General features: G+C 65.5%; 42 protein-coding genes and 4 pseudogenes (1 of these 46 cut by a window edge). 10 read left to right on the forward strand and 36 right to left on the reverse strand.

The features are described from left to right. The 3 genes from ACFQXB_RS14695 to ACFQXB_RS14705 all read right to left on the reverse strand — a co-directional run. On the reverse strand, positions 1–983 hold the 5' portion of the coding sequence (locus ACFQXB_RS14695; RefSeq protein ID WP_377405370.1) for an ABC transporter permease. It extends 25 nt beyond the left edge of the window; only the first 983 of its 1,008 coding nucleotides appear in the window; its start codon is at positions 981–983; its stop codon lies off the left edge, out of view. Positions 984–1,005: 22 nt separating this feature from the next. Then, complete coding sequence (locus ACFQXB_RS14700) at positions 1,006–2,544, reverse strand: ABC transporter substrate-binding protein (protein ID WP_377405372.1); 1,539 nt, start codon at positions 2,542–2,544, stop codon at positions 1,006–1,008. 169 nt (positions 2,545–2,713) lie between these two features. Then, positions 2,714–4,015 (reverse strand): RNA polymerase factor sigma-54, encoded by a 1,302-nt coding sequence (locus ACFQXB_RS14705; protein WP_377405374.1) that lies wholly within the window; start codon positions 4,013–4,015, stop codon positions 2,714–2,716. 427 nt (positions 4,016–4,442) lie between these two features. Between ACFQXB_RS14705 and ACFQXB_RS14710 the strand changes: the two genes are divergently transcribed. Further along, a complete protein-coding gene (locus ACFQXB_RS14710) occupies positions 4,443–6,533 on the forward strand; it encodes an acetate--CoA ligase family protein (RefSeq protein WP_377405376.1) in 2,091 nt (696 codons plus the stop codon). 309 nt (positions 6,534–6,842) lie between these two features. Here the strand turns inward: ACFQXB_RS14710 and ACFQXB_RS14715 are convergent, their stop codons facing one another. The 4 genes from ACFQXB_RS14715 to ACFQXB_RS14730 form a co-directional block, all read right to left on the reverse strand. Continuing rightward, positions 6,843–7,652 carry an enoyl-CoA hydratase/isomerase family protein gene (locus tag ACFQXB_RS14715; protein ID WP_377405378.1) on the reverse strand — a complete coding sequence of 270 codons (810 nt, stop codon included), beginning with the start codon at positions 7,650–7,652 and terminating at the stop codon, positions 6,843–6,845. A 27-nt stretch (positions 7,653–7,679) separates the two neighbouring features. Next, entirely contained in the window at positions 7,680–9,044 is a 1,365-nt protein-coding gene (locus ACFQXB_RS14720; RefSeq protein WP_377405379.1) for an MmgE/PrpD family protein, read from the reverse strand. Between the two features lie 98 nt (positions 9,045–9,142). Continuing rightward, positions 9,143–9,949: an SDR family NAD(P)-dependent oxidoreductase gene (locus ACFQXB_RS14725; protein WP_377405381.1), complete on the reverse strand. Its 807-nt coding sequence runs from the start codon at positions 9,947–9,949 to the stop codon at positions 9,143–9,145. Between the two features lie 88 nt (positions 9,950–10,037). Next, entirely contained in the window at positions 10,038–10,967 is a 930-nt protein-coding gene (locus tag ACFQXB_RS14730) for a LysR substrate-binding domain-containing protein (RefSeq protein WP_377405383.1), read from the reverse strand. Positions 10,968–11,095: 128 nt separating this feature from the next. Here ACFQXB_RS14730 and ACFQXB_RS14735 point away from each other — a divergent pair, with 128 nt between their 5' ends. Genes ACFQXB_RS14735 through ACFQXB_RS14750 form a run of 4 tightly spaced genes read left to right on the forward strand, consistent with a single transcriptional unit; the run spans position 11,096 to position 14,535 of the window. Next, positions 11,096–11,896 (forward strand): SDR family NAD(P)-dependent oxidoreductase, encoded by an 801-nt coding sequence (locus ACFQXB_RS14735; protein WP_377405385.1) that lies wholly within the window; start codon positions 11,096–11,098, stop codon positions 11,894–11,896. 4 nt (positions 11,897–11,900) lie between these two features. Continuing rightward, complete coding sequence (locus tag ACFQXB_RS14740) at positions 11,901–12,980, forward strand: AbrB family transcriptional regulator (protein ID WP_377405387.1); 1,080 nt, start codon at positions 11,901–11,903, stop codon at positions 12,978–12,980. Further along, positions 12,977–13,972 (forward strand): D-2-hydroxyacid dehydrogenase family protein, encoded by a 996-nt coding sequence (locus ACFQXB_RS14745; RefSeq protein WP_377405389.1) that lies wholly within the window; start codon positions 12,977–12,979, stop codon positions 13,970–13,972. Before ACFQXB_RS14740 ends, ACFQXB_RS14745 begins: the two co-directional genes overlap by 4 nt. 11 nt (positions 13,973–13,983) lie before the next feature. Beyond that, on the forward strand, positions 13,984–14,535 hold the full coding sequence (locus ACFQXB_RS14750) for a carboxymuconolactone decarboxylase family protein (RefSeq protein WP_377405390.1): 552 nt from the start codon (positions 13,984–13,986) through the stop codon (positions 14,533–14,535). 380 nt (positions 14,536–14,915) lie between these two features. Here ACFQXB_RS14750 and ACFQXB_RS14755 read toward each other — a convergent pair whose 3' ends face one another. From ACFQXB_RS14755 to ACFQXB_RS14765, 3 genes are all read right to left on the reverse strand, one after another. Beyond that, positions 14,916–15,869 (reverse strand): Bug family tripartite tricarboxylate transporter substrate binding protein, encoded by a 954-nt coding sequence (locus tag ACFQXB_RS14755; protein WP_377405392.1) that lies wholly within the window; start codon positions 15,867–15,869, stop codon positions 14,916–14,918. Between the two features lie 92 nt (positions 15,870–15,961). Beyond that, positions 15,962–17,482: a tripartite tricarboxylate transporter permease gene (locus ACFQXB_RS14760; RefSeq protein WP_377405394.1), complete on the reverse strand. Its 1,521-nt coding sequence runs from the start codon at positions 17,480–17,482 to the stop codon at positions 15,962–15,964. Next, entirely contained in the window at positions 17,482–17,931 is a 450-nt protein-coding gene (locus ACFQXB_RS14765) for a tripartite tricarboxylate transporter TctB family protein (RefSeq protein WP_377405396.1), read from the reverse strand. The genes ACFQXB_RS14760 and ACFQXB_RS14765 overlap by 1 nt, the downstream gene beginning before the upstream one ends. 178 nt (positions 17,932–18,109) lie before the next feature. Between ACFQXB_RS14765 and ACFQXB_RS14770 the strand changes: the two genes are divergently transcribed. Then, positions 18,110–18,565, forward strand: coding sequence for a PaaI family thioesterase (locus ACFQXB_RS14770; protein ID WP_377405398.1), 456 nt, complete (start codon positions 18,110–18,112; stop codon positions 18,563–18,565). Between the two features lie 295 nt (positions 18,566–18,860). On the opposite strand, the gene ACFQXB_RS14775 is transcribed toward ACFQXB_RS14770, so the two are convergent. The 11 genes and pseudogenes from ACFQXB_RS14775 to ACFQXB_RS14825 all read right to left on the reverse strand — a co-directional run. Beyond that, positions 18,861–19,184 (reverse strand): hypothetical protein, encoded by a 324-nt coding sequence (locus tag ACFQXB_RS14775; protein WP_377405400.1) that lies wholly within the window; start codon positions 19,182–19,184, stop codon positions 18,861–18,863. Continuing rightward, the gene (locus tag ACFQXB_RS14780) at positions 19,181–19,891 is read right to left on the reverse strand and encodes an orotate phosphoribosyltransferase (protein WP_377405402.1); all 711 of its coding nucleotides are present in this window, start codon (positions 19,889–19,891) and stop codon (positions 19,181–19,183) included. The genes ACFQXB_RS14775 and ACFQXB_RS14780 overlap by 4 nt, the downstream gene beginning before the upstream one ends. Continuing rightward, the gene (locus ACFQXB_RS14785) at positions 19,888–21,150 is read right to left on the reverse strand and encodes a Zn-dependent hydrolase (RefSeq protein ID WP_377405404.1); all 1,263 of its coding nucleotides are present in this window, start codon (positions 21,148–21,150) and stop codon (positions 19,888–19,890) included. The genes ACFQXB_RS14780 and ACFQXB_RS14785 overlap by 4 nt, the downstream gene beginning before the upstream one ends. Next, on the reverse strand, positions 21,147–22,097 hold the full coding sequence (locus ACFQXB_RS14790) for a dihydroorotate dehydrogenase (protein ID WP_377405406.1): 951 nt from the start codon (positions 22,095–22,097) through the stop codon (positions 21,147–21,149). The genes ACFQXB_RS14785 and ACFQXB_RS14790 overlap by 4 nt, the downstream gene beginning before the upstream one ends. Then, the gene (locus tag ACFQXB_RS14795; RefSeq protein WP_377405408.1) at positions 22,094–22,924 is read right to left on the reverse strand and encodes a dihydroorotate dehydrogenase electron transfer subunit; all 831 of its coding nucleotides are present in this window, start codon (positions 22,922–22,924) and stop codon (positions 22,094–22,096) included. Before ACFQXB_RS14795 ends, ACFQXB_RS14790 begins: the two co-directional genes overlap by 4 nt. A 9-nt stretch (positions 22,925–22,933) precedes the next feature. Continuing rightward, positions 22,934–24,217 carry a TRAP transporter large permease gene (locus tag ACFQXB_RS14800; RefSeq protein ID WP_377405410.1) on the reverse strand — a complete coding sequence of 428 codons (1,284 nt, stop codon included), beginning with the start codon at positions 24,215–24,217 and terminating at the stop codon, positions 22,934–22,936. Then, on the reverse strand, positions 24,214–24,711 hold the full coding sequence (locus ACFQXB_RS14805) for a TRAP transporter small permease (RefSeq protein WP_377405412.1): 498 nt from the start codon (positions 24,709–24,711) through the stop codon (positions 24,214–24,216). The genes ACFQXB_RS14800 and ACFQXB_RS14805 overlap by 4 nt, the downstream gene beginning before the upstream one ends. 63 nt (positions 24,712–24,774) lie before the next feature. After that, positions 24,775–25,779, reverse strand: a complete 1,005-nt coding sequence (locus tag ACFQXB_RS14810) for a TRAP transporter substrate-binding protein (protein ID WP_377405414.1) — start codon at positions 25,777–25,779, stop codon at positions 24,775–24,777. Between the two features lie 120 nt (positions 25,780–25,899). Next, complete coding sequence (locus tag ACFQXB_RS14815; RefSeq protein WP_377405416.1) at positions 25,900–26,793, reverse strand: helix-turn-helix domain-containing protein; 894 nt, start codon at positions 26,791–26,793, stop codon at positions 25,900–25,902. Between the two features lie 450 nt (positions 26,794–27,243). Then, positions 27,244–27,861, reverse strand: a complete 618-nt coding sequence (locus ACFQXB_RS14820) for a DNA alkylation repair protein (RefSeq protein ID WP_377405418.1) — start codon at positions 27,859–27,861, stop codon at positions 27,244–27,246. Positions 27,862–28,056: 195 nt separating this feature from the next. Further along, positions 28,057–28,200 (reverse strand): annotated as a pseudogene (locus tag ACFQXB_RS14825) (IS3 family transposase); the annotation flags it as partial. Between ACFQXB_RS14825 and ACFQXB_RS14830 the strand changes: the two are divergent. After that, positions 28,194–28,891, forward strand: a pseudogene (locus tag ACFQXB_RS14830) (transposase); the annotation flags it as partial. The pseudogenes ACFQXB_RS14825 and ACFQXB_RS14830 sit on opposite strands and share 7 nt — an antisense overlap. A gap of 328 nt (positions 28,892–29,219) precedes the next feature. Here the strand turns inward: ACFQXB_RS14830 and ACFQXB_RS14835 are convergent. From ACFQXB_RS14835 to ACFQXB_RS14855, 5 genes are all read right to left on the reverse strand, one after another. Beyond that, positions 29,220–29,633 (reverse strand): Rieske (2Fe-2S) protein, encoded by a 414-nt coding sequence (locus ACFQXB_RS14835; protein ID WP_377405421.1) that lies wholly within the window; start codon positions 29,631–29,633, stop codon positions 29,220–29,222. Between the two features lie 17 nt (positions 29,634–29,650). Further along, positions 29,651–30,754 (reverse strand): amidohydrolase family protein, encoded by a 1,104-nt coding sequence (locus ACFQXB_RS14840; protein ID WP_377405423.1) that lies wholly within the window; start codon positions 30,752–30,754, stop codon positions 29,651–29,653. Next, positions 30,747–31,826 (reverse strand): amidohydrolase family protein, encoded by a 1,080-nt coding sequence (locus ACFQXB_RS14845; protein ID WP_377405425.1) that lies wholly within the window; start codon positions 31,824–31,826, stop codon positions 30,747–30,749. Before ACFQXB_RS14845 ends, ACFQXB_RS14840 begins: the two co-directional genes overlap by 8 nt. A gap of 23 nt (positions 31,827–31,849) precedes the next feature. Then, positions 31,850–33,805: a tripartite tricarboxylate transporter permease gene (locus tag ACFQXB_RS14850; RefSeq protein WP_377405427.1), complete on the reverse strand. Its 1,956-nt coding sequence runs from the start codon at positions 33,803–33,805 to the stop codon at positions 31,850–31,852. Positions 33,806–33,875: 70 nt separating this feature from the next. After that, complete coding sequence (locus ACFQXB_RS14855) at positions 33,876–34,964, reverse strand: hypothetical protein (protein WP_377405429.1); 1,089 nt, start codon at positions 34,962–34,964, stop codon at positions 33,876–33,878. Between the two features lie 186 nt (positions 34,965–35,150). Between ACFQXB_RS14855 and ACFQXB_RS14860 the strand changes: the two genes are divergently transcribed. Next, positions 35,151–35,696: a GFA family protein gene (locus tag ACFQXB_RS14860; RefSeq protein ID WP_377405431.1), complete on the forward strand. Its 546-nt coding sequence runs from the start codon at positions 35,151–35,153 to the stop codon at positions 35,694–35,696. A gap of 298 nt (positions 35,697–35,994) precedes the next feature. Continuing rightward, positions 35,995–36,203 (forward strand): annotated as a pseudogene (locus ACFQXB_RS14865) (IS5/IS1182 family transposase); the annotation flags it as partial. A 156-nt stretch (positions 36,204–36,359) separates the two neighbouring features. Here ACFQXB_RS14865 and ACFQXB_RS14870 read toward each other — a convergent pair. The 10 genes and pseudogenes from ACFQXB_RS14870 to ACFQXB_RS14915 all read right to left on the reverse strand — a co-directional run bounded on the left by ACFQXB_RS14870 (position 36,360) and on the right by ACFQXB_RS14915 (position 45,178). Then, positions 36,360–37,691: a type II toxin-antitoxin system HipA family toxin gene (locus ACFQXB_RS14870; RefSeq protein WP_377405433.1), complete on the reverse strand. Its 1,332-nt coding sequence runs from the start codon at positions 37,689–37,691 to the stop codon at positions 36,360–36,362. Then, on the reverse strand, positions 37,691–37,948 hold the full coding sequence (locus ACFQXB_RS14875; RefSeq protein ID WP_377405435.1) for a helix-turn-helix domain-containing protein: 258 nt from the start codon (positions 37,946–37,948) through the stop codon (positions 37,691–37,693). Before ACFQXB_RS14875 ends, ACFQXB_RS14870 begins: the two co-directional genes overlap by 1 nt. A gap of 94 nt (positions 37,949–38,042) precedes the next feature. Beyond that, complete coding sequence (locus ACFQXB_RS14880; protein WP_377405437.1) at positions 38,043–38,375, reverse strand: hypothetical protein; 333 nt, start codon at positions 38,373–38,375, stop codon at positions 38,043–38,045. Positions 38,376–38,381: 6 nt separating this feature from the next. Next, entirely contained in the window at positions 38,382–39,473 is a 1,092-nt protein-coding gene (locus ACFQXB_RS14885) for a glycoside hydrolase family 88/105 protein (RefSeq protein ID WP_377405439.1), read from the reverse strand. Beyond that, positions 39,467–40,936 carry a polygalacturonase PglA gene (pglA, locus tag ACFQXB_RS14890; protein ID WP_377405441.1) on the reverse strand — a complete coding sequence of 490 codons (1,470 nt, stop codon included), beginning with the start codon at positions 40,934–40,936 and terminating at the stop codon, positions 39,467–39,469. The genes ACFQXB_RS14885 and pglA overlap by 7 nt, the downstream gene beginning before the upstream one ends. Positions 40,937–41,024: 88 nt before the next feature. Further along, complete coding sequence (locus ACFQXB_RS14895) at positions 41,025–42,263, reverse strand: ABC transporter substrate-binding protein (RefSeq protein WP_377405443.1); 1,239 nt, start codon at positions 42,261–42,263, stop codon at positions 41,025–41,027. A gap of 21 nt (positions 42,264–42,284) precedes the next feature. Then, positions 42,285–42,869: an ABC transporter ATP-binding protein gene (locus tag ACFQXB_RS14900; RefSeq protein WP_377405700.1), complete on the reverse strand. Its 585-nt coding sequence runs from the start codon at positions 42,867–42,869 to the stop codon at positions 42,285–42,287. Positions 42,870–42,959: 90 nt separating this feature from the next. After that, positions 42,960–43,396, reverse strand: a pseudogene (locus tag ACFQXB_RS14905) (ABC transporter ATP-binding protein); the annotation flags it as partial. 3 nt (positions 43,397–43,399) lie between these two features. Continuing rightward, on the reverse strand, positions 43,400–44,299 hold the full coding sequence (locus ACFQXB_RS14910; protein ID WP_449301249.1) for a carbohydrate ABC transporter permease: 900 nt from the start codon (positions 44,297–44,299) through the stop codon (positions 43,400–43,402). A 3-nt stretch (positions 44,300–44,302) separates the two neighbouring features. Then, positions 44,303–45,178: a carbohydrate ABC transporter permease gene (locus ACFQXB_RS14915; RefSeq protein WP_377405445.1), complete on the reverse strand. Its 876-nt coding sequence runs from the start codon at positions 45,176–45,178 to the stop codon at positions 44,303–44,305. A 152-nt stretch (positions 45,179–45,330) separates the two neighbouring features. Between ACFQXB_RS14915 and ACFQXB_RS14920 the strand changes: the two genes are divergently transcribed. Beyond that, entirely contained in the window at positions 45,331–46,302 is a 972-nt protein-coding gene (locus tag ACFQXB_RS14920) for a helix-turn-helix transcriptional regulator (protein ID WP_377405447.1), read from the forward strand. The last annotated feature ends 112 nt before the right edge of the window (positions 46,303–46,414 follow it).

Raw genomic sequence — 46,414 nt, forward strand, 5'->3', positions numbered from 1 at the left:
AGCGTGTAAAGGATATCGGCCAGGAAGTTCAGCAGCACATAGGTTACCGCGTAAAGCAGCACCGCCGCCTGGACGAGCGGGTAGTTCCGCAGGAAGATGCTTTCCACGACCAGACGGCCCAGCCCAGGCCATCCGAACACGGTCTCGACGATCATGTTGCCGCCCAGAAGGCTGCCGGTTTCGATCGCCGCAACAGAAACCGTGGGGATCAGCGCGTTCTTCAGCGCGTGCCGATAAAGCACAAGCCGGCGTGGCAATCCCTTGGCCTCGGCGAAGGTGATGTAGTCCTGGCGCATGACCTCAAGCATCGAGGTGCGGGTCACCCGCATCAGGATCGCGGTCATCGGCAGGCCCAGCGTGATCGCCGGTAGCAGCAGATAGCGCAGCGCCTCGCCGAAGGCCGAGACATTGCCCGCCACCAGCGTGTCGATCAGCAGAAAGCCGGTGACCGTGGGCACCTCGCTGGAATAGCCGATCCGACCCGAGACAGGCAGGATCTGGAGATGGACCGCGAACAGCATGATCAGCAGGATACCGAACCAGAATCCGGGCAGCGACACCCCCAAGAGCGAACCGATCGTCGCCAGCCGGTCAAAGACCGAGTTCTTGCGGATGGCGGCCAGAACCCCAAGGGGGATGGCCGTCACCAGCGCCACGATCAGCGCAACAAGGCTCAGCTCGATCGTTGCAGGCAGCCGTTCGGCGATCACATCGGCAACCGGCCGTCCGTGATAGTAGCTTTGCCCGAAGTCGAACCGCACCGCATCAGCGACAAAGCGCAGGAACCGTTCCGCAAGGGGCCGGTCCAGCCCCAGTTCGCGGCGCAGTTCAGCCTCTTGCTCGGGGGTGATCGACTGTTCGCCTACCATGATCTGAACCGGATCGCCGGGGGTCAGGGCCAGCATCACGAAGACGATCAGACTGACCCCAAGCAACACGGGGATGAGCTGGATGATGCGCTCCAGCAGCTTTCCGAGGCTCATCCCCGTTCCTCCCGATCCAGGATCAATTCAGGCAGGCGTCATGCAGGTTGATGCGGCTGTCAGCACTGGGCTGCCAACCCGACACGCGCTTCGAGACACCATAGATGTCCTTGGGCACCCAGAGATAGACATAGGGTTGGTCGGCGTTGATCATCAGCTCGGCCTCGTGGTACATGGCCGCGCGTTTTTCGCTATCCAGCTCGATCGCGGCGGCATCCAGCAATGCGTCCAGCTCCGGATTGGAATAGCCGGCCGAATTGCCGCGGTCGTTGGTTCTGTGGGTCGGCGTGAAGATATCGAACGGATCAAGCGAGCCGTTGCCCCAGCTGGTAAAGTACATGTCGCCGCTTTTGGCACCGCCCTTGGTGCGCCACTTGTCGGTCAGCTGCGCGCCCTCGCCCACAGCCACGGTCGTGCGGATGCCAGCCTTGCTGAGCATCGAGGCAATGGCCTCGGCCGTGTCCTTGAAGGGGCCTTCGGTATCCAGGGTGATGTCGATCCCGTTCGGAAAACCCGCCTCGGCCAGAAGGGCCTTGGCCCGTTCGGGATCGTAGCCCAGGCTGGGCAGGCTGCTGGCGCCGAAAGCATCGGGCGACAGGATGCCATCGATCGGGGCGGCCGTGCCGCCAAGGATGCGATCGATGATCAGATCCTTGTCGATCGCCATTGCCGCAGCCTGGCGCACCCTCAGATCATCGAAATGCTCACCCTCCATGTTCATTGCGATGAAGAAGCTGCGGGTGCCGTTCACCGTCATCACCTCGGTGCCGTCATTCGCCTCGACCTGCGCCATGGAGAAGACCGGAAGTTCGTTGATGATATGCACCTCGCCCGCCAGCAGGGCGGCAACGCGGCTGGCGCTTTCGGGGATGATCTTGAAGATCACGCGATCCACACAGGCCTTGCCTACCGGGGCAATGTCGGCCGCGCCGCCATAGTAGTCGTCGAACCGCTCCATGATGACCGCGTCGCCCTTGCGCCATTCGACCAGCCGGAAGGGGCCGGTTCCGTTGACGGCGGTCGCAAGGCCTTCGTTGCCTTGCGCTTCCACGAATGCGCGCGAAACGATCTGCTGGTTCGGCAACATCGCCGGCAGGATCGGCCAGGGCTCGGACAGCACGATGCGCACCGTGTCAGGTGCCGTCACCTCGACCGAGGCTACGGGCCCGATCAGGGACTGGCGCGGACTGGTCTGGCCGCCCATCGCGCCCTCAAGCGCAATCCGGTCAAGCGTGAACTTCACATCCTCGGCGGTCATCTCGCTTCCGTCATGGAACTTGATGCCCGACCGTATCTTGAATTCGTATTCGGTGGCCGAGATCTGAGTCATCGACTCCGCAATTTCGGGCACGACCAGCATGTTTGCGTCGCGGGTCAGCAACCCGTCATGAAGGTTGCGAATTATGGTCTCGGTTTCCCGGTTGCGGTGGTTCGCAGGATCCAGCGTATCGGCGTCCCGGGTGAAACCGACGATCAGATCTGCGGCGCTGACGGTCGTGGGCATCAGGGCCGGAGAGAAGGCCAAGGCCGTGGCCATCAGAAGGCGCGGAAGGGTCTTCATTGATAATCTCCCTTGTGAAAGTGCCCCATGTTCGGGTGCCGTGGTCCTTGTTGAGCCGGACATACAGCAATGATGCACAAGACGTGCCAGTGATTTGCCTTGGCCCGCTGCGGCAGGGGCCGGGCCCTGTGCCGCGAAAGCGTGATCTTCACGCAGAAGGGTTTGCAGATCACGCCGGGCGGCGGCGCGCGGCCCGCGGCGGGATATGTGCCAGACCACGATATTTGGCCACCGTCCGACGGGCCAGTGCCGCTCCGTCTGGCAGAAGAAGGCTCGCGATCTCGGCATCGGTCAGCGGGCGGCTCGGGTTTTCTCCGGCCACAAGCGTGCGCATCCGTTCCAGCACCGCCTGCACCGAAAGCGGGTCTTCCTGGCGCCGGGCCGCAGGGGCCGGGGCACACGTCAGGTCCCGCAGACGCAGCGTGCACCCGGGCGTTTTCAGATGCAGCGCGGCGGTCACACGGCTGACGGTGCTGCGATGCAATCCTGTGGCTCGCGCGATGTCATTGATCGTCAATGCCGCCAACGGGCCGAAGCCTCGCAGATGCCCGTCCTGCCGCGCGACGATTTCCGAGGCGATCGACAACACCGTTTCATGGCGCCTTTCCAGCGCATGAACGAGGGCGCGCGCCTCGCGCAGGGCATCGGGCGTTCCGCTACCGGTGCGCAGCGTCAGCACGGGGGTTGTCCGCGCGTTCAGTTCCACCAGCCAGCCTTCTCCATTCCGGCGCAAGACAAGATCTGGCGGCCGCGCCTCCTCGGGCGCGCGCGAAAAATCCGCACCGGGTTTCGGATCAAGCCGGCGCAAGGCGCGCGCCATCGACAGAACCTGATCCACGGTACATTCACAAACTGCGGCCAACGTTTCGGTGTCGCCCGCGGCAAGCAGCGGGAGGTTCGACAGAAGTGCCTCGAAAGCCGGCGTCAGAAGCCCGAGATCCCCGGCCTGAAGCCGCAGACATTCCGACAGCGAGCGAGCAAAAAGCCCGCTTGGCTCGGCGCCCTGCAACTGGCGAAGAACCTTGGCCGCGCGTGCAGGGGCCACCCCCGCCTCGGCGGCGATCTCGTCCAGATCCGTGCCCAGCCAGCCCGAAGGCTCCAGCGCCTCGAGAAAGGCGAACGCAAGCGGCCTGTCCGCCGGATCGCGTACCAGCAGCGGCAGTTGCGCGGTCAGATGAGCAATCAGACCCGGATCGCCAGCAGCGATTCTGTCGGTATCCTGACCGCCTGCGCCGGCGGCAGCCTCCGGCCGCACCCGCGCCCGGGCGGGTGACGGCGGCGTCACCTCGCGCATGAGCCGCAGCCAGGTCTCGGGTTCGGTGGCCGAGGCGAGGCGCAGCAAAGGATTTCCGGCCTGCAGATCGGCAAGCCGGGCCGAAAGGGCGGCATTGGGCATGGCGAGAAAGGCGATTGCCTGCCTCAGCATCGGCGTCATCGCCAGGACACCACGCTGCCCAATGCCCAGATTCATCTCCGCTATGCTGCTCTCTCCATTTGGCGGGCCGGCACTGGCTCCAGTATATCCATGATCGAGAGTTTGTCGGTCCAGGTCCAGCCCCTTGCCGGAAGGTAGTGCCAGAGCGGCCGCGCAGGTTCCATCCGCCGAGGTGCATGCCTGGGCGTGACCACAAAAAGGAGCGCGAGCACCAGACCGCACGCTGCCGCACCCGCTTTGCGGGGCATTTGAGCGGCCGCAACGACGGGAAACGGATCACCGGTGTCGCCGCGGGATTTTGCCGGTGGTGATGCCACGCATGCGTCCGGCGCCCAGTGTTTCCCAAACTGCTGGTCGGGCTCCGGCTTTTAAAAAGTCAGTGTTCTTGACCCGGGGGATCTGCATTGTTCCTGCGACGAAATGATCAAGGACGGCGGCGCGCTCCCGCGGCCCAGGAGGAAACATGACGGATCACGCCAGTATCACGGCCAAGGCGGCACTTGATGCCATGTTCCGGCCGCGCCGCGTTGCCATTGTCGGCGCCTCGGCCGATGCCACCAAGACAGGCGGTCGGCCGGTGAACTACCTGCGCGAACACGGGTTTACCGGCGACATCTATCCGATCAATCCCAAGGTCAGCGACATCGGGGGGCTTGCGTGCTACCCTTCGGTGGCGGCCCTTCCAGAAACGCCAGATGCGGCGATCGTCCTGCTGGGGGCCGAACGGGCGCATCTTGCCGTGCGCGACCTGGCCGAGCGCGGCACGAAGCTGGCCATCGTCCTTGCCAGCGGCTTTGGCGAAGCCGGCCCCGCAGGCCAGGTCCTGCAGGATCAGTTGCGCGCGGCGGCCGGCAACATGCGGCTTCTGGGGCCGAACACGATCGGCGCCATGGATCTGCACCGACGCATCGTCCTGTCAGCCAGTGGCGCACTTGAGGGCAAGGACCTGCCGCAAGGCGGGATATCGCTTGCCTCGCAAAGCGGCGGCATCCTTGGCGCCTTGCTGTCGCGGGCCACGGCACGCGGCATCGGTTTTGCCAAGCTCGCCTCCACCGGGAACGAGATCGACCTCGATCTGGCGGATCTGGTGGATTACTATGCAGATGACGAAGGCACGCGCGTGATCGCCGTCTATGCCGAGGGCATTCGCTCGGTCGAGCGGTTCCGCGCGGCAACCGAACGTGCGCGCGAGGCCGGCAAGCCGGTGGTCGTGTTCAAGGTGGGCCGTTCGGAGTTCGGCGCGCGTGCGGCCGTGTCGCATACCGGCGCGATGGCGGGCGAGGATCGCGTCTATGATGCGCTGTTCCGACAATGCGGCGTGATCCGCGCCGAAAGCTTCAGCGATCTGCTCGACATCCCTGCCATGCTTGCTGCAGCCCGTCCGATGCGGGGCCGGCGCGTGGCGGTCCTTACCTCGACCGGGGGCGCTGGCAGTCTTGTCGCGGATGCCTGCGGGATGGCGGGACTTGATGTGCCCCTGCTTGATGAACCGACCGCCGCGACCCTTGCCGGGATCCTGAAGACCGACGCGCCGATGACCGCAAATCCCGTCGATGTTACCCTCGCCGGCGTCAAGCCCGAGGTGATGACCGCCGCGACCCGGGCGCTTCTCGCCTCGGACAGCGTGGACGGGCTGGTGGTGATCGTGGGCTCTTCGGCACTTGCCCAGCCCGAGGTCGCCGTGGGTGCGCTGACACAGGGTGCCGCCAGCAGCCAGAAGCCGCTGATCGCCTATGTCAGCCCGGATGCGCCGCATATCCTGCGCCATCTGAATCAGCAGGGCATCCCCGCCTTCACCGCGCCCGAGGCCTGTGCCGTAGCGCTGGAGGCGTCCCGGCCGCTGGCCTCTGTCTCCGCCGCCGCTGCCGCCGCGCCGCCGGCCCCCCCGACCGATCTGCGCAGCGGCACGCTGAACGAGGCAGAGGCACGCGCCCTGTTCGCCCGTTATGGGCTGCAGGGTGCCGAACAGCGCATCGTCCGGACGCCCGAAGAAGCCGTCGCCGCCGCGCAGGAGATCGGAGGCCCGGTGGTGCTGAAGGTGCTGTCGCAGGCCATTGCCCACAAATCGGATATCGGCGGCGTGAAGGTCGGCCTTGACGCCAAAACCATCGGCCCCGCACTGACCGACATGGCCGCCCACCTTGCGGCACAGGATGCGCCGGGGATCGAGGGCTATCTGGTTCAGCAGATGCTGTCGGGCGGGGTCGAGTTCATTCTGGGCCTGCGCCACGATCCGCAACTTGGGCCGCTGGTCCTTCTTGGTGCCGGCGGCGTGATGGCCGAGATCATGGACGACGTTGCGATCCGGCTGCTGCCGATCTCGAAGGCCGATGCAGAGGCGATGGTGGACGAACTGCGCCTGTCACGGCTGCTTGAGGGCTATCGTGGAAGCCCCGCCCTTGATCGTGCGGCGCTGGTCACGGCGATCACAGATTTTGCCCGCATGGGTGAAAGCCTTGGGCGCCGTCTTGCCGAGGCTGAGATCAACCCGCTGTTTGTCCTGCCGGCGGGGAACGGTGTGGCTGCCGCCGATGGGCTCGCGGTGATCAACTGAGGCAATCCCGGGCGCAATACTCATTGCGCCCGCGACCCCGGCACCGAAACACCCGGTGCCACACCACCGGCGCAGCCGCACCGATGTCGAAACCGCGGCGCGCCGACCAGAGGGTCAGCGCGCCCTTGGTTTCACAGCCTGCGAAGAGTGTGAATGGGCGGATCTGTCGCCGGGGATCATTCCTCACTCGACATACGGGTTTCACGCGCGAAAAAAGCTTGAAGAGGCAGCCGCTATCGCTGCTTGGACAGCACCCTGTTCGGACCCTGTCGTCGGGCCGGAATTACGCCGGCCCGACCGTCAAATCCGTCAGCCGCCGCTCTTGTTCAGGAACGCTTCGACCGAGGCGCGGTGCTCGCCCGTGGTATAACAGATTGCCTGTGCCTCGCGGCCAAGGGCGAAGATTTCATCGGCGCTGCGCTCGAATGTCTGGTCGATGATGGCTTTGGTCAGCGCCACCGCCGCGGGCGAGCCCTGGCTGAGTTCTGCCGCCCAGGCGCGGGCCTCGGCCAGCAGATCGCCGCTGCCGATCCGGTCGATCATGCCGATGGCCAGCGCCTCTTCCGACTCGATCACCCGCCCGCTCAGGATCAGTTCCTTTGCACGCACCAGCCCGACACGGCGCGGCAGGAAGTACATCCCGCCGCCGTCCGAAACGAGCCCGCGTTTCACGAAACTCATCGACATCTTGGCACCGGGAACGGCGATGATGAAATCGCAGCACAGCGCCATGTCCAGCCCCAGCCCGAAGGCCGCGCCATTGACCGCGGCAATCACCGGCTTGGTCATGGTGTGTATCGCGCTGATGCCGCGATGGGTCTGTTTCTGCCGCTTCCAGCCGTTGAAGGCCACATCGCCCGGCGCGGCCTCAAGCCGGCTGCGCATCCCGCTGACATCGCCGCCGGAACAGAAGCCCTTGCCGGCCCCGGTCAGCACCACGGCGCGCACGTCGCGCGCGGCATCCGCCCAGTCGAAGGCTGCGATCAGTTCGGCGCGCATCGCATCATTGATGGCGTTACGCACATCCGGCCGGTTCAGCGTGATCGTCGCAATGCCCGCGGCCACCTCGACCACGACATAGGTCATCGCCTGGGGCATCCCGTTCGAGACTTGGTTCATGAAGTTGTTATCCTTGTATCCAGTAGGTCAGTTCCGGCCCGCAAGGGCCAGCGGACGGGCCAGCGCCCCCAGGCAATCCCCCGCCACGAGGATCTGTTCCCGCAGGGGCGCAACGGTCGCCGGGTCAAGCACCGCACCGGCAAGTTCGTCGAACTTCGCCGCCAGCTCGGCATCGCTCAGCGGGTCATCCGGATCGCCCTTGCGGGTTTGCTGAAACCGCTCCAGCACCCGTCCATCAGTCAGTTCCACCCGAACACGCGCCATCCGGCGGCGCGGATAGGCAGCGGCAATCCCGGCATCGACGGCAACGGTAACCCGCGGCATCACCGCCCGGATCTCGGGCAGTGCCAGCGCTTCCGGGGTGAAGGCCGCCATCCGCACCCGGCCCAGAACCAGCAACGCGCCGATGCAATACTGCAGGCTGAACCGCGCATCGCGCGGGCTGTTCACCTGCATCCGGTCGCAGATCGACTGCGTTGCGGCATAGCCCTGCACCTCGATCCGCTTCACATCACCGGCGGCAAAGGGCATCTCGGCGCGCAAAACGTTCAGCGCGTCAAGCGTGGCAAAGATATGGCCGCAGCAGCCGTGGTTCTTGTAGGTCATGCGGGAAATCGGCGTCCAGTCGCCGAGGCCCTCGAGCGCCGCCTGCCAGTTGCCGGTATCCTCGCCGGTCGCCGCGGCATAGCCGTGGGGCGCGTGCAGGCTGTCGGGCGACCCGGTCAGCCCCGCCGCAGCGGCAAGCCCGGCCAGAACGCCCGCATCGGCGGCGTGTCCCGAATGAAGCGGCTTTGTCTGACCCTCGCCCTGCAGGTTTTCCTGATGCCCGCCGGCAAAGCTGGTGGCGATGGCGATGGCATGGGCGATGGTCGCGGCGTCGCCGCCCTTCAGCATCGCGGTCGAGACCGCAGCGCCGATTGTGCCGACGGTGCCCGTGATGTGCCAGTTGCGGTAATGGCTTGGCTGCAGCGCCATGGCGACCCGGCATCCCACCTCATAACCGCCGATGACCGCGCGCAGGAAGGCATCTTCGTCCGCGCCCTCGTCCTGCGCCACCGCAAGTGCCGCGGAAATCGTCGGGCTTCCGGGATGATAGCCGCCGTCGCGGAAGATGTCGTCAAACTCGGCGGTATGGCTAGCGACGCCGTTCAGCAGCGCGGCATGACGCGGCGCCCCCAGGTTGCCATCCGCATAGGCAATCGCGCGCCCTTCGCCCCGGGCGCTGGCCATCGCGCGCGCCATCGCCACGGCCGGCCCCTCGACCGCGCCGGGCAGAAGCGACGCGAACCAGTCGAGAACGGCACGCCGCGCATCATGCGCCACCTCGGCCGGAACCTCGCGCCCCGACCATTCTGCGGCGGCATCGGCCAGTTTCAGCAAGGGGTTCTGCATCCTGTTCCTCTTCCTTCCGTGCGGGCCCAGTATGCACCGGAACGGTCGGGCGCTTCCCCTGACGAAATGTTGGCGATGGCATAGCCATCGATCAGCCTTCAGCCGCGTTTCAGCAACAGTCCGCCATCCACCGGCAGCAGCACCCCGGTCACATACCGCGCCTCGTCCGAGGCGAGATAGACGGCTGCATGTGCCACATCCCAGGCCGAACCCATGAAGCCCGCAGGCACAAGCGCGTCGCGCTCGGCGCGGATCTCGTCATGGCTGCGCCCGGTTTCGCGCACCCGCCGCTCGATCGCCATGGGTGTGTCGATCAACCCCGGAACGATGACATTGGCCCGCACCCCATGCGCCGCATTCTCGGCCGCGATGTGCTGCGTCATCGTGTTGATCGCGCCTTTCGACGTCTTGTAGGCCAGCGTCGGGCGCTTCGACAGCGACGAGGTCGATGAGACGTTGATGATCGCGCCCGCCCGCTGTTCGCGCATCACCGGCAGGCAGTGCTTGCACATCATGAACATGCTCTTGAGGTTAAGCGTCATGATCCGGTCCCAATCCGCGACCGGAAGATCCGACGTGGGACGGTCGCCGGTCGAGGTGCCGATATTGTTGTGCAGGATGTCGATCCGGCCAAAACGCCGCACCGCCTCGGCCACCACGCCGGCACAGGCAGTCTCGTCGGTCACGTCGGCAGCGTGCACCCCGGCACCGCGGTCGCCGCCCGGCTGTGCGGCCATCAGGGCAAGCGTTTCGGCGGCCCAGTCGCCATTGCGGTCCACCAGCAGGCATCGCGCGCCCTCTTGCGCAAAGCGCAGCGCAACGGCGCGGCCGTTTCCGATACTGGCACCCGGTTGCTGCCCCGCTCCGATGATGACCGCGATCTTTCCTTCAAGCCGCCCTGACATGGCATCCCCCTTCACCAAGCTCTGCGGAGGCTACCAGCGCGGGCCGGAGCGGGAAGCTGACCATAAGTCTGCCACACGCGATGGCCGCTTATGCCCGCACCGGGTCCGAGGATTTGAAGAATTCCGGTGCCTCGCCCACCTGTTCCAGAAGCCAGTCGATGAATCGTCGGGTCTTGGTGTTCACCGATGTCGCGGTCGGCCAGACCACATGGAAGGCAGAGCCGGTTCGAATCGGCTTGTCGAAGGGCCGCACGAGCCGCCCGGCAGTGATGCTGCCCTCGAGCAACCCCAGTTGCGCGATGGCCATGCCGAACCCCTGTTCGGCCGCCGAGAAGGTCAGAAGGGACGTGTCGAACTCCATCGCGCGGTGCCGGCTGATATCGGCACCGACTGCCTCGGCCCAGAATTCCCAGGCGCGCCGCCGGTAACGGGCGTGCAGCAGGTCATAATCCGGCATCCTTGCAAGCTCGGGCGGGCTGTCCAGGCGATCCAGGTAGCTTTGCGAACAGACCACGTCGATCTCTTCGTCGAACAGCCGGCGGCACCGGGCATCACGCCAGGTGCCGGTGCCAAGCTGGACCGCCACATCCAGATGCGTGCCGCGAAAGTCCAGCGGCTCGACCCGCGTGTCAAAGCGGATCCGGATATCGGGATACCGCGCGTTGAAATCGGCCAGCCGCGGCATCAGCCAGTGATGGGCGAAGGTGGGATAGACACGCAGGCTGACCGTGCTCTGGGTTTCCTGGTTGATGATGCGCTGGGTGGCATTCTCGATCTCGTCGAAGAGGCCGGAAATCTCGAGCCCGAAGGCGCGGCCCACGTCGGTCAGCTTGGCCGAACGGATGCCACGCTCGAAAAGGCTCACGTTCAGGTAATTTTCCAGGATCGAGATCTGTCTGCTGATCGCCACCTGGCTCACCCCCAGTTCGCGGGCAGCGGCCGTGAATGTCTTGTGACGCGATGCGATGGCAAAGGCCCGCAGCGGGTTGAGTGGCAGGTTCAGCCGACGCTGTTGCATGATTTTTCGTTTCCCTTGGGCAACCAAATGCCAGTCAAACTTGCAAAAGGTTAGGATAACATCCCGGCGAAGCCAAGGGGCAGGCGCACATTCGGTCAGTGCGGTTGCGGGCGATCGGGGGGAAATGCATGGCGGGTCGTCTGTCTGGCAAGGTTGCCATAATCACCGGTGCGGGCTGCATCGGGCCCGGATGGGGCAACGGGCGCGCCGCGGCATTGCTGTTTGCGCGCGAAGGCGCGACGATCGTCGCCACCGACATCCGCCCCGAAGCGTTCGAGGAAACCGAGGCGCTTCTGCGCGAGGCGGGCGCGGACTACTGGTTTGCGCCCTGCGACGTGACCGACAGCGCCTCGGTCGCCACGCTCGTCAGGACTGCCACTGATCGCTATGGCCGCATCGACGTTCTGGTCAACAATGTCGGCGGCTCGGCCCGCGGCGGCGCCGTCGAGATGAGCGAGGAGATCTGGCTCAAGCAGCTGAACTACAACCTGACCAGCGTTTTCCTGACCTGCAAACATGTCCTGCCGGTGATGAAGGCCGCAGGCGGCGGCGCGATCATCAACACGGCCTCGACCTCGGGCACCCGCTGGACCGGGGCGGCGCAGGTGGCCTATGCCGCGTCCAAGGCGGGGGTAATCCAGTTTTCCCGCGTCACGGCGGTGGAATACGCCCCCTGGAGCATCCGTGTGAACACAGTGGTCCCGGGCCAGATGCACACACCGATGGTAGAGGCGCGGCTGGCTGGCCAGCGTGAAGGCGGCGATGTCGCGGCGCTTCTGGCCAAGCGGCAGTCGCGCATCCCGCTGCCCTTCATGGGCGACGGGCGCGACACCGCCCATGCCGCATTGTTCCTCGCTTCGGACGAGGCGCGCTTCATTACCGGAACCGAGATCGTCGTGGACGGGGGGATGTCGGTTCGCTGTGACTGAGCGCGTGCCATCTCTGCGCGGTCCTGCGCGCCTTGCGCTGTTCATGCTGCTGGCCTGCGGCGGCGGCTGGCTGTTCCAGCATATCGGCTCGCCCCTGCCGTGGATGATCGGACCGCTGGTGGTAACGGCGGCGTTGTGCATTTCCGGCCTGCTGCCGGTACAGGTGCCGAACCGTATCCGCCCCTTCGGGCAAGTCATCGTGGCAAGCCAGATCGGGCTCAGCTTCACGCCCGCCACGATGGAAAAGCTTTTGTGGCTGGCGCCGGTGATGCTGATTACCGCGGCAATGACGCTGGCCTGCATCATCTTGATTGCCCTTGCCTTCTCCCGTTGGTCGGGCATGTCGGTCGCGCAGGGATTTCTGGCTGCGGTTCCCACCAGCCCGGTCGAGGCAGCGGCCATGGCCATCGACCACCGGATCGATCCGACGCCGGTGATCGTGTCGCAGACGCTGCGTCTGGCCGGGGTCGTGCTGATCCTGCCGGTGGGCATGTTCGCGCTGGAGGGCTGGCCCGCCACGCGCGAACTGCCCTATTCCGAGGTGCCGTTCGACCCGCTGAACATCCTGATCCTGGCGCTGTGCGGCTTTGGCGCGATGTTCGTGTTCCGGCGCCTGCGCATCCCGAACCCGAACTTTCTGGGCCCCCTTACCGTCATGGCGGCGATGGCGGCCTCGGGCTATGGGCCGGGGCCCTATCCCGGCCTTGTGCTGGCGGCGGCGCAGGTGGTGCTGGGCGCCTGGCTCGGCTCGACCTTCCGGCGCGAGATCCTGACCCGTGCCGGCCGGCTGGTGATGACTTCGGTTGTGTCATCCGTCACGCTTCTGGTGCTTTGCTCGTCGATTGCCGCGGCCATTGCCTGGGTTTCCGGCCTGAACTGGCAGCTGGTGGTGCTGGGCGCCGCACCGGGCGGGGTGACGGAAATGGCACTGACCGCCAAGTTCCTGCAACAGGACGCAACGATCGTCACCGCCTTTCACCTCACGCGGATCTTCATCTTCATGCCGAACATCCCGTGGATCGTCGCGCTGATTGCCCGCTTCGAGACGCGCGCCCACCCCGCAGAAAGAGACGACACCCCATGACCGATTTCCGCCCCCTGCCGACCGGCCGCCGCCCGCGAATTGCTGTGCTTGACGATTACATGGGTGTCGCCCATCGGCTTGCCGACTGGGAGCGCCTTGCAGACCGGGCCGACGTGACCTTCCTCACCGATCCGCTGCCCGAGGGCGAGGCCGCCGTGACCACGCTGCGCCCCTTCGATGCGCTTTGCCTCATGCGTGAACGCACAGCCATGCCGGGGGATCTTCTGCGGCAACTGCCCGAACTACGGGCGATCGCGGCCACGGGGCGGCGCAACCGCACCCTGGATCACGATACTGCCCGCGCGCTTGGGATTGCCGTCATGGCGACCTCGGGCAGCGGCAACGGTGTCTATGCGACGGTGGAACTGGCATGGGGCCTCATCATCGGGCTGATGCGCCACATCCCCGAGGAATCTGCGGCCATGCGTGAGGGCGCCTGGCAGACGCGCCTCGGCAACGCGCTTTACGGCCGCACGCTGGGCCTTGTCGGGCTGGGCAAGCTGGGCGCGCGCATGGTGCCGATCGCCCGCGCCTTCGGCATGGATGTGATCGCCTGGAGCCCGAACCTGACGCCCGAACGTGCCGCGGAAGCCGGCGCAACCTTCGCCCCCAAGGATGAACTTCTGCGCCGGGCCGACATCGTGTCGCTGCATCTTGTGCTGGCGCCCACAACGCGCGGGATCATCGGCCAGGAGGATCTGGCCCTGATGCGCAACGACGCGATCCTGATAAACACTGCCCGGGGGCCGCTGGTCGATCAGGCGGCGCTGATCGAGGCGCTGCAGGGGGGCCGGCTGCGGGCCGCAGGCATCGATGTCTATGACCATGAACCCCTTCCGCCGGGGGCGCCGCTGCGCCAGCTTCCAAACACGCTTCTCACGCCGCATCTGGGCTATTCGGTCGAGGAAACCTTCACTGCCTTCTACCGCGAAACGGTAGAGAATCTGGAATCATGGCTCGACGGCGCACCACGCCGCCTCGCCCAGGTATGAAAGGGACACCGATGCGCCTTGCCCCGCCCGATCCCGACACACTGACACCCGACCAGCGCCGGGTGCATGACCTGATCGCCAGCGGTCCGCGCGGCCAGGTGCGCGGGCCGCTGGCCATCTGGCTGCACCGGCCCAGGCTTGCCGAAACCGCGCAGGCCCTGGGGGCCTATTGCCGTTATGGCACGACCCTTGATCCGCGCCTGTCGGAACTCGCCATTCTCTGCATGGCGGTGGTATGGCGGTCCGAGTTCGAATGGTGGGCCCACAAGCCCATCGCACTTAAGGCAGGTCTTGCGCCTGACACGGTCGAGGCCCTGCGCCGCGGCGAAACGCCGGCATTCAGCAGCGACGAGGAAGAGGTGGTGCATGCCGTCGTTACCACGCTCGCCGCTGAACGGCGCTTGCCCGATGCGCTCTATTCCCGGGCCGAGGCAGTTCTGGGCACCGATCGACTGGTCGATCTGGTGGGGCTGTGCGGCTATTACACCCTGATCTCCATGACGCTGAACGTGTTCGAGGTGCCGCTTCCCGAGGGTGCCAGCCCGGAACTGCCGCCCCGTTGAACCGGCCTTCCCGGCGCATGCGCCTCGGGGGGGTATGCGGCTCTCTGCGCGCCGGTAAATGCCGGCGTGGAGAGGACGCGCCAACGGGGGTTCATTCTTTCATAATCCGCCCGGACTCACGCCCGCGGGCCACCGCTTCGACGTCCATCCGGCGATCGGCATCAGCACCCCGCGCAAAGCCGTTGCTCCGCGCGATAGCTTGGGTGGGTGACGGTGGCACAGGCTGATCCATCGGGACACTGACGGTGCTCGAGGCATTGGAACCCGCGGCCGCGATCCGGAACGCATCCACGGCACATCCCGACCGCCCTGTCAGGCGCGCTGCAGAAGCACATGAAAAAGCCCGGCCTTGCCGGGCTTCTCCGTTTCTGCCGCAAGGATCAGTCGGCGACGATGCCACGCTCTTCGGCAAGCGCCTTCCACAGGTCCATCTCGTCATAGACCTGGGCGCGGAATTCCTCGGCGGTGTCATTGCCGGCCCTCACGAAATTGTCCGACAGGACCTTCTGGAACGACTCGGATTCCAGCGCGGTGCGCAGGTCGGCGTTGATCTTGTCCACCAGCGCCGAGTCCATGCCGCCGGGGCCGAACAGCCCGACCCAGCTGTTCACGTCGATACCTGCAACGCCGGCTTCGGCGCTTGCCTCGACATCGGGCAGCAGGTCATAACGTTCGGAACCAAGGATCACCAGCGCCTTGACCTGGCCATTGTTCACATAGGGCATCACCGACGCGGTGTTGCTGATATAGACATCCGCATGGCCGCCCATCAGGTTCACCTGCGCATCACCGCCACTGGAAAAGTGGACGATATCGGCATCAATTCCAGCCTGCTGGATCAGCAGTTCCTCGGTAAAATGGCTGGAGGTGCCGACGCCGGCAGTCGCGAAGAACATCGGACGCTCCTGCGCCTCGGAGATGAATTCGGCAAAGCTGTTGGCCTGAACGGCGGCGCCCGCCACGGCCATGTAGGGGCTGGTTGCGACCATGCCGATCGGGGTGATATCTTCGCGCGCGTCGAAGGGCAGGTTGTCCTGCACGGCCGGGGCGGTGGCCACGGCAGGCGTGTTGACCATCAGCGTGTAGCCGTCGGGCGCCGATTGTGCCAGATGCGCGGTGCCGATCATCGACCCGGCGCCCGCGCGGTTTTCCGCAACAACGGGCTGGCCCCAGATCTGCGACAGTTCATGCGCCAGTTGCCGGCCGATCAGGTCGGTCGAGCCACCGCCGCTGTAGGGCACGATGATGGTGACGGGTTTCGTCGGGAATTCCTGCGCCAGGGCGGCGCCGCTTGTGGCCCCCAGTGCGATCATGGCAAGTGTAAGCAGTCTCATGTTAAACTCCTCCCAAGAGTTGATGAAAATTGTTCTGCGCCGCAGCATGGGCGGCGGGGCGCGGGCCGGCCGAAGGCCCGGCCTGCGAAGGCTCAGTCCTCCTGCTCGGTCACGCGGCGGCGCATGCGCAGCGCAGCCTTGCGGCCCGACCAGATGCTCCAGAGCAGGACGAACGCAGTGATGACCAGAACCGTCCCCGCGATGGGCCGTTCGATTACCGCGGTGAAATCGCCCCGCGCCAGAACCATGGCGCGGCGAAAGTGCTGCTCGATCAGCGGGCCCAGTACGAACCCCAGCAGCAGAGGCGCCGCAGGCATGCCGAAGATCCGCATCGCATAGCCAAGCGCACCGAAGCCCATCACGACCATCACGTCGAAGGCGCTGTAATGCACCGAATAGGCACCGATGCAGACAAACATCAGGATCGCCGGGTAAAGCAGGTGGTAAGGCACCGACAACAGCCGCACCCAAAGCCCGATCAGCGGCAGGTTCAGGATCACCAGCAGCAGGTTGCCGATCCAGAAACTCATCACCAGGCCCCAGAAAAGCGCCGGCTGCTGCGTCACCAGGTTCGGACCGGGATGAATGCCATGCACCATCAGCGCGCCGATCATCAACGCCATGGTGGCGCTGCCAGGAATGCCCAGCGACAGCGTGGGGATGAAGGCCGTCTGGTCAGCCGCATTATTGGCGGCTTCCGGGGCAACCACCCCCTCGACCGCGCCCTTGCCGAACCGCTCCGGTTCATCCGAGATGCGTTTCTCCAGCCCGTAGGACACAAAGGCCGCAACCGTTGGGCCGGTGCCCGGCAGCGTTCCGAACATCGACCCGATGGTCGAGGCGCGCAGCATCGGCATCCAGGAGCGGCGGAAGTCATCGCGCTTGGGCATCAGGCTGCGCAGCGTCACCGATTTCGGGTCCAGCCGGCGGGTTTCGGTGTTGCGGATCGATGTGATGATCTCGGCCACCCCGAACAGGCCCATGGCCAGCGCGCTGATGCTCAGCCCGTCCAGCACGCTCAGCGATCCGAAGGTGAAGCGGGCCGTGCCACTTTGCGGATCCATCCCCACGGTGGCCAGAAGCACACCGAGGACAACCATCGCCAATCCCTTGACCAGCGTCGCATCCGATATCGCCGAGGCCGCGACCAACCCCAGCAGCATCAGCGCGAAGTATTCGGCCGATCCGAACGACAACGCCCAGGACGCGACGATCGGCGTGAACATGCTGAGCACGAGAATCCCGAAGACACCGCCGATGAACGAGGCCACCGCCGTCATTGCCAGCGCCACACCGGCCCGGCCCTGCTGGGCCATGGGATAGCCGTCAAGGCAGGTTACCGCGCTTGAAGTCGTGCCCGGAATGTTCAGCAGGATAGAGGCAGTCGAACCGCCATAGGCCGTTCCGTAATATATCCCGGCAAGCATGATCAGCGCAGTCGTCGGTTCCAGATGGAAGGTCATCGGAAACAGCATCGAGATGGCAGCCAGGGCGCCGAGCCCCGGCAGCACCCCAACCAGCGTGCCTATGAAAACGCCAAAGAAGCAATACGCCAGGTTGACAGGTGTCAACGCCGTCTCAAGCCCGAGGGCGAGATTTGAAAGGATATCCATCAGAATGGCCAGTTGAAAAGAGCAATGGGAAGCTGCAGCGCAACCACGAAGATCAGCCAGGCGGCAAGGCTCAGCACCACGCCCAGCAGCAGGCTGAACACCGGGCGGAAGGCAAGTTCTGCCACCGTCGCGATCACTGTGCAGGCAAAGACCGCCGGCATCAGCCCCAGCGGGCGGATCAGCAGCGCGAAGGCGAGAATGGCGCTCAGGATCACCAGAGGCACAAAGACACGGATTTCCGCCCGTGATGGTGTGCGAAAAAAGGCACCGACAAGGATGATGATCCCGAACAGCGACAGGAGCACGCCCAGCACCGTCGGAACCATGCCTGGACCCATGCGCGTGATGGTCCCGATCGGATAGTTCGATCCGGCATGCGCCGCAAAACCCGCCCCCAGAAGCGTCAGAAACAGCCCGCCCGCAAATTCTCGATGATCCATACTGGTCATGGCATTTCCCCCCTTCTGTCCCGAAGCCCTCCTCTGGCTCGTTGGATATTCGGAACAAGCGACCTGCCACGCAACATGCAAGAGTGCATGACAGCATAACCTGAAGTCAGTCTTACCGGCCCGACGTCCCAGCTTTACCCCATTGCCAGCAGTGGCGGTGGTGTGCATCCCTTAGCCCATGGACAAGACCGCAGACAGAGCAGAACTGCGCTTGCGCGAAGAGGGCTGGCGCCACGATCCTGCAGACGGCTTTATCGCGCATGTCGGGGGCCTCTGGCGCCGCGGTGCCTCGTTCGGGCTTCTGGCCACGCCGCATCTGGTCAACCGTAACGGCTATGTTCACGGCGGTATGTTGATGACCTTTGTCGATCGGGCCTTTGGCGAAACCTCGCGCGTTGCTGCCGGGGCGGCGCGCGGGGCCACCGTCAGCCTGACCCACCAGTTCATGGCGCCGATGCGCATCGGCAGCTTTGCCGAGCTGGACCCGAAGGTCGTGCGCCTGACCGGGCGGATGGCTTTCCTTGAGGGGACAGTGATTTGCGAGGGGGTGCCGGTTGTCTCGGCCCAGGGCGTCTGGCGGCTGACCCACAGCACCGACACGCCTCCGCCCACCGGCCGGGCGACCCGCGGATGAACGCGGGCGACCACACCGGAACCGTGGCAGGGATTGGCTGACGGGCTGCAAAGCACTGCCGCGGCGCGGTTTCGCTGAACTGCCTGATGCCGACCGCGAGACATTTCTTGGGCCTGGCAAGAGAGCGCGCAAACCGGTCTCACCGGCGCGAACCCAGGGGCGCTGCGCTGCATCCAGCACTCTGGCCACTCAAGGGACAGACTGCCTTCGGTTCCGATCCTGAAGACTCGGGGTGCGCGGCGATGAAACGTCCCTTCCTGCTCCCTGCCGCATACTGCGCCAGTGCGCAGCCCCCTCAGGCGCCGCGCAGCCGCGCGGCGTCCTGGGCCATGCGCGTCAGCACCGCCAGAACGGCCGCCGCATCGCCGCCCTCATAGGCCGCGTCGAGCGCGGCTGCATCGGCGCTGATGCGCTTGAACATCGCGTCGAGCTCATGCGCAGGGACCGGCATCCGTTCGGTGAAATCCACGAAATCCTCGGCCTCTTTGGCCAGCATGAAATAGGCCGCGGCCTCGGGCGCGGTGCGGGCCTTGTCATAGGCGGCCTCGGCCAGCGCGCGATAGCCGTGGATGCCGCGCCCCCGGTCAAGCAGCGTCTGGATCAGAGAGGTGAACATCATACGGTCCTTTCCTGGAAAAACAGCCGGGATGCCCCGCCATTGCGGGCCGACCAGTCAAGCGGGTTGTCAAGAAACGACCGGATCTCGGCCAGTTCCGCGGGTCCGAACGGCCCGCCTTCATCGGCGACGGCCAGAATATCCTGCCAGTTCGCCAGCGCATGAAGCGCCAGCCCCTCGCCCGCCAGAAGATCGCGCGTCTCGGGGAAGATATCGTAGTAGAAGAGGACGAGACAGTCCGACACCTTTGCCCCGGCCCGCCGCAGCGCCTTGCAGAACCGCAGCTTGGACCCGCCATCGGTCGTCAGATCCTCGATCAGCGTCACGCGCTGACCGGGCGCGATCACCCCTTCGACCTGGGCGTTGGGGCCATAGCCCTTGGGCCGCTTGCGCACGTAATGCATCGGCAGGCCGGTGTTGGCGGCAAGAAAGGCCGCAAAGGGAATGCCCGCCGTTTCGCCGCCCGCCACGGCCTCGGTCGCTGGGATGTCGCCCTGCAGGATCTCGGTCGCGCTGGCCATCAGCCGGGCCCGGATATCCGGAAAGGAGATGATGCGCCGGCAATCGATATAGACCGGGCTGACCAGGCCGGAGCTGAACATGAAGGGGCGTTCCGTCGACAGGCGGATCGCGTCGATCTGCAACAGCGCCTGCGCGGTTTCCCGCGCGATTTCGGCGCGTCGTTCCGCGGTCAGCATCGATGCGCTCATGCCCCTGCCTCTTCCAGATAGGCAGAGATGATCCGGATGCCCGCCATCAGATCCTCGATCTCCATCGCCTCGCGCGGGTTGTGCGACCCGTTCCTGTTGCGCACGAATACCATGGCCGAGGGGATGCCCGCCTGCGCAAAGACCGCCGCATCATGCCCCGCGCCCGATGCCATTGAAAAGGGTTCCTGCCCGGTGCGCGCCATCGCCTGCATCAGGTCGCGCACCATCCCCGCATCCATCAGCGCGGGCGCGGCCGGGATCTCGGGGCCGGTCTCGAACCGCACGCCACGCACCCGTTCGATATCGCGCATCTCATCCCCCAGATAATCCCGCATATGTGTCAGGATCTCGGCGTTCTGCGACCGGATGTCGAGGCTGAAACTGACACTGTCCGCGATCCGGGTGATGGCATGGCGCGCGGGATCGGTCGCGACCATGCCCGAAGTCAGGACCAGATCGCCCCCCGTCTGAAGGATATGCAGCCAGCTGTCATCGAGCCGCGTCAGCAGGTCGGCCATGGCCAGAACCGGGTCGTGGCGATAGGCACGCGGCACCGCCCCCGAATGTCCCCCCTGCCCCGTGCAGGTCACGCTGCGGAAGCGGATGTTTCCCCGGATACCCGTGACGATGGCCGCCGGGATGTCGCGTTCGACCAGAACCGGGCCTTGTTCGATATGCAGCTCGATATAGCCCGCGATCCGGTCGAGCGCGGTCTGGGGCTGCCCGGCCAGGATCCGGCCCGTGTCGATGCCAAGCGCGGCCATGTGTTCGGCCAGCGTGCGGCCATCGCCCTTGTGGCGCGAGCCGAGTTCCTGCGCGGTCATCTGCCCGGTCAGCGCCCGCGACCCCAGATAGCAGGACCCGAACCACGCGCTTTCCTCACCCCGCATCGCAAGACACCGGACCGGCATCCGCAGGCCCCGCCCGCGCGCCCGGATCAGCACCAGAAGGCCCGCGACGATCCCGGCCAACCCGTCGAAATTACCGCCCTCGGGCACGCTGTCGATATGCGACCCGATCACCAGATAGCGGCCCGCGTCACGATGTTCGGGCAGGGTGAACCAGCGGTTGCCGCCCGGATCCTCCTCCACGATCAGGCCGTGATCGCGGGCGATCTGCGACAGACAGTCCAGCGCGCGGGTCTCGATCCCGGAATAGGCCGGCCGGCTGACGCCGGCCCCGTCGGGCGAGAGCGCGCGCACCGCGTCAAAGATCTGCTGCGCAAGCAGCGCGCCGATATCCGTGCCCGGCCGGTTCATGATGCAAGCGGGGGCATGGCGACGGGCAGAGGCGAGTTGACGGCGGGCAGGCTGACCGTTCCGCAGATCTCGGCGACCGAGGCGATGCCACGCGCCGCCAGCCAGTCGTCCAGCCCATCCAGCAGGCGCAGCATCGTGGTGGGCGACTGAAAGGTGGCGGTGCCCACCTGAACCGCCGTCGCCCCGGCGATCAGGAATTCCAGCACATCGTTCAGCGTGCTGATCCCGCCGCAGCCGATCACGGGCAGGCGGGTGTTGGTCGCGGCCTGATAGGTCATGCGCAGCGCGACCGGCTTGATCGCGGGGCCCGAGATTCCGCCCATCACATTGCCCAGCCGGGGTTGCCGCGTCTCGACATCGATCGCCATGCCCAGAAGCGTGTTCGCCATCACGAGCGCATCTGCCCCGGCCGCCTCGGCGGCCTGCGCGACCTCGACCGGCTCACCCGTATTGGGCGAAAGCTTGACCCAAAGCGGCAGGTCCGTCGCGCGGCGCAGATGCGCGACCACCTGCCCGGTGCTGTCGGCCCGCACCGCAAAGGCGCGGCCATCCGCCTCGATATTCGGGCAAGAGATATTCGCCTCGATCGCCGCGACCCCCGGGACGGACACCGCCGCCGCCAGCCGCGCGAAATCGTCATGGCTGTGGGCCGAGATGGACACGACCAGCGGCACGTCATAGCGGCGCCAGAACGGCAGGGTCCGGGTCAGGAAATGGTCGAGCCCCTTCGACGGGATGCCGATCGCGTTCATCATCCCCGCGCTGAGGTCGCAGACGCGGGGCGTGGGGTTGCCCATGCGCGGCTCGGCCGTGAAGGTCTTGAGCACATGCGCCCCCAGAACCCCCAGATCGAACACATCGGCCAGATCCTCGGTAAAGGTGCCCGAGGCGGGCATGATCGGGTTGGCCAGCGTCATGGCGCCGATGCGGGTGGTCAGGCGGGTCATGCGATCAGCTCCGACAGGGGAAAGACCGGGCCTTCGCGGCAGACCCGGCGATGGACAGTGCCCGCCCCTTCGCGGAACGGGCGCACGCAGGCCTGGCACATGCCAAGGCCACAGGCCATCTGCTGTTCCACCGCGATCTCGCCCGGGATGCCGTGTTTCGCGCCCAGATCCTGCAGCATCCGCGCCAGCCGGTAGGACCCGCAGGTGTAGAACGCATCGACCGCGCTGCTTTCGATCCGCGCCTCGATCAGGGAACGCACGGCCTCGGGGTGCGAACTGCCGTCGGTATCGGTGACGACGATCACCTCGGCGCCATAGCTGCGGAAAAGATCCACGGACATCGCAAGTTCCGGCGCGCGCGCGGAACAGATCGCCGTCAGCCGGCGCCCCAACCCATGCGCCGTCCGTGCCAGCGGCGCCAGCGTCGCAAGGCCCACGCCCCGCGCGACCAGCATCAGGTCCTGCCAGTCGTCGGGCATGGAAAACCCCTGCCCCAGCGGCCCCAGCACATTCAGCCCGTCGCCAGGCCGCAGGCTGGCCAGACCGCGCGTCCCTGCCCCCGTCACCTTGTAAAGAAAGCGCAGCTGCCCGGCCGCCGCATCATAGTCATAGATGCTCATGGGGCGGCGCAGGAACGGCTGGTCGGCCTCGGTCACCGGACACAGAAGCTGAAAGAACTGGCCCGGCCGGCAATCCAGAACCTGCGCCGGGGCATCGAGCACCAGAAGGCGGTAATCGCCGTTCAGGGCGGTGTTTTCGCGCACCACGCCCGTCGCCTCGGCACAGCGCGGCACAAAAGGTTCGGGTCGGTCAAGACAGACGGTCATCGCGTTCCCTCAGCCAAAGATAAGTCGCGGAATGAACAGCGAGATCTGCGGCACATAGGTGATCAGCAGCAGCACGATCAGGTTCACCGCAAGGAACGGCCAGACCCCGGCGATGATCGTCGCCACCGGCTTGCGCAGCGTCGACGAGGCCACGAAGATATCGAGCCCGAAGGGCGGCGTGATCATCCCCAGCCCGATGTTCAGCGTCACGATCAGCCCGAAATGCACCGGGTCGATCCCCAGCGCCGCCGCAACCGGATAAAGCGGCGGCACAAGGATCAGGAGCGCCGAGTTCGGGTCGATGAACATGCCCGCGATCAGGAAGCAGACATTGACCACCAGCAGGAACCCGATCCAGCCCGCATCCATCGCGTCAAGGAAACCGATGATCGCGCCGGGCACCTGCGCCAGCGTCACGAAATAGGACACAAGGCCCCCCATCGCCAGAAGGACAAAGATGATGCAGGTGTTGATGGCACTCTGCTCGGTCACCTCGAAAAGGCCGCGCAGGGTCAGGCTGCGCAGGATGACCACCTCGACCAGGATGGCATAGACGACGCTGATGGCGGCGGCCTCGGTCGCGGTGAAGGTGCCGGAATAGATCCCGCCCAGAATGATGACCGGCATCCCGATCGCCCATTTCGCGGCCCAGATCGTGCGCAGCCGCGTCGGCCAGTCGGCGCGCTCGGCCCGGGCGATCCCGTCGCGGCGGGCGACGAAATTGACGTAAAGCGCAAAGGCCAACCCCAGCACCAGCCCCACGGCCAGCCCGCCCGCAAAGAGCCGCGCGATCGAGGTGCCGGTCATCCAGCCATAGATGATCATCGTGATCGAGGGCGGGATCAGCAGCGCGGTTTCGGCGCTGGAGACGATCAGCCCCAGCGAGAACCGGTCGGAATAGCCGCTGCGCCGCAATTCCGGGTAGGCCATGCGCGCCATCGCGGCGACCGTCGCGGGCGCCGAGCCCGAAACCGACCCGAAGGCCATCGAGCCGCCCACGACCACATGCCCCATTCCGCCCCGCGTATGACCCAGGAGCGCCTTGACCACCGAGACAAGCTGCCGCGCGATCTGCCCCGACCCCATCAGGTTTGCGGCAAAGACGAAGAACGGAATGGCCAGCAGCGTCGTGTGATCGACGCCGCCAAGGATCTTTTGCACCACCACCAGATCGGGGATGTTGGGATAGAATGCGCCCTTGTAGGCCAGCGCCGGCAGGGCCAGCACCAGGAACATCTCGAACCCGAGAACCAGCAGCAGGACGGCGAGAATGACGATCAGACCCAGGATCATTCCGCGCCCTCCGCGTCCGAAAACCGGTCTATGACGCCGAAAAGGCTCAGCCCATAGCGCAGCGCCAGCAGCAGAAAGCCCGCCACGGGCGCCAGATAGACATAGCCCATCGCGATCCCCAGTGTGGGCGAGCGCTGGCCCGTGCCCAGCACGAAGGATGCAAGCCCCCAGCCCAGCCAGGCGATGTAAAGCGCAAAGCCAAGGCCCACCACATCCGTGACCTTCAAAAGCCCCCGGCGCAGGGTCTCGGGCAGCCTGTCGCGCAGGTTGCGGATGCCGACATGGCGCCCCCGTTCCAGCGCCAGCCCGAGGCCGAGGAACACCAGAAAGAGGTTGAGCATCCGCACCGCCTCTTCGATCCAGGCGAAGGACGAGGCCACCTGCCCCCCCAGTTCCCGCGCAAGGACGCTGACAAAGTAAAGCGCGACCATGGTCAGGAAGATCACGACAAGGATCGAACGCTCGCACAGGCGAAGCAGGGTCAGGGCCGGCATTGCAGCTCCGTTAAGCGAAAAAATGGGACGGGCCGGAATGACCGGCCCGCAGCATTGCGCCGTTTACTGCGCCAGCGCCTCGTATTCGGCGGTGTAGATGTCCAGCAGCGCCTGCCCCGGCTCGCCCGCAAGGCTGACATAGGCGGCCGAGGTGGCGGCAAAGGTCGCCTCGCGGAAGGCCGCGCGTTCTTCCGGCGTGGTCTCGCGCACGTTCATCCCGGCGGCGGTCACGGCCTCCAGCGCGCGGTCGACGGCGGCCTGCTTGTTCGCGACGAGTTCCGGGATCACCTCGATGAACGCGTCCTGAATGACGGCCTGATACTCTTCCGGCAGCGTGTTCCACCAGATCGGGCTGAAGATCACCACATCCTCCATCGCGCCGTGACCGGACACGAGCAGGTTGTTCTGCACCTCGAAGTATTTCATCGTCTCGATCGTATCGAGCGGGTTTTCCTGCCCGTCCACGACGCCGGTCTGCAGCGCGGTGTAAAGCTCGCCGAACGGAATCGCGATGGCCGAGGCGTCAAGCGCGGTGAATTGCTCGATCAGGACGCGGCTGTCCATCACGCGGAACTTCTGGTTCGCGAAATCGCCCAGTTCGTCGATCGGCCGGTTCGAGGTGATGTGCTTGCGCCCGTTCGGCCAGAGCGCGATCGCGTGCATACCCTTGTCGGCAAAGCTGTCCAGCAGCGCCTGACCGAACGGCCCTTCGCGCAGCGCCTGTGCCGCGGCCTCATCCTCGGGCAGCAGATAGGGGATGTCGAGGATCGACACCACCGGGTTGAACCCGCCCAGAAACGCCGCCGGCGCCACCGTGCCTTCCAGCGAACCGAACTGCACGCCCTCGTTCATCTGGCGCTGGTCGCCCAGCTGCGCCTGCGGGAAAAGCTGAAACTCGACCGCGCCGCCGGTCCGCTCGCTCACCAGCGCCGCGACCTTTTCCAGATGGATGTGGCGGTTCTGCGCCGCGGATTCCAGATGGCCGATCTTGGCCACGAATTCCTGCGCAAAGGCCGGACCGCTGATCAGGGCCGCGACCGCGGCAACCAAAAGACCTGTGTTCTTCATTATGTACCCCCGTGGAACTGTTTCTCGGTCATTTCGCGATGCGGGCCACCTGTCAAGAAAATCATCTAATTTTTGAGACGGACGCGCGCTCCGGATGACTTTTGCACAAATATTGATCACTCAGCGGGCCCCGGCGGCCTCCTGCGCCCTTTGCACGAGCGACTCCAGATGATCGGCCGCGGCAGGACCGCGCAGCGACCCCTGCCACAGGGCGCGGGCGATGCCGTCATGCAGTTCGATCGCCTCGGGCGCCGAGGTCACGAACCCCACGCCGAGGCTGATATTCGGGTCATGGCCCAGCCGGAACGGGCTGACGGTCAGCGTCGCGGTGCCGCCCGCCCGCGTGATCTGAAAGCTGGTCGAGGGGAAGGGCTCGGGCGAGACGCCCAGCTGGACGCCGATATCCGGATTGCGCAAGAGCCCGATGATGTGGCGCACCTCGCCCACCACCGCGCGGCGCCGCCCCGCCAGAACATCGGGCGCAAGATCCGCCCGGCCTTCGACCCCATGACGCAGAAACCGTTCGATATCCGTGGCCGAGATGATCGAGGCGAGCATCGGTTTCCGCCTTGAAAAGCTGAGTTTCCGCGCGGCCAGGATATCGAGGATGCGCCCCGCTTCCGCCTGCCGCTCGGGGCTGAGCGATTCCGGCAGAACCGCGCGCAGGATCTCGTCATATTCGCGCGTGGTCACGAGATACGAGATGGGGCTGAAGAGCCCGATGATCTGCTCTGCCTCTTCCTCCAGCTGGCGCATCCGCTCGAAAAAGGCCGCCGCGTTGGGAATGTATTCGATCCCGACCCCCAGAAGGCTCGGCAAGGACACGTTCAACTCGCGCGAGATCGAGGCGAGCGTCTCGATCTTGGTGATCTCGCCCTTCTCGGCCCGGTAAAGCGCCGCGCGGGAAATGCCGATCCGCATGGCCAGTTCCTCGGGGCCCAGCCCCCGCCCGATCCGATGCGCCCGGAGCCGGGCGCCGATGTCCCGGAAACTCTCCTTGTCGATATCAGCCACAGTGCCCCTCCGGCGCGCTTTCCGGCAAGTCTCATTTTTGACACTCGTCCTGACACGGAACCTGACGCGTTTTCCGGTGCGGATCAAGTGCCGTGGCAACGAGGGCTTTTCAGCCCGGCTTCAGGCGTCCATCCCCTGCCCCCGTTCCCGCCCAGTCGCTCCGGTCCGCTCCGCTGATCCCGCCCCTACAAGGGCGGTTTCGACCTCTTTGCCATCGACAGGAAGCCGATCAGCACGGCCACGACGAGGGCGGGGTTGCACCAGCTTGCCGAAGCAAGCCACGTCGTGGCCTCCGTCGGCCCACCGCGATGGCGGTATAACCATGTCCGGCCCGGCGATGCTGACGAACCCGGCGGCCCAGAGCGGAGGCGCCGGGAATGGTTGCCGCGGTGCGATGGCGGCTTGCTTGATTTGGCGCGGCGCACAGCGATTTCGTCAGGCAAAAGGTCTTCAGACGAGTGCGCGCGTTGCCAGCTTATAGACCTGGCTGACGCCAGGCACCTCGAGGTCCCAGCTCGTGGTCTCCAGGCGGACCAGTTCCGGATGCTTCTTGCTGATGTCGCGTAACGCGTTTCCGACCGACTTTCGCAGATACTCGCTTCCATCGGCGCGAAAGGCCGACAAGAGCTTGATCGCGAGGTCGGGATGTTCGCGGAAGTAGGGTCGTCCCGTCCAGATCCGCAGACCTTCAGTCACGGCACGGCGTATGTTGGCGGAGGGTGCAGACAGCCAGTCGCGGATCACCGGAAGTGCGGCTTCATAACCGGTATCGCTGCAAAACTGATCGAAGGCTTTGGCAAGGATTTCTTGCACGCGCCAGTCCTTATCCTGACTGACTTGCTCCTTCAGAATGCCGAGGGCGTCTGCGTCTGATGCTGCCAGTTGCCCCAGAACGAAAGTTCCCACGCATCGGGCCTGATGAAAATCCGAGCGCAACAGTTCAAGCGCGATCTTCTTGGCACGCTCGGGAGGTCCGGACGAGACAAGTCCTTCAGCAAGCAGCTTCAGGTCCTTGAAGCCATGTTCGGTGGCACGTGCGCTTTCGACGATTTTTTCGGTCGTACTCATGAGGCTCTCCGGTGGAAGGCTCCGCATCAAGCGGGGCCTGTACATCAAAGAACTAGCACACGAAATGGCCGTTGCTCGGGCTTACTTCGCCTCAACGAAGGGACTGGAAACGTTGGCCTTCCGCGGCATGCGCGATCAGCTCGGCATTCAGGTCTGGGGATACCGGAAGAAGCGGCTCCCCCTGCCACTGGGCTTTCATCCCGCCACGACCGGAACCCGGTTGGTGTTTACGCCGATTGGTGCAGGGTGAGCAATCGCCCGGCGCGTGGAACTTCTATCGCGTGCAGCGGGTCGGGCGATTGGAACAGTCAGGTGCTTGGCGAAGCCTGCTGGGGTCTCCTCACATGATCACCGCCATGAACAAGGACGCCTTCATGGAGGCGGCCTGGCCGGTGATTGGTCGCCGCGTCGGCAAGGCGGCGCTTTGGTACGAGCCATCGAAGGCTTCCGTGGGTTTGCCCATGTCGCCAGACTCCGATGCCATCAGGATGTTCCGCCTCGTGCTGGCGCAGGGACGCGGCCTTGTTCGGCAGCGCCGCGCCATCGAGGCCCGTGCGGCAGAACTGCTGGCCGAGCATCCAGATTATCGGCCGCTGCGCGCGATACCCGGAATCGGGCCTGTCAATGCGCTGGCCGTTCTGGCCAAAGCCGCTGATCTGCGCCGCTTTCGCCATCACTGCCAATTCCTGAAGTTCTGCGGCATGGACCTCGCGACGGTCCAATCCGTGTTCCGTGGCCGAAGCGAGATATCAAATATGGCAATGCCCGCCTGCCCCGCACGCTCTGGCTGGCCACTCAGGCCGCCGTGCCCAAGCCCGCCAACAGCTTCCGCGACAAATTCGAGCGATGCATCGCGCAGGACCACCACGATCCCGATCCGCGCCGCAAGGCCTATACTGCCATCGCCGCGAAGATGGCCCGCACCATTGACGCCGTGATCTAATCCGGCGAACCCTTTCGCCCCTTCTTCGAAGGGGTGAGCCCAGTCGGAAGGACCCCTCTCTGTAGAGCCGTGGAGGCAGCTTCCTGACCGCGTAAATGATGTTCGGACCTTCCGCCTGGGATTTGGGATCTCGTCTTGAGGACGGTGAAGGCGCGGCATCCAAGCCGACCCTGTATTTGCGATGGAAGAGACCACTTCTTGACGGCGGAGTCCGCCTGGGCATCCGTTCATCAGGCATCCGGTCGCTCGGATGCTCCGCGATCTGATGCCCGAAACGGAAAAACATTCCGCACACAGGACGTTCTCGGACAGTACCCTGACAAGATAATCATGATCTTTCAGTTGCGACGGGGCTGCCAGGCATTGCCGCGGCCCATATGGCTCCGACGGTGCAGGCGCAGGTTCGGGGAAAGCACTACAAGGTGACGACGACATAATCGTCGCGTACGGCCACGTCATAGACCTCGATCGTGTAGGGGCCCTCCTGCAATCCCGCGCCGGGCATGACCTTGACACCGAAGGTGCGCACCTTCATCCGGGCCGGATCGCAATAGGACTGGCCGGTGCGCAGATCGAACTCCCATCCGTGCCAGGGGCACCGCACCAGCTCGCCCTCCCGCTCCATCCGGTAGGATCCGGGCCCGTCCGACTGGACAAGGCCGGTGACGCGGCCGGCGCAAAGGCTTGCGCCCTCGTGCGGGCAGCGGTCCGCAATGGCCGATAACGCACCGTTCACGTTGAAAATGGCGATGTCGCGCTTGCCGATGGTAAAGCGCCGCGATTGTCCCGCGGGGATCTCGTCCAGTCTGCAGACCACATGTTCAGGCATTTCATGCTCCTTTCGCGTCAGGTGAGGCCAAAGACCGCGACGGCATTGTCCCGCAGCAGCATCGCCTTTTCCGCCGGCGTCAGCGGTGTGCGGAAGGCGTAATCGGGGTGATCGAAATCCCAATGCGGATAGTCGGTGGAAAACAGCAGCCGGTCCATTCCGACCCAACGCAGCACGTCGGCAAGCTGACTGCTTTGTGGTGGTTCCTCGACGGGCTGGGTCGTCAGCCACACATGGTCGCGCACATATTCGGCGGGCGAGCGGCGCAGATGCGGAACCTCGGCCCGCATCCGGTCCCATTCGCGCTCCATCCGCCAGACCAGGGGCGGCAACCAGGCAAACCCGCCCTCGACCAGAATCAGCTTCAGCCCGGGAAAGGCGTCGAAGACACCCTCGAAGATCATGCTGATCAGCGATGTCTGCGCGGCGTGGGAAAAGGCGAAATGCTCTTCGATATAGAACGAGGTCCAGCCCGACCCGGTGTTGGCGCGCGGGCCATAGGCCGCCGAATGCATGCTGATCGGAAGCCCGTGATGCGCCGCCGCCTCATAGATCGGCCAGTACCGCCTGCGCCCCGCCGGCTCCAGCGTACGCGGCGTGATCGAGACCTGCACAAAGCGCTTGTCCGCGGCGCGGGCCTCGATCTCGCGCAGCGCGGCCGCGGCATCTTCCTGCATCACCGCCAGCGAGCCCCGCAGACGGCTGTCCTTCGACATCCATTTGTCGATCTGCCAGTCGTTGGTGCCGGCGCACAGCGCCGCGCCCAGTTCGGCGTTCAGCGCGCCATGGCCGGCGCTCAGCGGCTGAAGGATGCCGAATTCGATGTTCAGCGGGTCCAGCAACTGCTGCTGCAGGAAGGCGAGATCGGATGCCGGCGGCCCGCCGCTGGGCGGATAGCTGTCCTGGCGCATCCCATGTGCAAGCCGCGGATAGGGCAAGGCCCCCATCAGCGGGCTGGAGGAATGCACTCCGAAATCCCGCACATGCCGGCGCCAACGGTCCGGCAGATAGGACAACATCTCCTCGGGCGAGGCATAGGCCGGGTGGATATCGCAATCCACGACCTTCTGCCGCGCGCGTGTTTCGGCGACGGGCGCCGCCTCCAGAACCGGATCAGACATCGGCCACCTCCAGACGGGCATAGGTTGACAGGGCATTGTCGCGCGCGACGGCGCGGTGCAGTTCGGCCGGCAGCCAATGTGGCAGGCCCGCCCCCCCGGCATGGGCATGCGGAAAGTCCGAGGCGTACAGCAGCATGTCATGTTCAAGCTGCGCCACCACCCGGGCCGCATCCGGCCCCCCGGGGCCATCGAAGGGCTGCGTCGTCATGCGGACATGGGTCGCGATCAGCTCGGCAGGCGGCACCTTCACCCAGGGCACCTCGATCCGGGCGCCCTTCCAGTCCTTGCTCATCCGCCACATCAGCGACGGCAGCCAGCTTACCCCGCTTTCATGCAGCACGACGCGCAGGTCGGGAAACTCGCCAAAGACCCCCTCCGCCACAAGGCTTGCCACCTGGCTCGAGAAGGCCTGCGTCTGCGCAGCCGCTTCCTCGACCCGGTAGGAAAAGAACCCGCATTGCGTGGGCGCATGGCGATAGGTGCTGCCGGCATGAATGCCAAGTGCGAAGCCATGTTCCGCCATGGCGCGGTAGATCGGCCAGTATTCGCGGCGGCCCAGGGGCTTTTCCCCCATCAGCACCGTCAGAACCTGCACGAAACGCCCGTCGCCCGCGCAACGCTCGATCTCGCGCACCGCCGCCTCCGGGTGCTGGAACGGCACCAGAAGCGACCCACGCAGGCGCGGATCGGCGTCCAGCCATTCCGCGGCCAGCCAGCGGTTCGTGGCCTCGCACATCGCAGCGGCCAGATAGGGATCATAGGCGGCATGGGCCCCCGACATCACGTTCAGGATCGCGGTGGATATCCCGTTCGGGTCCAGATGCGCCCGCGCCAGCCCCGCCGCATCGGTGGTCACGCCCGCATCCTGCGGCCGGTATGGCAGGGTGCTGACCGGATAGGCCATCAGCTCCTGCCGGTCGATGTTGCGATAGGCGAACATCTCGGCCCAGTAGCGGTCGCTATGCGGTGACAGATCGGCCATGCGCGGAAGGCGCGGGTGCACATCGCAATCGATCAGCGACAGCCGGGCACCGTCCGCGGCATCGGATCGTTCCATCGTATCCGTTGTCATGGTTTTCTCCTTGTCAGCGGCATTCAGAAGGCGAAGGCAGGCGGCACGAAGGGCACGTGCAGCAGCCGGTGATAGACGACGTAAAGCAGGACCCCGATCGCCGCGGCATAGGCCGCTGTGGCAATCAGCCCGAACCGGCCCCAGACGATCAGGTAGAAGGCGACAAAGACCAGCATCGCCCCGGCCAGGCCCAGCAAGGGCACTGCCGCAACCGTGGCGGCAAAGGCCAGGAACGGCGCGATCTCGGGCCCCTGTCGGCGCCAGAAGGCCGCGGCCCCCTCCCCATCCCGTCCCAGACGGCGTAGCGCCTGCCCGTCTTCAAGCAGGATGAGCGGCACCATCACCAGCCCGGCCATGCAGATGGCCACAGGGAACAGCCGGCTCAGGTAAGTCCAGCCCGTCGCAGCCTGCCAGCCATAAAGAAACACCGCCCCGAACCCCAGCGTCATCACCACCGAAAGCCCGATCCCGCCGCGCGAGAGGGTCGCGATCTGCATGTTCACGTCCCGCTTGCGCCGGTAGATCGTCCAGGCCTGCGACACGAAAACCACCAGCAGCAGCAGCGACAGGATGATGATGCTGGGCCGCGATATCACCTGCGCAAGGCTGTAGGCCTGCGCCGTCACCGCCAGCGAGTTCTCCATCACCGGCCCCAGCACGAACCCGAGGATCAGGGGCGGGCGCGGCCAGCCGCCCGCCCGCATCAGATACCCCAGCAGCCCGATGCCCAGCAATGCGATCAGCGTCAGGAAATCCGGCTGCCCGATCCAGGACCCCATGATCAGGAAAACGAAGACCGCCGGCACCACCAGATGCCCGTTGATGAAGGCCGCGCGCGCAACCTGCCTGCTCCAGGCCATCAGCAGTGCCGCGCCCAGCAGGTTGGCAAGGATGATCGACCAGACCATGCTGTAGGTCAGTGACAGGTTCTCCTGCAACATCCTCGGCCCGGGAACGAGGCCGTGGATCGTCATCGCCCCCAGCAGGACCGCCATGGCCCCGCTGCCGGGGATCCCGAAGGACAACGTCGGGATGAGCGACCCGCCCAAAGTGGCATTGTTGGCCGATTCCGGCGCGATCACGCCGCGGATGTCGCCCTTGCCGAACTGTGACCTGTCCTTGGCCCCCTGCACGGCGTGGCCATAGGCCAGCCAGTCCACCACCGAAGCCCCGAGCCCGGGCAAGATCCCGACGTAGGATCCCATGATCGCACAGCGGATCGCCAACCAGCGGTGGCGCACCGCCGCGCGCACCCCCGCCATCAGGCTGTCATCGGGGGCATTCACATAGGTCTTGCGGGTGATGGAAGAGCCGCTGGCCGAAAGCTGCATCATCTCGGGGATGCCGAACAGGCCGATCACCACCGGAATCAACGGCAATCCGTCCAGCAGGAACGGCAGGTTGAACCAGTATCGCGGCTCGGAGCTTGCGACCGGATAGCCGATCTGCGACAGAAGCAGGCCGATGGCGGCAGCACAGATGCCCTTGGTGACCGTGTTGCCGCTGACACCGCCGACCATCACCAGTCCGATCAGCGACAGCACGAAGAACTCTGGCGCGCCAAAGGTCAGGACCAGCCAGGTCATGATCGGCAGGCTGATCGTTAGCGCAACGCCGCCCACCACCCCACCAAAGGCGGAAACGGTGAAGGCTGCGCCGAAGGCGGTCAGGGCCTTGCCGTTCTTTGCCATCTGGTGCCCGTCAATGACCGTGGCCTGCGCGGCGATGGTGCCGGGAATACCCAGCATTACCGACGATATCGTGTCGCTTGTCGTCGAAACCGCCAGCGCGCCCAGCAGGACGGCAAAGGCCGCCGCAGGCTCCATGCCGAAGGTGAACGGCAGGATCAGGATCATCGCCGTCACCCCGCCCAGACCGGGCACCGCACCGAACCAAAGCCCCAGCATCACCCCAGCAAACAGATAGAGGATGGAGGGCCACTGCACCACAAGGGCAAGACCTTCGATCAGATTTTCCATGAATCCCCCGGGATTTCCCGGCCGTCCTGCGGTCAGATCCGGGTGCCGCGCCTCGGCACCCGGCGCGGCATCACCGTTCCATCTTCGCGATGTAGCTGCTCATCAGGTCGCGCATTTCGGGCGGGGTATTGGCGATTTCCTCGACGATCGCCTCTACCTGCTCGAAATGCGAAATGGTGGGGACGCGGCCGAAGATGCGCTCGGCCTCCGCCAGAAACTCGGGGTCCTGCGTCGCTTCGGCGAAAGAGGTCCTGAGCATCTGCAGATGGTCCTCGGGCGTTCCCGGGGGTGCGACGATCAGCCAGTTGATCGGATCGGTCACGCGCCCGTGGTACTTGATCATTTCCCATTCCGGGCCGCTCGGCTCGGACCCGGTTACCCTGCGGAAATAGGCATCAAAGGTCTCTTCGCCCGGCAGGAACGGGTCTTCCAGCAAAGCGTCGCCCGCTTCGTTGGGGCCGGTGAAGTAGAACAGGCTGAATGACTTCCCCGCAGCAATTGGCCCGTCGCGCAACTGCTGGTTATAGAAGACCGAGGTCGCCGGATAGGCGTCTATTTCCCCGCGCTGCAAAGCGGCCTCAAGCGGGTTATCCCCCGAAAAGCCGGAGATGAAGGTATAATCGACGCCCAGCATGTCCAGCGCCGCCGCCGTGCGCATGGACGGGGCGCTTTTCGGATTGTAGCCTCCAAACCGGAGATGATCGAGGTTCACGACGTCATCGGCATCCCTGGGGCCGTTTTCGGCATCAACCGAAACATGCACAAGGAAGGTCGCTCCGCCCACGCCGCCGATCAGCCCGAAGTTCGCAAAGGGGATCTGCAGCGGCTCGGGATCGAGGATGCGGGTGGATCCGTTCCAGGCCAGCCAGCCAATGGTGCGTCCGTCGGGCCGCGCGTTCATCACCTGAAGAATGCCGCGCGAAAGGGCACCTCCCTCGACCGACTGCACCACGATGGTCGGCGCCCCTGCCATGGTCTTGGCCCAGGCATTTGCGGCAATCTGTGCGCCCAGTCCGGTTGCGCCGCCAGGGGCGGCATTATGCACGATGGTGACTGTCTGCCCGGTCAGGTCGATGGGCTGGGCGGCTGCCCCGGTTGCGACCCAGATGGCAATGGCGCAGCCTCCCGCCAGCCCGCGTAACACGTTGATGCGACTCATACATACTCCTCCCCAGAAGCGATATTGTGTACACTGATGAAGCCGCGCCGCGGCGCGAACGGTCTCCTCCCCAGAAGGCTCGCGCAGTGTAACTCAAATGAGCCTAGATGATTCGCGAAAAATTGGTAGGGTTTTCTCCCAGGTTGAGCCAAGTTTCGCGCTGCCCGCAGAAGGAAAGGGATAATAATGCATACATTATCGGAGGTTCCACTTCCGCAGCCGGGTGGATGCCAATGCGGAAACATCCGCTATCAGCTGCGAGGAATCCCGCTCGCCTTCTTCATCTGTCATTGCCGGGAATGTCAGAAACAGTCGGGCAGTGCCTTCGGCCAGTCGCTGCGCGTGCATTGTCATGATCTGCAGATAAGCGGCCGGACGGCGGAATGGTCGCGCGACACGGCATCGGGGGCGGTAACCGAGGCCCGGTTCTGCCCCAGTTGCGGAACGCGCATCCTGCACATGCGGCGCGGCGCAACCCTGTGCCACCTGCGCGCCGGAACGCTGGATGACACCTCGTGGCTGGTTCCGGCCGCACATATCTGGGCCCGCGCGCGTCAGCCGTGGCTGCACCCCGACCCGGGGGCGATGGTCTTCGACGAACAGCCCGACAGCATGGATGCGATCTGCGCGCTGTGGCAGGCCCGGATGATGCCCACCTTCACCTGGGCGGAGGCAGAAGGCCCGGGGCCGGCTGCCCCAGCCGGTCAGCCCCGCTCTCGCGGCGACGGCTGATCGCCCCCTTCCGGATCAGCGGCCACGCCGCGGACCGACGCCATGCAACGGCCTCTCTCAAGGCCCAGGTGAAAGATCGATCGGAGCCATGCGCGGGGATGGCACTGATGGTGCGGCTCAACTTGTACCGCCTGGTGCAGGTGAAAACCCGCCAAGCCAGCAACTATCGCAGGGTTTTCGCGGGGGCGCGGGTTCGTCAGCCGGCCCGCTGCGGCACGGATTCCATGATTCGCCCCGTGTCGCAGAAGTGCCCGAATGGCACGGGCCGTTTGCGGCGAGGGCGACAGCGGCGACGTTGGGATACGATGCCGACGGGTTTCGCGAAGCTTTGAACACAAGTTAAGCCACTGGCATCCCAGCTGTAATTCCCGGTGGGGCCGTCCGCTCCGCCAGGCCCGTTACAAACGGCGCAATCGCATCGAGATCATGTTCGGCAGATCGAAGAGCAGGCGCCGCAGCGCTGCCCGCGACGACAGGTGCCCAAAGGTCTTCCTGTCCGCCATCGCCCACGTCCAGCCATCATCTTCCGGCTCTGATCTTCACCACGGCTGGAGCCTGACTGTCATCCGGAAGTTCGGCTGCCCCAGGTTCTCGGCAACACCCGCAGTGCATGACGGGCGATGAGGGCCGGGGAAATCGCGCGACAGCACTTGTGCTGACGGATCACGAACGGCCGACCACGCCCGCACCGACCTGATCTGTCAGCACGGACATCCGGTTCTTCGCATGTGCGATGATCGGTCCCGCGACGCGATCCGGGAAGTCCTGCGGCAATGCATCTGCCACCGTGTCGATGGCCTGCGGCCCGATCTCGGCCAGTTCCGTGAAGGCTTGGCGCCGGACTTCTGGCGGAACCTTCGCAAGGCCGGCTGTCTCTTCGAAATGCTTCGGCTGGATCTGGTCAAGGCGGTAATGCCGCCGTCTGCCCACCGACATCGCCAGGCGCAATTCCCTGTGGCGGAAGGCGCCTGTCTTCATCGCCGGGGCGGCGCTGAGAATATCGTAGAGCGGCGTCATGGCAAACCCGCCCGGACCGAGGAAGAGCGAGTAGTTCTTGGCATGTCCGTCGATGGCGGCGAGAATCCAGTTCACGATCTGCGCCTTGAGGAACAGCTGCTGATCGGCCAGGCGCTCGCGCGAGCCTGCGAGCAGGCGCAGCCCGTCCTGTATCCCGGGGCCGCCATGCTCCTGATACTTCTGTCCGGATTCGAAGCCGAGCGCCTGCAGGAAGTCTTCCTGTGGCAGGCGCAGGATGCCGCCCTTCTCGCGCGGGGTGCGGTCGAAGCGGGTGACAACCAGAACTGTCTGCTCCTCGAAACTCTCGATCCTCGCCTCGTTGACCGGCAGGCCCATGGCGGCGCCGAGCTTGAGGCAGAGCCATTCATTCTCGACGCTGTCGGTCATGTCGATGCCGTGCGAGACGATCCCCATCCGTCGCTTGAAGATATGCGTGGTGGGGGTGAGCCCGGCGGGCTTCAGCCAGGCACCGTCGTGCCACAGGAAGGCGGTTTTCTCCTGCGCGCCGGCAAGGGAGATGCGGAATGTGTCGCCCGCGCGGATACCCAGCGGCGAGGTTGCCAGATCCCGGATCATGGCCGCGATGTCGGCCTCGGACTGCGGGGCGCCCTCGATCCGGAACGGGTCGCCGGGATCCTCGCCCCGCGGCAGGAACTGCATCGCACCGATGCAGTCGCGTCCGATTGCGGCCAGCAGATCATGCGGCCGATCGCTGCGGGCTTCCGTCCGCTCGGCGATCCGGCGGCGCAGGTCGGCGTTGTCGGGCAGCAGGTTCTCGAACACCGCGTTGACATGGGCACCGGACTGGGCGCCTCCCATCAGCGGAAGCTGCCGCGAGATCGGGAAGGCAAACTCCCACGCCAGCCAGTCGGCATCATAGGCGAAGCTGACGCCGCCTGCCGGGTTGTAGCGATACTCGCCGGCCAGGCGCCCGTTGATACGGACATCGAGGCGCCGGACAACCGGTGGACGCCCCATCAGAAGATGTCCTTGACCGAGGGCACGGACGCGACTTTGCCCGTTTCGCCAAGGGCAAGTTCCAGGCCAAGCGCCGACACGAGCGCGAACAGCGTCGAAACCTTCGGCTCATGGGTGCCATTCTCGATGCGCGAGACATGTTTGGCCGCCAGTCCCGCCCGCTGCCCAAGTTCTTCCTGCGTCAACCCCAACTCCTTGCGGCGGCTGCGCAGGGCCTGGTTGAGGCCGGTCCCGTCACGAAGAATCTGGGTATGCATATCAGGTCCGGAATGGTGATGAACAGGTAGAAATTCTGAAATACCCCAAAATCATCACTTATGCAAGAAAACCCAAAACCATCACTTCGGGACCTCATCGCCGGCTCAAATCCATGTTCTGTTCTTGTGCGTCGGCTGCAAAGCTCAGGGTTGATGCGCAGTCTTCACCCGCCAGAATGCGACCTCCCGAAGGATCCGGCATCGAAGCGGCGCCTTCCATCTGCAGACGATAGTGTTGCGCGATCAAAGGCCTTCGGCCGAGATGCTTGACGTATGCGATGCGCGCCAGATTGTCAGCTGCTGCTCGATGATCTCCAAAGGCGCAGCCAGCGAAGCTGCGAAAAAGACCAATACCCGCACTCTCCGTCCGACCATGTGCCGCACCCGAATGATGGTTGCGGCGCCCGGACGGCAGGACGTTCTGCACCGCCCCCTAGGCCACCTGCGCCAGCGTCAGAAGGTGCTGGCGCGCGGCGGCCATCATCAGGGGGCCGGTGCCCTTGGAATCGTCGCTGACCACAGGTTCGCTCAGGTAATACTCCGGGGTTCCGTCGCGGTAGCGCCCGGAAAAACCGCCAAGCCCCGCAACATGGCAGATCCCGGTCAGCCGCGTCAGGCCGGCCGCGTCCGCGCGCAGCTTGCCGCGCAGGAAATCAAGCGCGCGGGCGGCCCCGGCCTCTGCCCCCGGGGGGGCAAGGCCCGCGCCCCCGGCCGAAAGCAGCGCATAGGCGAACATCGCGCTGGCCGAGCTTTCGGCGTAGTTCCCCGGCAGATCGGGCATGTCGATCACCTGCAGCCAGCCGCCCCCCTCGGTCTGCAGCGCCAGTATCCGCACCAGAAGCGCCGTCGTCCGCCCCGCCAGCCCCACCGCCGCAAAGGCCGCTGGCCCCACCAGTTCCGCGCAATCGACCAGCGCCATCGCCTGCCATCCCAGCGCCCGCGCCCAGGCGGCGGGCGACTGGCCCGTCACCGGATCGGCCCAGCCCTGCGCCCGCACCGCGTCATAGCCATGGGCACAAAGGCCGTCGGGCCGCAGCGTCAGGGTGAACGCCTCGGCCAGTTGCGCGAGCGCGTCCTGCACCGCCCGCTGGTCGCCACGGTGCTGGGCAAGCTGGATCTGGAACGGCAGGCCCATGTAAAGCCCATCGAGCCAGACCTGCTGCGGATAGATCTTCTTGTGCCAATAGCTGCCCCCCGCCGTGCGCGGATGGTGTGCCAGCTGCGCCCCCAACCGGTCGGCCGCCGCCATCCAGCGCGGATCGGCCGTCCAGCGGTCCAGCGCAAACAGGACCCGGCCCGACAGGATGTTGTCGATGTTGTAATCCTCGGGGTCGTAACCGGCCAGCGTCCCGTCGGGGCCGACCTGCGCCCGGGCAAGCCGGATCAGGTGATCCTGCCAGCGCGCCTCGCCCGTCGCCTGAAACAGCAGTTCGAGCCCGCGATAGATGCAGCCGTCCTCATAGCACCAGGCGCCGCCCTTGTAGGGTTCATAGCGGGCGGCAAAGGCGTCGAAATAGTCTAGCATGGGGCGAAATCCTTGGCTGTCAGAGGGCCGCGCGGCAGGTCGGGTGCGGAAAGGATCTGGCAATGTTCCGCCAGCAGGCCCGCGCCGCTGACCGCGACAATGCCGTCGGCCATCAGGGGGGGTGCTGCCGGTCCGGGCTGGAATCCGGCGGTGATATCGCGGAGCGCGAGGCCCGTCACCGGCGCCTCGGGCAGGCCCAGACAGGCGGCAAAGGCCAGGCGGATGCGCCGCGCCTCGATCCGTTCCAGCGTGACGGCATCGATCCGGGGCGTCAGGGGCCCGACGGGCTGGGGGCTGCGCGACTGGACGGCGGCGGAATGGCCGTCATGGTCGCAGTGATAATGGGCGTTGATCGCCAGCACCGTGTCCACGCCATCAAGGCTGCAATCGCGCATCGCGATCCGGGCGACGGTGCCGCCGCGCCCGCGCCGCGTCTTGATGCGCAGGCCGCGATCGGTGTCGATCATCTCGCACTGGCTCACCTCCACATCCGTGATATCGCCCGACATCTCGGATCCGATGACGACGCCGCCATGGCCCCGTTCCATCCGGCAATGGCGGATGCGGATGTCGCGGGTCGGCGCCAGATGGCCGCCATCCCCCCCATCGCTGCGCTTGCCGGCCTTGATCGCGATGCAGTCGTCCCCGGTGGTAAAGCGGACCCCGTCGATCCGCACCCGCTGGCAGCTTTCGGGGTTCAGCCCGTCGGTATTGGGGCTGTCGGGCGGGTTTTCCACGGTCACGGCGGCAAAGGTCAGATCGCGGCAGCGCCAGGGATGGATCGTCCAGCTGGGTGAATTGGCGACGGTGGGGCCAAGGACCGTGACATTCGTGCAGCCGATCAGGTGCAGAAGCCGGGCGCGGCGGGCGCCGTTCCGGGTTTCCTTTGGCCAGGTCCACCAGTCGCCCCGGCTGCCGCCGCCGTCGATGCGGCCGGGGCCGGAGATTGTGATGTGGCTTGCATCGATTGCCGTCAGGAGGGCGCGATGGCAGGCATCGGGCAGCCCCTCCCACGTGCCGCCCTGATCGGCAGGCAGGATCGGCCAGTCGGCGCGGTCCGCCGGGGCGGCAAGTTCCGCGCCCGGGGCGAGATAAAGGTGCCGCCCGGACGGGATCAGCAGCGGCGCGACCTGCCAGCGCCCGGCGGGGACGATCAGGCTGCCGCCGGGGGGCAGCGCATCGAGCGCCGCCTGCGCCCGGTCCGCGTCGGTCAGGACGGCCGCTCCGGCACAGGGCAGGGTTTCCACCGTGAGGGGGGCAAAGCCCTCGATCTCGATTGTGACGCGGGTGCCGGGCGCCAGGTCATGGAATGCGGTGACGGCGCGGTCCGTCTCACCCTGCCGGCCAAGACCCGCGCCGGTCAGCCGCCAGCCGAGGCGGCGCGGCAGATGGTAAAGACTGCCCGGCACCGCAAGACGCAGCGCGACCGAGCGCGGCGCCCGCGCCACGATGTCCAGTTCCATGGAACGCTCCTGATCCCTTTGGTGGCCGGCGGCAGGGGGCGCCGCCGGGTCTTTCAGGCCCGCGCGACCGGGGCCGCGCGGATCCGTTTCAACGGAAACTGCGGATGGCGCGGTTGATCTCGTGCACGATCTCGCCCGCGGCCTCGTCCGGGCCGATCTGGCCATAGGCCACCGCTTCCAGATAGTCCGCAAAGACCTCGCGCACCTTGGGGTGTTCGTTCAGCGGCGAGGGCGTGGGGCCGTTCCCGGCCAGCACCATGTCATGGGCCGCCTGCACGTTCGGGTCGATCCCGCCTTCGGCGGCAAGACGCTCGACGGCGATGCCGCTGGCGGGGATGCCACGCGAATCCCGCAGGATGTCGATCGCCTCGGGGTCGTTCAGCAGGCAGTCGATGATCTGGGCCGCGGCCTCGGGGCTGCGCGAGTTGCGGGAAATCGCGAACAGCATCGAGGGCTTGCGATAGGTGCCGTCATTCACCGCATCCGCGACCTGCAGCATCGGCACCGGCACCAGTTCCTGGTCCCCCAGCGGGTCGGCATATTTCGCATAGGCCGAATCCCATTCATAGGTGCCGGCGATCCGGCCCTCGGCCCAGGGGCGCATCTCGAAAAGCTCGATATTCCCCTCGCCCGCGACCTGCTGCCAGCTGCGGATCACCCCCTCTTCCACCAGCGAGAGGTAAAAGCGGATGCCCTCGGCCAGTTCCTCGGGCGTCCAGGCGACGGTGGTGGTTTCAGGATCGATCAGATCCTTGCCGGTGCGCTGGGTGACGGTGGTCGAGACAAGGAAGATCGCGTTCAGCCCCTGCGCCTCGAACGGCATCACACCCTCGCCCAGGCGTCCGGCGGCCGCGCGCACCTCGTTCCAGTTGGTGGGCAGGGGCACACCGGCGGCGTCAAAGACCGTCTTGTTGAAGAAATAGACCCGCCCCGTTTCCGCCACCGGCAGGCCGTTCAGCACGCCGTTGATCTCCCCTCCCGCAAGCTGTTCGTCGGTGAACTGCGAAAGGTCGATGATGTGGTCATAGTCGCGCAGATCGGCAAAGCCCGTCCCGTCGCGGGAAAAGAGCGGGAGCCAGGGCCAGTTGATCTGCATGATGTCCGCCTCGGTCCGCCCGGCGATCTGGGTGGTGATGCGTTCCTGATGGCCGGACCAGCCGGTGAACTCGGCCGCGATCTGGTGGCCGTGCTTTTCGCCGCAGATGGCCAGCGCCTGCTGGGTCTGGGCGTGGCGGGCGTCGCCGCCCCACCAGGACATGCGAAGGCTGTCGGCCTGGGCGGCGCTTGCGGCCAGGCCCGCGATGATCGTCGTGGTCAGCAGTCTCATTGGTTTTCTCCCTCCCTTTGTTCAGTGCGTGACGGGAAGCGAGACATTCTCGCCCAGCCCGTCAAAGACATGCGCCATGCCCGGTTCGGCGGTCAGCGTGACCTCGGCGCCGCGGTCAAGCGTCGCGTATTCGGCCGCCGGCAGCACCGCGACCAGCCGCGCGCCGCTGGCCTCCAGATGCAGGACGACCTCATGGCCCATGAACTCGGCCCCCGTGACGCGCGCCCGCAGCCCCGGCCCCGCGTTCAGCCGCAGATGCTGCGGGCGGATGCCCAGCGTCGCGGTGCCGGTCCAGCCGCGCAGGCGGGCCATCAGCTCATCCGGCAGCGGCAGGGCCTGGTCGCCGATGCGGAACGCAGCGCCGTCCAGCCGCCCCTCGATCAGGTTCATTTCCGGGCTGCCGATGAAGCCCGCGACAAAGGCATTGGCGGGCCGGTCATAAAGCGTCTTGGGATCAGCCACCTGCATGATACGCCCGTCCTTCATCACGCAGATCCGGTCACCCATGGTCATCGCCTCGGTCTGGTCATGCGTGACGTAGATCACGGTCGAGGACATCCCCGCCTCCTTGAGCCGCCGGTGCAGGCCGGTGATCCGCACCCGCATCGAGGCGCGCAGCTTGGCATCGAGGTTCGAGAGCGGTTCATCGAACAGGAACACATCCGGCTGCTTGATCAGCGCCCGCCCCAGCGCCACCCGCTGCGCCTGCCCGCCCGAAAGCTGTTTCGGCAACCGGTCGAGCAGCGGCTCGATTTCCAGGATGCGCGCGACCTCTTCGGTGCGGCGCTTGATTTCCGCCTTCGGTGCCCGTTGCAGCCGCAGCCCGAACGAAAGGTTAACGAAAGGTTCTTGCGCACGTTCATATGTGGGTAAAGCGCATAGTTCTGGAACACCATCGCAATGCCGCGCTGGCCGGGCTGGAGCCGGTTCACGACCTTTTCGCCGATCCGCACCTCGCCGCCGGAAATGCTTTCGAGCCCCGCGATCATCCGCAGCGTGGTCGATTTCGCGCAGCCCGAAGGGCCGACAAGCACCATGAACTCGCCATCCGCGACATCGAGGTTGATGCCATGCACCGCCTTGAAGGCATTGGCATAGGTCTTTTCCAGATTCCTGATCTCAAGTCGGGCCATCGGTTATCCTTTCACCCCACCGGCAGAGATGCCTTCGATGAAGTATTTCTGAGCCATGAAGAACACGATCAGCGCGGGCAGCAGTGCCAGCACCGACATCGCGAGGATGCGGTTCCAGTCGAACGCCTCGGTCGTATCGATCGAGAGCTTGAGCGCGAGGCTGACGGGGAATTTCTCGACCGAGGACAGGTAGATCAGCGGCCCGAGGAAATCGTTCATCGTCCACATGAACTGAAACAGCGCGACCGAGATCAGCGCCGGCAGCAGCATCGGCACGACGATGTAAAGCAGCGTCTGCAGGCTGTTCGCACCATCGACGCGGGCGGCTTCCTCCATGTCCCGGGGGATCGCGCGCAGGAACTGCACCAGCATGAAGACAAAGAACGCATCGCCCGCAAAGGCCGACGGCACCCAGAGCGGCAGGTAGGTGTCAAGCCAGCCCAGATCGCGGAAAAGGATGTACTGGGGGATGCGCGTGACGACGTTCGGCAGCAAGAGCGTCGCGATCAGGCTGGCGAAAAAGAGCTTCTTGAACGGAAACTCGAACCGGGCAAAGCCATAGGCGACCAGCGCGCAGGAGATGGCCGTGAACACCGTCTTGGGCAGGATGATGAGGAACGTGTTCCAGAAGAACCGCCCGAAGGTATAGGGCGTCGAGGTCTGCCAGCCTTTGCGGTAGCCATCGAGCGTCGGCTCGGACGGGATGAAGCCGATGCCGCTGAAGATCTCAGAATTGGTCTTGAAGGATGCCCCGATCAGCCAGATCAGCGGATAGAGCATCACGAACCCCACCGCGATCAGCAGCGTATAGCGGATCGTGGCCGACAGGCGGACCGCGCGGCGATCCTCGGGCGTCAGGGCGGTGATGGTGGGAATGGTGGCGGGTTCGGCAAGATCGGTCATGTCTCAGCTCCTCTTGTCGCCGGCGTAATAGACCCACTTTTTCGAGGACCAGAACGCGACCAGCGTCAGCGCCATGATGATGAGGAACAGCACCCAGGCGATGGCCGAGGCATAGCCCATGTTGAAGTTCCTGAACGCCTCGTCATAGATGTAGAGCGGCAGCAGATAGGTGGATTTGAGCGGCCCGCCCCCGGTGATGACGTAAGGCCCGTTGAACTCCTGAAAGGCCTGGACCATCTGCATGATGAGGTTGAAGAAGATCACCGGCGTGATCAGCGGCAGCGTGATGTGGAAAAAGCTGTGCCAGCGCCCCGCCCCGTCGATCGCCGCGGCCTCGTAGAGCGATTTGTCCACCGCCTGCAGCGCCGCAAGGAAGATCACCATGGCTGATCCGAACTGCCATGTCCGCAGCAGCGTGATGGTGAAAAGGGCGTTGACCGGATCGCCGAACCAGTTGACCGGCTCGAACCCGATCGTGGTCAGCACCATGTTCACCAGCCCCGCATCCGCGAAGATGTAGCGCCAGAGCACCGCCACCGCGATCGACCCGCCAAGAATCGAGGGCACGTAATAGGCGGTGCGGAAAAACCCGATCGCCCGCAGCCGGTAGTTCAGGATCACCGCGATGAAGAGCGCGAAGGCGAGCTTGATCGGCACCGTCAGAAAGACGTAAAGCAGCGTCACCCGCAGCGAGCGCTGGAAGGTCCGGTCGCTCAGCAGGTCTCGGAAATTGTCCAGCCCCGACCAGACCGGGGCCGAGATCAGGTTGTAATCGGTAAAGCTGAGATACAGCGATCCGAGAAACGGAATCATCGTGAAGACCAAGAGGCCGATGATATAGGGGGACAGGTAGGCCAGGCCCAGAAAGCGGCTCTCCATTACCCCGCGCCCCCGGAACCCGGGCGGGTTTGGTGCAGCGTCATCAAATCGCTCCTCCTCGATTCGAATGGCGTTGTCCGCGACTTTGGTGCGGTGATGGGCTAGTATCCCGGTTATGGAGCCGGGATGAATTGACATTCGTGTAGAAAAAGATGGACGATTCCGAATATCCTGAAACCATGCCTGCAACCAGTCCCGGCGTTCTGGCGGCGATCCCGCCCCGGGCGCTCGACCTGACGCTGACACGTTCCGCGATCCGGATGCAGCATTCGCACAGCTGGTCCATCGACAAGGTCAACACGGTCCATGACCTCGTGATCTGCCTCGGCGGGCAGGGCGACTATGTCCTTGGGGACGAACGGGTGCGGCTCTTGCCAGGGATGGCGATGATGATCCCGGCCGGGACGCGGTTTCAGGGGCGCAACCCCGATCCCGCGGTGACCTATACCGGCCTTGCCCAGCATTTCCGCCTGGACCTTTTCGGGCGGCACGATCTGCTGTCGCGGATGCGCTACCGGCGGATCGTGCGCCTGTCGCGCTGGCAGGTGGTGGGGCCGCTGGTGCGCCATTACCGCGCGACCGCGCCGGCGGGATCGGTGACGCTGGCCATGCACCATGCCTTCATGTTCCTGCTGACCGAGTTCATCGAGGATGCCTTCATCGCCTGGACCGAGCGGGACGACGCGGCGCTGAACGAACCCGGCGGACTTGCGGCCGCGATCACGCTGGCGGCGACGCGGATTGCCTCGGACCCGTTGCAGCGTGGCCTGTCGGAACGGGTGGTGGCGGCGGCGCCCTACAACCCCGATTATTTCCGGCGCGAGTTCAGCCGCAGGCTTGGCGCCAGCCCCGCCCGTTTTCAGGAGGCGCGGCGGATGGAAATGGGGATGCAGTATCTGGAGGCGGGGCTGAGCGTCGCCGAGACCGCCCATCGCCTGGGCTTTCAGGACAGCTACTATTTCTCGCGGCTCTTCAAGCAACATATCGGCATCAGCCCGCGCGGCTGGCAGGAACAGCTGCGCCTGCGCCGCGACGGGCAATGGCCGCGTGGCGAAGAGGACGGGCAGGTGATCTACCCGCTCAAGCCCGGGGCGTCGAACGCCGGAATGGCCGGGGACGATTGACCCCCAGTCTGCCTTCTGCCTTCTGCCTTCTGCCTTCTGCCTTCTGCCTTCTGCCTTCTGCCTTCTGCCTTCTGCCTTCTGCCTTCTGCCTTCTGCCTTCTGCCTTCTGCCT

Origin of the sequence: Halodurantibacterium daqingense (genome assembly GCF_042666235.1) — a bacterium.
Taxonomy (GTDB): Bacteria; Pseudomonadota; Alphaproteobacteria; order Rhodobacterales; family Rhodobacteraceae; genus Halodurantibacterium; species Halodurantibacterium daqingensis.

Coding starts and splice junctions, on each gene's coding strand:
- ACFQXB_RS14705 (WP_377405374.1), bottom strand. CDS start 4,015: ATGAATCTGGGCATTGGGCAGCGTGGTGTCCTGGCGATGACGCCGATG.
- ACFQXB_RS14805 (WP_377405412.1), bottom strand. CDS start 24,711: ATGCCGGCCCTGACCCTGCTTCGCCTGTGCGAGCGTTCGATCCTTGTC.
- ACFQXB_RS14775 (WP_377405400.1), bottom strand. CDS start 19,184: ATGATGTTCACCTCTCTGATCCAGACGCTGCTTGACCGGGGGCGCGGC.
- ACFQXB_RS14765 (WP_377405396.1), bottom strand. CDS start 17,931: ATGACCAGTATGGATCATCGAGAATTTGCGGGCGGGCTGTTTCTGACG.
- ACFQXB_RS14835 (WP_377405421.1), bottom strand. CDS start 29,633: ATGCCTGAACATGTGGTCTGCAGACTGGACGAGATCCCCGCGGGACAA.
- ACFQXB_RS14700 (WP_377405372.1), bottom strand. CDS start 2,544: ATGAAGACCCTTCCGCGCCTTCTGATGGCCACGGCCTTGGCCTTCTCT.
- ACFQXB_RS14800 (WP_377405410.1), bottom strand. CDS start 24,217: ATGATCCTGGGTCTGATCGTCATTCTCGCCGTCCTGCTGCTGGTTCTC.
- ACFQXB_RS14885 (WP_377405439.1), bottom strand. CDS start 39,473: ATGCTAGACTATTTCGACGCCTTTGCCGCCCGCTATGAACCCTACAAG.
- ACFQXB_RS14855 (WP_377405429.1), bottom strand. CDS start 34,964: ATGAGTCGCATCAACGTGTTACGCGGGCTGGCGGGAGGCTGCGCCATT.
- ACFQXB_RS14770 (WP_377405398.1), top strand. CDS start 18,110: ATGGACAAGACCGCAGACAGAGCAGAACTGCGCTTGCGCGAAGAGGGC.
- ACFQXB_RS14735 (WP_377405385.1), top strand. CDS start 11,096: ATGGCGGGTCGTCTGTCTGGCAAGGTTGCCATAATCACCGGTGCGGGC.
- ACFQXB_RS14795 (WP_377405408.1), bottom strand. CDS start 22,924: ATGACCGTCTGTCTTGACCGACCCGAACCTTTTGTGCCGCGCTGTGCC.
- ACFQXB_RS14875 (WP_377405435.1), bottom strand. CDS start 37,948: ATGCATACCCAGATTCTTCGTGACGGGACCGGCCTCAACCAGGCCCTG.
- pglA (WP_377405441.1), bottom strand. CDS start 40,936: ATGGAACTGGACATCGTGGCGCGGGCGCCGCGCTCGGTCGCGCTGCGT.
- ACFQXB_RS14860 (WP_377405431.1), top strand. CDS start 35,151: ATGCATACATTATCGGAGGTTCCACTTCCGCAGCCGGGTGGATGCCAA.
- ACFQXB_RS14840 (WP_377405423.1), bottom strand. CDS start 30,754: ATGTCTGATCCGGTTCTGGAGGCGGCGCCCGTCGCCGAAACACGCGCG.
- ACFQXB_RS14745 (WP_377405389.1), top strand. CDS start 12,977: ATGACCGATTTCCGCCCCCTGCCGACCGGCCGCCGCCCGCGAATTGCT.
- ACFQXB_RS14900 (WP_377405700.1), bottom strand. CDS start 42,869: ATGCGGGTGCGGATCACCGGCCTGCACCGGCGGCTCAAGGAGGCGGGG.
- ACFQXB_RS14895 (WP_377405443.1), bottom strand. CDS start 42,263: ATGAGACTGCTGACCACGACGATCATCGCGGGCCTGGCCGCAAGCGCC.
- ACFQXB_RS14780 (WP_377405402.1), bottom strand. CDS start 19,891: ATGAGCGCATCGATGCTGACCGCGGAACGACGCGCCGAAATCGCGCGG.
- ACFQXB_RS14755 (WP_377405392.1), bottom strand. CDS start 15,869: ATGAGACTGCTTACACTTGCCATGATCGCACTGGGGGCCACAAGCGGC.
- ACFQXB_RS14810 (WP_377405414.1), bottom strand. CDS start 25,779: ATGAAGAACACAGGTCTTTTGGTTGCCGCGGTCGCGGCCCTGATCAGC.
- ACFQXB_RS14790 (WP_377405406.1), bottom strand. CDS start 22,097: ATGACCCGCCTGACCACCCGCATCGGCGCCATGACGCTGGCCAACCCG.
- ACFQXB_RS14910 (WP_449301249.1), bottom strand. CDS start 44,299: ATGACCGATCTTGCCGAACCCGCCACCATTCCCACCATCACCGCCCTG.
- ACFQXB_RS14720 (WP_377405379.1), bottom strand. CDS start 9,044: ATGCAGAACCCCTTGCTGAAACTGGCCGATGCCGCCGCAGAATGGTCG.
- ACFQXB_RS14870 (WP_377405433.1), bottom strand. CDS start 37,691: ATGGGGCGTCCACCGGTTGTCCGGCGCCTCGATGTCCGTATCAACGGG.
- ACFQXB_RS14820 (WP_377405418.1), bottom strand. CDS start 27,861: ATGAGTACGACCGAAAAAATCGTCGAAAGCGCACGTGCCACCGAACAT.
- ACFQXB_RS14725 (WP_377405381.1), bottom strand. CDS start 9,949: ATGTCAGGGCGGCTTGAAGGAAAGATCGCGGTCATCATCGGAGCGGGG.
- ACFQXB_RS14920 (WP_377405447.1), top strand. CDS start 45,331: ATGGACGATTCCGAATATCCTGAAACCATGCCTGCAACCAGTCCCGGC.
- ACFQXB_RS14750 (WP_377405390.1), top strand. CDS start 13,984: ATGCGCCTTGCCCCGCCCGATCCCGACACACTGACACCCGACCAGCGC.
- ACFQXB_RS14785 (WP_377405404.1), bottom strand. CDS start 21,150: ATGAACCGGCCGGGCACGGATATCGGCGCGCTGCTTGCGCAGCAGATC.
- ACFQXB_RS14850 (WP_377405427.1), bottom strand. CDS start 33,805: ATGGAAAATCTGATCGAAGGTCTTGCCCTTGTGGTGCAGTGGCCCTCC.
- ACFQXB_RS14730 (WP_377405383.1), bottom strand. CDS start 10,967: ATGCAACAGCGTCGGCTGAACCTGCCACTCAACCCGCTGCGGGCCTTT.
- ACFQXB_RS14845 (WP_377405425.1), bottom strand. CDS start 31,826: ATGACAACGGATACGATGGAACGATCCGATGCCGCGGACGGTGCCCGG.
- ACFQXB_RS14710 (WP_377405376.1), top strand. CDS start 4,443: ATGACGGATCACGCCAGTATCACGGCCAAGGCGGCACTTGATGCCATG.
- ACFQXB_RS14760 (WP_377405394.1), bottom strand. CDS start 17,482: ATGGATATCCTTTCAAATCTCGCCCTCGGGCTTGAGACGGCGTTGACA.
- ACFQXB_RS14915 (WP_377405445.1), bottom strand. CDS start 45,178: ATGGAGAGCCGCTTTCTGGGCCTGGCCTACCTGTCCCCCTATATCATC.
- ACFQXB_RS14715 (WP_377405378.1), bottom strand. CDS start 7,652: ATGAACCAAGTCTCGAACGGGATGCCCCAGGCGATGACCTATGTCGTG.